The sequence below is a fragment of the Blautia faecis genome (assembly GCF_020554845.1).
Classification (GTDB): domain Bacteria; phylum Bacillota; class Clostridia; order Lachnospirales; family Lachnospiraceae; genus Blautia_A; species Blautia_A faecis.
Genome location: NZ_JAJCIA010000013.1, coordinates 1 through 57,671 on the forward strand (window position 1 = coordinate 1; position 57,671 = coordinate 57,671).

The 57,671-nt window shown below is 40.7% G+C and carries 50 protein-coding genes, 1 tRNA gene and 6 pseudogenes (1 of these 57 running past the window's edge); 19 read left to right on the forward strand and 38 right to left on the reverse strand.

Annotation, left to right across the window (positions count from 1 at the left end):
• The first annotated feature begins 286 nt into the window (after positions 1-286).
• Entirely contained in the window at positions 287-1,045 is a 759-nt protein-coding gene (locus LIZ66_RS08135; RefSeq protein WP_148463801.1) for a hypothetical protein, read from the forward strand.
• Here LIZ66_RS08135 and LIZ66_RS08140 read toward each other — a convergent pair.
• The 6 genes from LIZ66_RS08140 to LIZ66_RS08165 all read right to left on the reverse strand — a co-directional run bounded on the left by LIZ66_RS08140 (position 989) and on the right by LIZ66_RS08165 (position 7,147).
• Positions 989-2,635 (reverse strand): N-6 DNA methylase, encoded by a 1,647-nt coding sequence (locus LIZ66_RS08140; protein ID WP_330663582.1) that lies wholly within the window; start codon positions 2,633-2,635, stop codon positions 989-991. The genes LIZ66_RS08135 and LIZ66_RS08140 overlap by 57 nt on opposite strands.
• Before the next feature lie 833 nt (positions 2,636-3,468).
• The gene (locus LIZ66_RS08145) at positions 3,469-4,869 is read right to left on the reverse strand and encodes a site-specific integrase (protein ID WP_148463130.1); all 1,401 of its coding nucleotides are present in this window, start codon (positions 4,867-4,869) and stop codon (positions 3,469-3,471) included.
• Between the two features lies 1 nt (position 4,870).
• Complete coding sequence (locus LIZ66_RS08150) at positions 4,871-5,710, reverse strand: helix-turn-helix domain-containing protein (RefSeq protein WP_173716689.1); 840 nt, start codon at positions 5,708-5,710, stop codon at positions 4,871-4,873.
• Positions 5,711-5,839: 129 nt separating this feature from the next.
• Positions 5,840-6,028, reverse strand: coding sequence for a helix-turn-helix domain-containing protein (locus LIZ66_RS08155; protein WP_055057014.1), 189 nt, complete (start codon positions 6,026-6,028; stop codon positions 5,840-5,842).
• Between the two features lie 82 nt (positions 6,029-6,110).
• Entirely contained in the window at positions 6,111-6,587 is a 477-nt protein-coding gene (locus LIZ66_RS08160; protein WP_148463131.1) for a sigma-70 family RNA polymerase sigma factor, read from the reverse strand.
• A 395-nt stretch (positions 6,588-6,982) separates the two neighbouring features.
• The gene (locus LIZ66_RS08165) at positions 6,983-7,147 is read right to left on the reverse strand and encodes a type II toxin-antitoxin system antitoxin (RefSeq protein ID WP_118062271.1); all 165 of its coding nucleotides are present in this window, start codon (positions 7,145-7,147) and stop codon (positions 6,983-6,985) included.
• 138 nt (positions 7,148-7,285) lie between these two features.
• Between LIZ66_RS08165 and LIZ66_RS08170 the strand changes: the two genes are divergently transcribed.
• From LIZ66_RS08170 to LIZ66_RS08205, 8 genes and pseudogenes are all read left to right on the forward strand, one after another.
• A complete protein-coding gene (locus tag LIZ66_RS08170; protein ID WP_148463132.1) occupies positions 7,286-8,005 on the forward strand; it encodes a hypothetical protein in 720 nt (239 codons plus the stop codon).
• 26 nt (positions 8,006-8,031) lie between these two features.
• The gene (locus tag LIZ66_RS08175) at positions 8,032-8,235 is read left to right on the forward strand and encodes a hypothetical protein (RefSeq protein ID WP_118512131.1); all 204 of its coding nucleotides are present in this window, start codon (positions 8,032-8,034) and stop codon (positions 8,233-8,235) included.
• A 375-nt stretch (positions 8,236-8,610) separates the two neighbouring features.
• Complete coding sequence (locus tag LIZ66_RS08180) at positions 8,611-9,285, forward strand: alpha/beta hydrolase (RefSeq protein WP_118338790.1); 675 nt, start codon at positions 8,611-8,613, stop codon at positions 9,283-9,285.
• Positions 9,286-9,305: 20 nt separating this feature from the next.
• The gene (locus LIZ66_RS08185) at positions 9,306-10,781 is read left to right on the forward strand and encodes an amino acid adenylation domain-containing protein (protein WP_118512127.1); all 1,476 of its coding nucleotides are present in this window, start codon (positions 9,306-9,308) and stop codon (positions 10,779-10,781) included.
• Positions 10,781-11,251, forward strand: coding sequence for a GNAT family N-acetyltransferase (locus LIZ66_RS08190; RefSeq protein ID WP_005924656.1), 471 nt, complete (start codon positions 10,781-10,783; stop codon positions 11,249-11,251). Before LIZ66_RS08185 ends, LIZ66_RS08190 begins: the two co-directional genes overlap by 1 nt.
• A 79-nt stretch (positions 11,252-11,330) precedes the next feature.
• Positions 11,331-12,200, forward strand: a pseudogene (locus LIZ66_RS19205) (radical SAM protein).
• Positions 12,201-12,233: 33 nt separating this feature from the next.
• Positions 12,234-12,494: pseudogene (locus tag LIZ66_RS08200) on the forward strand (MmcQ/YjbR family DNA-binding protein); the annotation flags it as partial.
• A 132-nt stretch (positions 12,495-12,626) separates the two neighbouring features.
• Entirely contained in the window at positions 12,627-12,836 is a 210-nt protein-coding gene (locus LIZ66_RS08205; RefSeq protein WP_227200722.1) for a DUF6219 family protein, read from the forward strand.
• A 74-nt stretch (positions 12,837-12,910) separates the two neighbouring features.
• Here LIZ66_RS08205 and LIZ66_RS08210 read toward each other — a convergent pair whose 3' ends face one another.
• From LIZ66_RS08210 to ltrA, 4 genes are all read right to left on the reverse strand, one after another.
• Positions 12,911-13,474, reverse strand: coding sequence for a hypothetical protein (locus tag LIZ66_RS08210; RefSeq protein WP_227200721.1), 564 nt, complete (start codon positions 13,472-13,474; stop codon positions 12,911-12,913).
• Between the two features lie 237 nt (positions 13,475-13,711).
• Complete coding sequence (locus tag LIZ66_RS08215) at positions 13,712-13,957, reverse strand: hypothetical protein (protein ID WP_226837814.1); 246 nt, start codon at positions 13,955-13,957, stop codon at positions 13,712-13,714.
• A gap of 5 nt (positions 13,958-13,962) precedes the next feature.
• The gene (locus LIZ66_RS08220; protein ID WP_308768400.1) at positions 13,963-15,165 is read right to left on the reverse strand and encodes a DNA polymerase Y family protein; all 1,203 of its coding nucleotides are present in this window, start codon (positions 15,163-15,165) and stop codon (positions 13,963-13,965) included.
• A 128-nt stretch (positions 15,166-15,293) separates the two neighbouring features.
• Positions 15,294-16,763 (reverse strand): group II intron reverse transcriptase/maturase, encoded by a 1,470-nt coding sequence (gene ltrA / locus LIZ66_RS08225; protein WP_117579884.1) that lies wholly within the window; start codon positions 16,761-16,763, stop codon positions 15,294-15,296.
• 813 nt (positions 16,764-17,576) lie between these two features.
• Between ltrA and LIZ66_RS08230 the strand changes: the two genes are divergently transcribed.
• The gene (locus LIZ66_RS08230; protein WP_158583620.1) at positions 17,577-18,284 is read left to right on the forward strand and encodes a S24 family peptidase; all 708 of its coding nucleotides are present in this window, start codon (positions 17,577-17,579) and stop codon (positions 18,282-18,284) included.
• Positions 18,277-18,450 (forward strand): hypothetical protein, encoded by a 174-nt coding sequence (locus LIZ66_RS08235; protein ID WP_226815871.1) that lies wholly within the window; start codon positions 18,277-18,279, stop codon positions 18,448-18,450. Before LIZ66_RS08230 ends, LIZ66_RS08235 begins: the two co-directional genes overlap by 8 nt.
• A gap of 177 nt (positions 18,451-18,627) precedes the next feature.
• Here LIZ66_RS08235 and LIZ66_RS08240 read toward each other — a convergent pair whose 3' ends face one another.
• The 11 genes and pseudogenes from LIZ66_RS08240 to LIZ66_RS08290 form a co-directional block, all read right to left on the reverse strand.
• A complete protein-coding gene (locus LIZ66_RS08240; protein WP_055057096.1) occupies positions 18,628-19,200 on the reverse strand; it encodes a CDP-alcohol phosphatidyltransferase family protein in 573 nt (190 codons plus the stop codon).
• A complete protein-coding gene (locus LIZ66_RS08245; protein ID WP_227200720.1) occupies positions 19,190-20,254 on the reverse strand; it encodes an FUSC family protein in 1,065 nt (354 codons plus the stop codon). Before LIZ66_RS08245 ends, LIZ66_RS08240 begins: the two co-directional genes overlap by 11 nt.
• A gap of 33 nt (positions 20,255-20,287) precedes the next feature.
• Complete coding sequence (locus LIZ66_RS08250; RefSeq protein WP_227200719.1) at positions 20,288-21,331, reverse strand: HAMP domain-containing sensor histidine kinase; 1,044 nt, start codon at positions 21,329-21,331, stop codon at positions 20,288-20,290.
• Positions 21,331-22,041: a response regulator transcription factor gene (locus tag LIZ66_RS08255; RefSeq protein WP_227200718.1), complete on the reverse strand. Its 711-nt coding sequence runs from the start codon at positions 22,039-22,041 to the stop codon at positions 21,331-21,333. The genes LIZ66_RS08250 and LIZ66_RS08255 overlap by 1 nt, the downstream gene beginning before the upstream one ends.
• Positions 22,020-23,453, reverse strand: coding sequence for a phospholipase D family protein (locus tag LIZ66_RS08260; RefSeq protein WP_227200717.1), 1,434 nt, complete (start codon positions 23,451-23,453; stop codon positions 22,020-22,022). The genes LIZ66_RS08255 and LIZ66_RS08260 overlap by 22 nt, the downstream gene beginning before the upstream one ends.
• A gap of 198 nt (positions 23,454-23,651) precedes the next feature.
• Positions 23,652-25,211 carry a cardiolipin synthase gene (gene cls, locus LIZ66_RS08265; protein WP_227200716.1) on the reverse strand — a complete coding sequence of 520 codons (1,560 nt, stop codon included), beginning with the start codon at positions 25,209-25,211 and terminating at the stop codon, positions 23,652-23,654.
• Between the two features lie 35 nt (positions 25,212-25,246).
• A complete protein-coding gene (locus LIZ66_RS08270; protein WP_118584013.1) occupies positions 25,247-25,927 on the reverse strand; it encodes a GTP pyrophosphokinase in 681 nt (226 codons plus the stop codon).
• Positions 25,928-25,946: 19 nt separating this feature from the next.
• Positions 25,947-26,150 (reverse strand): annotated as a pseudogene (locus tag LIZ66_RS19210) (linear amide C-N hydrolase); the annotation flags it as partial.
• A gap of 78 nt (positions 26,151-26,228) precedes the next feature.
• Positions 26,229-26,432: pseudogene (locus LIZ66_RS08280) on the reverse strand (hypothetical protein); the annotation flags it as partial.
• 140 nt (positions 26,433-26,572) lie between these two features.
• Positions 26,573-26,929: pseudogene (locus LIZ66_RS08285) on the reverse strand (ParB N-terminal domain-containing protein); the annotation flags it as partial.
• 326 nt (positions 26,930-27,255) lie between these two features.
• Positions 27,256-27,329 (reverse strand) — tRNA-Arg (locus LIZ66_RS08290).
• A 540-nt stretch (positions 27,330-27,869) separates the two neighbouring features.
• Here LIZ66_RS08290 and LIZ66_RS08295 point away from each other — a divergent pair.
• The 3 genes from LIZ66_RS08295 (at position 27,870) to LIZ66_RS08305 (ending at position 32,488) form a co-directional block, all read left to right on the forward strand.
• Positions 27,870-28,661, forward strand: a complete 792-nt coding sequence (locus tag LIZ66_RS08295; RefSeq protein WP_227200715.1) for a LytTR family transcriptional regulator DNA-binding domain-containing protein — start codon at positions 27,870-27,872, stop codon at positions 28,659-28,661.
• Between the two features lie 182 nt (positions 28,662-28,843).
• Positions 28,844-30,826 carry an alkyl/aryl-sulfatase gene (locus LIZ66_RS08300; RefSeq protein ID WP_227200714.1) on the forward strand — a complete coding sequence of 661 codons (1,983 nt, stop codon included), beginning with the start codon at positions 28,844-28,846 and terminating at the stop codon, positions 30,824-30,826.
• A gap of 264 nt (positions 30,827-31,090) precedes the next feature.
• Complete coding sequence (locus LIZ66_RS08305) at positions 31,091-32,488, forward strand: DUF1254 domain-containing protein (protein WP_207728014.1); 1,398 nt, start codon at positions 31,091-31,093, stop codon at positions 32,486-32,488.
• An 89-nt stretch (positions 32,489-32,577) separates the two neighbouring features.
• Here the strand turns inward: LIZ66_RS08305 and LIZ66_RS08310 are convergent, their stop codons facing one another.
• From LIZ66_RS08310 to LIZ66_RS08350, 9 genes are all read right to left on the reverse strand, one after another.
• Positions 32,578-34,032 (reverse strand): GGDEF domain-containing protein, encoded by a 1,455-nt coding sequence (locus LIZ66_RS08310; protein ID WP_227200713.1) that lies wholly within the window; start codon positions 34,030-34,032, stop codon positions 32,578-32,580.
• A complete protein-coding gene (locus tag LIZ66_RS08315) occupies positions 34,029-35,063 on the reverse strand; it encodes an ABC transporter substrate-binding protein (protein ID WP_227200712.1) in 1,035 nt (344 codons plus the stop codon). Before LIZ66_RS08315 ends, LIZ66_RS08310 begins: the two co-directional genes overlap by 4 nt.
• A gap of 190 nt (positions 35,064-35,253) precedes the next feature.
• Complete coding sequence (locus LIZ66_RS08320) at positions 35,254-36,870, reverse strand: FMN-binding protein (protein WP_227200711.1); 1,617 nt, start codon at positions 36,868-36,870, stop codon at positions 35,254-35,256.
• Between the two features lie 184 nt (positions 36,871-37,054).
• Complete coding sequence (locus LIZ66_RS08325; RefSeq protein ID WP_227200710.1) at positions 37,055-38,242, reverse strand: YgeY family selenium metabolism-linked hydrolase; 1,188 nt, start codon at positions 38,240-38,242, stop codon at positions 37,055-37,057.
• 281 nt (positions 38,243-38,523) lie between these two features.
• Entirely contained in the window at positions 38,524-39,396 is an 873-nt protein-coding gene (locus tag LIZ66_RS08330; protein ID WP_227200709.1) for a DUF3881 family protein, read from the reverse strand.
• Positions 39,397-39,588: 192 nt separating this feature from the next.
• A complete protein-coding gene (gene serS / locus LIZ66_RS08335) occupies positions 39,589-40,881 on the reverse strand; it encodes a serine--tRNA ligase (protein WP_148463062.1) in 1,293 nt (430 codons plus the stop codon).
• A gap of 196 nt (positions 40,882-41,077) precedes the next feature.
• Positions 41,078-41,602, reverse strand: a complete 525-nt coding sequence (locus tag LIZ66_RS08340; RefSeq protein WP_118580781.1) for a DUF4446 family protein — start codon at positions 41,600-41,602, stop codon at positions 41,078-41,080.
• Between the two features lie 9 nt (positions 41,603-41,611).
• The gene (locus tag LIZ66_RS08345; protein ID WP_226837761.1) at positions 41,612-42,613 is read right to left on the reverse strand and encodes a ParB/RepB/Spo0J family partition protein; all 1,002 of its coding nucleotides are present in this window, start codon (positions 42,611-42,613) and stop codon (positions 41,612-41,614) included.
• Positions 42,613-43,380, reverse strand: coding sequence for a ParA family protein (locus LIZ66_RS08350; protein ID WP_148463060.1), 768 nt, complete (start codon positions 43,378-43,380; stop codon positions 42,613-42,615). Before LIZ66_RS08350 ends, LIZ66_RS08345 begins: the two co-directional genes overlap by 1 nt.
• A gap of 1,459 nt (positions 43,381-44,839) precedes the next feature.
• On the opposite strand from LIZ66_RS08350, the gene LIZ66_RS08355 reads away from it, so the two are divergent.
• From LIZ66_RS08355 to LIZ66_RS19935, 3 genes are all read left to right on the forward strand, one after another.
• Positions 44,840-45,793 carry an alpha/beta fold hydrolase gene (locus LIZ66_RS08355; RefSeq protein ID WP_173718485.1) on the forward strand — a complete coding sequence of 318 codons (954 nt, stop codon included), beginning with the start codon at positions 44,840-44,842 and terminating at the stop codon, positions 45,791-45,793.
• Positions 45,794-46,660: 867 nt separating this feature from the next.
• On the forward strand, positions 46,661-46,837 hold the full coding sequence (locus LIZ66_RS19220; RefSeq protein WP_408611515.1) for a DUF6783 domain-containing protein: 177 nt from the start codon (positions 46,661-46,663) through the stop codon (positions 46,835-46,837).
• Between the two features lie 43 nt (positions 46,838-46,880).
• Positions 46,881-46,994, forward strand: a complete 114-nt coding sequence (locus LIZ66_RS19935) for a DUF6783 domain-containing protein (protein WP_408611517.1) — start codon at positions 46,881-46,883, stop codon at positions 46,992-46,994.
• 154 nt (positions 46,995-47,148) lie between these two features.
• Here the strand turns inward: LIZ66_RS19935 and LIZ66_RS08360 are convergent, their stop codons facing one another.
• Genes LIZ66_RS08360 through LIZ66_RS08375 form a run of 4 tightly spaced genes read right to left on the reverse strand, consistent with a single transcriptional unit; the run spans position 47,149 to position 52,761 of the window.
• Positions 47,149-49,176, reverse strand: coding sequence for a DUF4340 domain-containing protein (locus LIZ66_RS08360; protein ID WP_226837760.1), 2,028 nt, complete (start codon positions 49,174-49,176; stop codon positions 47,149-47,151).
• Positions 49,176-50,714, reverse strand: coding sequence for a GldG family protein (locus LIZ66_RS08365; protein ID WP_227200708.1), 1,539 nt, complete (start codon positions 50,712-50,714; stop codon positions 49,176-49,178). The genes LIZ66_RS08360 and LIZ66_RS08365 overlap by 1 nt, the downstream gene beginning before the upstream one ends.
• Positions 50,715-50,727: 13 nt before the next feature.
• Positions 50,728-51,591: an ABC transporter permease gene (locus LIZ66_RS08370; RefSeq protein WP_173716648.1), complete on the reverse strand. Its 864-nt coding sequence runs from the start codon at positions 51,589-51,591 to the stop codon at positions 50,728-50,730.
• Positions 51,592-51,594: 3 nt separating this feature from the next.
• Positions 51,595-52,761 carry an ABC transporter ATP-binding protein gene (locus tag LIZ66_RS08375; protein WP_173716649.1) on the reverse strand — a complete coding sequence of 389 codons (1,167 nt, stop codon included), beginning with the start codon at positions 52,759-52,761 and terminating at the stop codon, positions 51,595-51,597.
• A 130-nt stretch (positions 52,762-52,891) separates the two neighbouring features.
• Here LIZ66_RS08375 and LIZ66_RS19940 point away from each other — a divergent pair, with 130 nt between their 5' ends.
• The gene (locus LIZ66_RS19940; protein WP_368369460.1) at positions 52,892-53,158 is read left to right on the forward strand and encodes a DUF6783 domain-containing protein; all 267 of its coding nucleotides are present in this window, start codon (positions 52,892-52,894) and stop codon (positions 53,156-53,158) included.
• A 109-nt stretch (positions 53,159-53,267) separates the two neighbouring features.
• Here the strand turns inward: LIZ66_RS19940 and rsmG are convergent, their stop codons facing one another.
• Positions 53,268-54,002, reverse strand: a complete 735-nt coding sequence (rsmG, locus tag LIZ66_RS08380) for a 16S rRNA (guanine(527)-N(7))-methyltransferase RsmG (RefSeq protein ID WP_195700059.1) — start codon at positions 54,000-54,002, stop codon at positions 53,268-53,270.
• 183 nt (positions 54,003-54,185) lie between these two features.
• On the reverse strand, positions 54,186-54,329 hold the full coding sequence (locus LIZ66_RS19225; protein WP_306797078.1) for a DUF6783 domain-containing protein: 144 nt from the start codon (positions 54,327-54,329) through the stop codon (positions 54,186-54,188).
• Between LIZ66_RS19225 and LIZ66_RS19230 the strand changes: the two are divergent.
• Positions 54,267-54,470: pseudogene (locus LIZ66_RS19230) on the forward strand (DUF6783 domain-containing protein); the annotation flags it as partial. The gene LIZ66_RS19225 and the pseudogene LIZ66_RS19230 sit on opposite strands and share 63 nt — an antisense overlap.
• On the opposite strand, the gene mnmG reads toward LIZ66_RS19230, so the two are convergent.
• Both mnmG and mnmE read right to left on the reverse strand, forming a co-directional pair.
• Positions 54,408-56,294, reverse strand: a complete 1,887-nt coding sequence (gene mnmG, locus LIZ66_RS08385; RefSeq protein WP_227200707.1) for a tRNA uridine-5-carboxymethylaminomethyl(34) synthesis enzyme MnmG — start codon at positions 56,292-56,294, stop codon at positions 54,408-54,410. The pseudogene LIZ66_RS19230 and the gene mnmG sit on opposite strands and share 63 nt — an antisense overlap.
• A gap of 52 nt (positions 56,295-56,346) precedes the next feature.
• On the reverse strand, positions 56,347-57,671 hold the 3' portion of the coding sequence (gene mnmE / locus LIZ66_RS08390) for a tRNA uridine-5-carboxymethylaminomethyl(34) synthesis GTPase MnmE (protein WP_227200706.1). It continues 49 nt past the right edge of the window; only the last 1,325 of its 1,374 coding nucleotides appear in the window; its start codon lies beyond the right edge, outside the window — the gene reads right to left on this strand; its stop codon occupies positions 56,347-56,349.

The following is a 57,671-nucleotide window of genomic DNA, read 5'->3' on the forward strand; positions in this document are numbered from 1 at the left end:
CATTGGGACATTTTCCTTTGTGGTATATTAGGACATTATCATAAATGGTTCATAAAGATATTTGGATTTGATTTTAAATACTTGCAAAATCTCGCAATACATGGTAATATAGACTATCATTTCAAAGTCAATCTTTACTTATCTTTTTTATTCATCTATATCATCTTTATATCTTTATAATCCAAACAATACCACACATTCAAATGAATCGTTACACCATTTTTTAAGAAAGGGGTATTTCTATGTATTTATTTTTAGCAGGAAAAGTAGAAAAAGGGGGGATTCTATGCAGATTTATTCTGCAATGATTCCGGTGAAGGAAACATTTTCAAAGAAAGAATTTGTGCGGCTGCTCTTGGAGTGGAATCAGGGAAGTCCGCATGACAGGATGAAGGGAGTGCGCTGGCAGGAGGAACAAAGACTGCTGGCAGTGGAAGACCTTCCGGAAAAGCGGATAATCGCGGCAAGATTTCAGAAAACAGACAGTTATGGAATGATCTGGACGTCTGATCTTGTCCTGAATCTGGAAGAAAAGAGACTTTCTGTCAGGCTGGATCAGGAAGTGACAGAACAGACAAGCTCATTTTTTTACCGTTTTTCTCCCCCATATTTTATCAGACTGGTGATACGGAAGGGGTACGCTGGAATGGATGGGAGGCTGCCTGTTACAGGGAAGCCCGTATCTTTGGGAATCGGAGAAAAAGAACTGGCAGAAAGGGTACTCCTTGGAAAAGAGCACTTTCAGCTGCCGATCGTCTATCTGACAAAAAAATGGGACGGCTGTTACCCTCTGAATGCCGAGCTGCTTTCGGAGCAGCTTCAGGGAACGGCTCATGTATTGAAAGAAACGACGCCGGAGCTTGGGAAGCTTCTGAGAAAAAAATGTAATGGGGAAAATCCGCATCATGGAGCCATTGGAATTTATTATCCCTGTGTCTCTGCAGAAAATAAAAAGATCCATTTTGAACCATATACGGAAGAAATTTTGTTACAAAAAATTGTCAATATGATCTATCGGTATGAGAACCAGCAGACAGTAAGATGAATCGTCCGAAAATGCCCTTTTGTTGGCATTACTTCCAATGACACCATACTTTGCCGTATAAGCATCATAAACTTCATTTAAACGTTTCTGAAGAGCAGCAATATCCTCATCACTGGAATATTCATCCATCTGCAGGGCAATCAATTCTCTTATGGTATCTCTGACACCAATCATTCCTTTTACACGCTCTGCTGTCATTGCCGGCATTTTAACCGGATTCATAAGGGAATTGATCCGATAATAGATCTGATCATCAACCACTGTAAAGCTGTAATTTCTTACGTTCGGATCAGCCGGGATACTTTCTATCATTTCATCCAGTTCCGATTCCCGGTCAAGTGCAGGTGTCATAGTTCCCTGAATATGTTTGATTGCTTCTGACAGCTGAATTTCCAGATCTGCTTCTTCTATCGGTGAACAGGTTGTTTCTATACCATATGGACCTGAAACCTCTTCCATTTTTCCAAGAATCATTTCCGGATGCTCTGCAAAATATTGATTTACCTTTATTCCGTTTGCGTCACTACCAAGCTGAACCCATTCCGGCTCTTCATGGGAAATACTTTCTCTCTTCTGAAAAAACAGGATGTCCGCCGTTACTTCTGTTCCTGCATTGGCTGAAAATGCGGTATTGGGAAGTCTGATTGCCCCAAGCAGTTCTGCCCGCTCAGCAAGGTATCTTCTCACTTCCGGTGATACTTTGTCCATTGTTCCTTTTGTAGTAATCAGTGCAGCTACACCACCCGGTCGAAGTTGATCTATGGATTTTGCGAGGAAGTAATCATGGATAAAGAAATTATATTTTTCATACTGTCTGTCATTTACTTTATAAGCTCCAAACGGTACGTTACCGATTACTACATCAAAAAAATCATTCGGATAATCCGTCTTCTCAAAGCCTTTTATCTGGATATTTGCATCTGGATATAACAGACTGGCGATTCTTCCGCTGATGCTGTCCAGTTCTACACCATACAACTTTGAATCTTCCATTTTCTCCGGAAGCATACCAAAGAAATTTCCAACTCCCATTGCAGGCTCTAAAATATTTCCCTTTTCAAATCCCATATTTTCCAATGCCTGATACATACTCTCAATGACAATGGGCTGTGTATAATGGGCATTCAGGGTAGATGCTCTTGCGGCGGCATATTCTTCCGGGGTTAGTACTGTCTTCAGTTCCAGATATTCGGTTTCCCAGGCAGGCTTGCTTTCGTCAAAAGCATCTGACAATCCGCCCCAACCAACATACCGGGATAAAATCTCCTGTTCTTCTGCTGTTGCATGACGGTTTTCACTTTCGCATTTTTTAAGCAACTGAATAGCCATGATGTTTGCACGGAATTTTTCTTTTGCAGTCCCCCGCCCAAGAGCATCGTCTGTAATGTGAAAATTAACCACCTGTATTGGTTCTGATATTTCTGAATCCTCTTGAGCAGGCAATTCGTTTGTCATTGCCTGCTGATCAGGAAATAATGGTTCTTCCGTTTCTGCATCTTCTGGCAATTCAACATCCGGTAACTGGCTCTGAAGCTCCTGCATATCTGCCAACTGCTGTGCCTCTTCTCTTTCCTGATATCTTTCCTCCATTTCTTATCTGTAACAGAAAAAGCCTGTCCAGATAGATTTCTTTTTGAAATCTGATCCAAACAGGCTTACTGTTGACCTTAGTTTTCACTAAGCAAAGATTTTATTGTATTCACACCTAATAACTTACCGCCGGATATTTCCCTTCCTCTTTTTTCTTATCTGAGCTTGAATTTACATCCACTTTCTCAAATAAACAGCTGGCTTTTCTCTTTTATTAGAATTTCGATTTATTTCCAGCTATTATACCAGCAATGCGTTTTATTAGACAGCGGCTAATAGGATTCTTTCCGTATTAGCTGATATTCCATTCCATTTTCCCTCTGAAAAAACAAAAAAGCGGAAATTATATTAGAAATTTTTCTAATACATTCCGCTTTTGATAGGACGTCCCGTGCGGGAATCGAACCCACATCTAGTGCTTAGGAGCAACTTTTATGCAGGTTCAGACTAGTCCAACAGAGACAACCTATTCATTTATAAGTCCAGTAAAAAAGCGCCTTCCCGGACTATTTCTGTTCATATAAGATCATTGAAAATTATTCCGGATTTTTACATTTTCTGAGAAAATGATTGTACGCTTCTAATATAAAGCGCCAACTCCATCTATAATTTTTCAAATCATAAAATCCAACTATCCTGCCCATTTAAAAGCGGGAAATGAAATGTGTGATACACTATTTTCTTTGTCAGATTTCTTCTAAATTATACATCAGATACCGCCATTTACGCAAGATGCTTTGACCACTATTTTACCTCTTTTTTCTCACATGCTCTGATTTGATCTCATAAATAAAACCGGCAGAGATTTTGCTCTCCACCGGTCTACTTTTATCCTAATTATGTTCCCCTTGCATTGATTTTGCTAATGATGTCAGCAACACAGCCATTTCCGGATTGCTGAGAACTTTTGCAAGTAACTCTGCGTCCACTCCTTCTGGAACTTCCATCATCGTCCTCTTTTCTGTATCATGGATCTGCGGATTCAGATTCTTCCTGTTATAAAAGGAATCTTCCAACAGTGTCGCATTGCGCCGTCTGTCTTCATCTATGATATGCGAATACACTTCTGTAACCATATCTGCCTGTGCATGACCAGAATCTCCCTGTACCGCCTTTATATCACCGCCGTTCAACTTAAGCTTATAGGTAACACTCATATGCCGGAAACTGTGAAACACAATCTGTGGTAAATCATGTTGTTTGATCAGCTTATTCAGGGAATCTCTGATATACGCACCGCCCCTTGGAAGTCCATATTCAGTAGCAAGGATAAGGCCATAGTCCTGGTATTCTTCCTGCAAAATATCCTTTATCTCCTCCTGCTGTGCTTTCCATGCAATCAGTTCTTCAGCTACGCTCCTGGGTAAAAACACTTTCCGCACGCTGCTTTCTGTTTTTGGTGTTTTCATAATGCGTACCGTCTTATTCGTTTTCCGCTCCTCTGGAAATATGACGATCACATCTTTCTGGTCTAATTCCTCTAACGCTTTTTTGCTGACTCTCTGTACTTCCTTATTTACATAAAGATACGCCCGGTTTTCTTTGATCGCTTCTTCTGATATATCTACGCAGTCCCAGGTAAGCCCCAGTAGTTCTCCTATTCGAAGAGAACCGGCAAAGGCAAGGTTCATACACAATTTCAGGCACTCATTTTCACACACATCCAGAGCATATGCAAAGGTCTCTGCATCCCATATTGCCCGTTTCTCTGATTTATGCTTTGGTACCGTCGCTTTAAATGCTGGATTCTTCTCCATGATGTCCCACTTCACAGCCTGATTAAAACAACTCTTCAGCAGCTTATGTACATCACGGATTACACTGGTAGATACGAACTCGCTTCTGACATTTCCGTTCAAGTCTGGAACGGATGGCGTCTTTGTCAGCGTCTTATAGTAAATCTCCAGGAATCTGGTATTGATATCCGTCAGTGGAGTTTTCCCAATGATAGGCAATATATAATTCTTCAGCAATGACATATTCCCGTCATAGGTAGACAATGCCCACCTGTCTTTTCCATACAGTTCTACATACTCATTTATCAGATCCTCCAACGTCTTACAGTTCGATACGATAATACCGCCTTTTTTCTCTTTCAGTTCGATTTCTGCTTTTCTGATTTTAGCTGCGTTCTTTGTATCATACGTTTCCCACTTCTGTTTCCGCTTTCCATCTGTATCTTTACAGTAATATACGACACAATATTTGTTATTTTTCTTCTGTATCGAAGCCATGCTATACCACCCCCTTTTCCTTCCGCTTCAATAACCACTGTTCAAATGCTTCTCTTGGAATACGAATAATCTTTCCTGTTTTTCTGACCGAGATTTTTCCTGTGGTGTACCAATAAGCTATGGTTGCAGGCTCAACTCCTGCCAGTTCTGCCGCTTCCGGCACTGTCAGATACTCCAGACATTTTTTTTCCTGGCTGTGATCTGCTTCTGCAAGGCATCTTCGCTTATAATTCTCATATTCCCGTTTTTCTTTCAACTCCAATTCTTCATATTCAAAATTAAACAGCTCATAGGTATCCTGTGCCTGCAAGAATCGCTCAAAGCTCTCCTTTGTCACCCTTCTCCGTCCGGCAATTACAATAACGTCCAGCAATGGGGCATATTTTTTACTGCTCAGGATTCCATATACGGTACTTCTTGGAACGTCAAGCAGCCGGGCCATTTCCGGCATACTGAGACTGGCTGCCTCTGCAGCTGCATCTTTCTTACGATCTTCCTGTGTACGGTATCTGGACTGGCTGTAATACCAGTCCCAGAAGGCATCCGTCGGCACTCGCATTCTTTCATTCACGGTAACTGTCTCAATATTGTTTTTCTTCAATATCTCATATACCGTTGCGTTGTCCGTCCCCAGCATTTCCTGTATTTCTTTTGGGGAATAAGATCTGAGCCTCAACTCCTTTCCCGGTGCTTCTCCATTGACTTTATGATACCAGTCCTGATTGGCATACCACTTTTCAAAACTGGCAATTTCAACCCTCATCTTTCCAAGCAATGTTTCTGTCCGAAAATAGTTTTTATGAACCAGCCAGTAACGATCCGTCTTCTTTAATCCCAGCATATCCCCCATCTCGTGGACACTCATCCACTTTCGGGGTTTTGCCGACGATCCAACTCTTTGTATCACTGCCTTGTTTCACTCTCCTTCCATTTATTTTTCTTAAATCATATCTCACAATTCGCAAAAAATTTAGGATGTCACAGAAGCATTTCCCTTATCCAACCACTCGTCAAAACTCTTCTTGGAAATGCGGTAGCCACCGCCTTCTAACTGAATCCAGCGGAACTCATTTTGTCTCAACAGCTTATAGACCGTTGATCTGCTGACATCCAGCATTTCCTGTAAATCCTTCACCGTATAACATCTTTTTTCTGCCATATTTTCACTCTCTTTCAATCTGTTTTGATTTTATTTCTAAATACAAAAATCATGAAAAAGTTAAGAGTTCCGTTCTCACTCTTTAACCTATTTCATACATTTTCCGCATTTTCTTTAAGATTGCACTGACCTTCTGAGACATACTAACCTTTGAAATTCCCAGTTTTTTCGCCAGTTCTACCTGCTTCATACCATCAAAGTAGATGGACTTGATAATAAACTGTTCATGTTCTGACAGCTTTGCGATATTCTGATGCAATTCTGCAGATTCAGCCTGCAGAATTACCAGATCTTCTACGCTCCGCTGGCACTCATCCGGTAAATCCTGCACTCCGATTCCATCTGTATTCTCACTGAAAACACAGTCCAGAAGCTCTGTCCACTTTGTTTTTCTTGTCATGGTTTCTGGGTCTTCCGGCTGCCACTTTTTACTTCTGTAAACTTCATTACGGTAAGCGGAAAGCATTGCCTTGGCTACCTCTCTGGTTATTTCATAAAATTTCCCATCAACTTTTGCATAAAATTTGTCATTGAATTTATATGGATGCTCTACATACATCGTCCGTTCCTCCTGAATTTGAAATCTGTTTCGTGTTCCAAATTCAAGAGCGGAGGGGACCGGCTCCTTCTGATGCCTCTGATCATGCGTACTGATTTCCTTTCAGGCCACCAGATCAGGCAGACCTGTGGCTTATTGGCCGGAAATCAAAATTTCAGGGCAACAAAAAAAGCCCCTCCGGGGTGCTAACCCGAAAGAGCTTTTCTAATAATCATATGAAGTTTTCCTGCTGTTCTTTTATTTCCAGCATAATCAGTATAACAGTTCAAAGTATCAGGGGTATCTCAAATACCTGCCGTAAAGTATCACTGATTCCTATAAAAGTATCATCATTTGATACTTTTTAAATTGACATAAAAATACACCGGAACTCACCAGCCCGATGTATGATCTTCCTATTTATTTAATGTGCCATGATCTTTCTCATGTTGAGCAATCGCCTGACGAATCAGATACAGCACTTCTCCATTGATAGAACGCCCCTCAAATTCAGCAAGACTTTTCAGTTTTCCGTGCGTCTCAGAATCAATCCGAAGACCAAGATGTTTATCTTTTTCCATATGGCTTCCTCTCCATTTGATAAGTACAAAATAAGTTCATAATACGAGTACATTTTAAGTACAAAACATGGTAAAATGGTTTAAATGAACTTGTTTTAAGTACACTATATTTTATTATTAGGGGAGAGCATCAAAAATATGAAGAAAGAAAAGCGATATTATCAAATCCGAATAGATTATTTCTGGCTTTCCATACTGGCAGTCATAATTGTTATCTCCATAATCATCGCATATTATGCCTCTGCCCATGAGCAGACATCTTCCCAACCAGTATCTACTAAACACCGTGCTGACATTGATGTAACTTTTGACGATCTGCGCTCATCCCTGGAAAACACATCAGAATGTTATCTATGCGGAAATGCGGAAGAAAGCCTGATGAGCTACTTTAGAAACTTTGACACTATTGGATTGATCTCGCTGAATGACTGGTATGTGATTGATTTTCCACTGAAAAATTACGATGAAAATGGAAATGAGGTAGAAAGTGCTACTTCAACTTCATTCCTCTCTGGGAATACAGGTGAAATATCTTATTCTTCAGACGGAACTCCAAGCCGTGGTATGGCAAGCATAGATGTGACGTTGCCGGAAAATTATGAAATTGATACTAACATGCTAGAAAACCATTTATGCCAGAATTGCCTAAGTAAAGTTGCAGCTTCATTAGAATACAGAAAGACGGACGGAGAAAATAAAGAAGCTATTCCATTGTGCATAGTTGATTTCAAGACATTGGAAATTTACTCACTACAAGATTACTGGAGAGCATATTTTGTCCGAGACTATTATGTAGAAATGGATTTTGATGATAATATAGTAAGAACAGAAGTATTTTACTTGCCAGAACGTATATAACAAATATGGGAAAGAGGTGATACTATATGGGAATAATTAAATATTTTAGAAAAAAATACTGGGAAGCAGCCATTTTCAGGGGTGGGCGGCGCATACCATTTAGCTGCGATGGCTTGACAGCTGTTCCTGATAGAGCCTATGCACTGTTTACAGAAAAAGAATTGGAAAAAATTTACAACGATAGAAATGAATTTTATAAGAAGCTAATGCAGATGATTGATTCATATTAACAAAAGGTCAATCAAAATTTTATTTGTTACATAAATTAAAAGGTAAATATGTTCAAACATAAGGCCTCGGAATCTTAATGATTTCTGGGATTTTCTATTATTGAGATAAGGCTATTTATAGCAATTTAAACCGAATTATGATAACATAAGGCAAAGATAAATCGTTGTTTGGCGATTTAGTAAAGCCCGATAGATTAATTTTATAGGGAACAGAAAATTTAAATGTATCGTATTAGGAGATGAAAAAATCGAGATGAAATATAAAGAATATAAGGATAATTATGAATATATGTACGAACTTTCTGCGTACTTGCTTTCGTTTTCGGATACCGTACAATATTTATACAATGAATCGTCAAGAGAGGAGGCAACAAGGTGACTTCTTTAACCATAGAACAAAAAAGAGTGGACATATACCCAAGCGCAAAGCCGGGCAGCCCAGTTATCTATCTCAACACCTTTTCCAATGCCGTCAACAGTGTGTATAAAAACCTGATGGCGCTCGGCTGCCCAGATTTCTGTCTGGTGGCGGTCAGTAAGCTGAAATGGGATCATGACATGACACCGTGGTATATGGGGCCGATCTCTAAACACGATACGCCCTGCACCGGGGGTGCGGATGATTACCTGAAACTGCTTCTGGATGAAATTATGCCGGAAGCGGAAGCGCTCCTTCCCGGTGCGCCCGCCTGGCGGGGCCTCGCCGGTTACTCGCTGGCCGGGCTGTTCGCCCTCTACGCTCTCTACCAAACGGATGTGTTTGCCCGCGCAGCGAGTATGTCAGGTTCCTTCTGGTTTGAGGGCATCATGGAATATGTGTGCTCCCATGAGATGAAGCGCAAACCTGACTGTCTGTATTTTTCTCTCGGAGACAAGGAGAGCTCCACCGATAATCCGATTTTGAACGTTGTGCAGCAGAATACGCAGGAGATAGAAACACTGTGCCACGGGAAAGGCATCGAAACCACCTTCGTACTGAACAGTGGCAGCCACTATCAGGCGTGCAACAAGCGCACAGCGGCTGGCATTCACTGGATATTAAATAGATAAACCGACAAGGAGATAAAACGATGGATACGATTTATTCGCTTTTTCAGAAAGTAGTTAAAGAACATGAAAATGCCCCGGCTATCATTGAAAACGACCGCGCCATGACTTTTGGAGAGCTGTCCAACATGGTGGATATGATCACGTGCAGCTTTCCGCAGGAAGTACACAGCATCGGGATCGTCATGCGTCACCGAACCGAGATGATTGCCTCGATTCTGGCGGTACTCAAATGCGGCGGCCGATATGTCCCAGCCGAGCCGGATTTTCCCACCGGGCGCATCCATGACATGATGACCGAGGCACAGGTGGATTTTGTGCTGACGGAACACGCCTTTGCGCCCAAACTGAGCAGTTTCCCCATCCGCTATACAGATTGTGAGATCTGCGGCGTGGAGACGCCCTCCTGGAAGCGCAACGCCATCGAAGACCCGGAACGCCCCGCCTATGTGCTGTATACGTCAGGTACCACCGGGCGGCCCAAAGGTGTCTGTGTCACCAACCGCAATGTTTGCCATTATGTCCGTGCCTTTGCCAACGAGTTCCATCCCGGCCCCGGTGATGTCATGCTGCAATATTCCGTCTGTTCTTTTGACATCTTTGTGGAGGAAGTGTTCACCAGTCTGCTGAATGGTGCCGCTCTGGCCATCCCCGCTGACGAGGATAAGGCCGACATCCATGCATTGATGGCTTTTGTGGAACGCCACCATGTGACTATGATCAGCGGCTTTCCGTATCTGCTGGCAGAAATGAACCACCTGTCTGTCATTCCGTCCTCTCTGCGGCTGCTTATCAGCGGCGGCGATGTGTTGCGGGGCGTTTATGTGGATCACCTGCTGAACAAAGCAGAGGTTTACAACACCTACGGCCCCTCCGAGACAACGGTCTGCGCCTCCTATTACCGTTGTAATAGTGGAACTGTGCTGGAGGACGGTACCTATCCCATCGGTCATCCTGTACTAGGTGCGCAAATCAGGATTCTGGATCAGTCTGGCAACGAGGTTGCCAAAGGGCAGACGGGTGAGATTTGCATTTATGGCGGCGGTGTATCTCTGGGCTACATTGGCGACCATGCCGAGGAAAACAGAGCTTTTGAGCGGCAGCCGGACGGTAGCACCATGTACCGCAGCGGCGATTTGGGCTATATCCTGCCGGATGGCAACATTGCATTCCTGCACCGCAAGGACGACCAGATCATGATTTACGGCAAGCGGGTGGAACTTGCCGAGGTGGAGTCCCGGCTCTATCGGTGCAAGGATGTGCAGCAGGCTATTGTCCGGGCTTTTACAGACGAGGATGGACTGTCCTATATGACCGCCTATGTGGTGCCTTCCGACAATAAGCTGAAAGTCTCGGAAGTAAAAAAAGAACTGTCTGAAAATTTGACTTCCTTTATGATCCCAGAGTTCTTTGTGAAGATGAAGCAGATTCCTTTGAATGTCAACGGTAAGCCGGATGTGTCGAAACTGCCGGTGGTAATGAAAGCGGGGGCATTATAATGGAGATTCAGATCCGGCAGGCCACGATCCAGGACCTGAATGTATTGATGCAATGGCGAATGGAAGTCTTGCATGAGGTATTCTCCATCCCCTCGGAGCGGTCTGTAACAGAGCTGGAATCGGAAAATCGCCGCTACTATCAAACAGAACTGCCGCAGGGCGGACATATTGCCTGCTTTGCCTACGTAGGGGAGGAAATCGTCGGCTGCGGCGGGATATGCCTCTATCATGAGATGCCCTCACCGGACAATCTAAACGGGAAATGTGCCTACCTGATGAACATTTATACCCGGCCGCAGTTTCGCGGACACGGCATAGGGAACAGAATCGTCAGGTGGCTTGTAGAGCAGGCTCGTCAGCGGCATATTTCAAAAATTTATCTTGAAACCTCAAACAAAGGCAGGCCGCTGTATCAAACAATCGGTTTTGCCGATATGAAGGATATGATGAAACTGTCCCGTGAAAAATAAGCAAAATCAAAGGAGCATACATACAATGGAGCCAATCATCTGAAACGTTGAAGTAAAAAGCGTCCTCACAAAATCCAATTTGCCTGTGAGTGATTATTCGGTCAATCCTTATGTGGGCTGTGGCCACGGCTGCAAATATTGCTACGCATCTTTTATGAAGCGTTTTACCAATCACCCGGAGCCCTGGGGAGAGTTCATAGACGTTAAATTTTGGCCGGAAATCAAACACCCGGAGCGGTATGCAGGGAAAGAACTGTTTCTCTGTTACGTGACCGACCCATATCAGCCGCTGGAGGAAACCGCCTGCCGCACCCGCGCCATTTTGGAGCAGATGCAGGGCAGTGAATGTAGCCTCAGTATTGCTACCAAGTCTGACCTGGTGCTGCGTGACCTTGACCTCATTAAAACATTCCCCAATGCGCGGGTATCCTGGTCGATCAAACACACTGGACGAAGATTTTCGCGCTGATATGGACAATGCAGTGAGCATTGGGCGGCGGCTGGCCGCTATGAAAGCATTCCATGATGCTGGTGTGCGCACCACCTGCTTTATCTCGCCGATTTTCCCCGGCCTCACCGACCTGCCCTCCATCATCCACCGGGCGAAGAATCAATGTAATTTGGTCTGGCTGGAAAACCTAAACTTGCGGGGCGGTTATAAGAAAACGATTTTTGACTATATAACGGAAAAACATCCAGACCTGCTGCCGCTGTACGATACAGCTACTGGTCAATGCTGGATGCGCAGATGCGGCAGTTTTGCCAAGAGGAAGGGCTACTGTATGTCCAGGATGATGATTCCATCAAACGCCCGTTCAACGATCCGCCTATCGTGGTCAATTATTTTTTCAACGAAGAGATTATCCCTCGGCCAAAATGCAGAAGAACAGGTAATCAAAACTATATAGTAACATGCAGAAAGCTAGAAGTTGTAGAGGTGAGGTTATGAAACGCGCAGAATTAGAATCAGACATATAACGCCGAGACAGATTATCCGTGGCTCAAATATCCGAATTATGAGGTGTTCCGGCATTGTAATAATCGGAAGTGGTTTGCTCTGATTATGGATGTACCAAAGAACAAGCTGGGGCTGCAAGGCGAAGAAATGCTGGAAGTGGTCGATTTCAAATGTGACCCAATTCTGATTGGCACACTACGAGAGGAACCCGGCTTCTTCCCGGCGTATCACATGAGCAAGGATAGCTGGATTACTGTTGCACTGGATGTGCAGCGTATCAGATGACAAAATCAAAATGTTGCTTGATATGAGTTATGAAGCAACGATACCCAAAACATGCAAAAAGAGATACTGATAAATTCCAGTTTGCATATTTCTTAAAAAGATGTATGATATAAAAAAGCTCAGGAGGTTCAAATGAAAGCACATAAATACTGGTCCATCGGTGCGCTGGTTTCCATGATCGGAACTTGCTACACTGGCTATAAGGATATGAAATCAGCTCATAAATATTTTGCATTCAGTTCACTAATCTGTATGGCTATGGCCATTTACTCAGGTCATAAAATGATTTCTGGCAAATCCGGAAAAACGAAAGAAATCGTAGCTGAAGAAGCTGCGGAATAATAAGGGGAATAGGGGAGTATTCCATTATATACGAGCCTGATGGAAAGGGGAGATTCCATCAGGCTCTTTCAGATCTACTCTTCCGTTTCTGGAAAAGACGGCTTATATCGTTTGTTTGCAGATTGTGGCACTACGATTTCAAAAAAATAATATCCCAGATACCGGAGAACTACTTTTTTCTTCCGGTAAAAACTTGCCCGGCTCATCCCCAGTTCAAGCATAATTTCCATGTCCACCATTTTTCTGTGCCTGCAGAAGCAGCTATAAAGCACATCATAATATTCGGTTCCAAAATTCGGTGTAAAATATTTTACCAGTGTCATTGCCCGGTTGACCATATCACAAAGTCCATAGATTAGAATGATATTGTTTACTTCTTTTTTCAGTTTTCCTAAATTCATGCGGTAATCATAGGCATCCATATACTGAAGGGCATAGGCCATATTCTCATTGATCTTTTCCTGACACTCTTGCTCTAATTCATCCAAAACCATCTGATTTTCCAAAATCAAATCCTGATAATTGTTCATCAGTGCTTTAATCTTTTCATAGTACAGATCCATTCTCTCTTCTGTATGTTGTGCTGCATTTAATGTAATTTCCTTAAACGATCTAATCGCATAATCTCTCTCTGTCATTATCAAAATCTCCTTTTTTCGTATTGAATCGTCTTTCTCTGACGTTCTACACTCCCATCCCTGTGATTTTGACGGAAGCTCAATAAGAATTATTCTTGAGCAGAGCCACATCTGCATAGACAATATAGTGGGTATATTGTTTCATGAACATAGATGTAATGCCCTTATATGTCAATCTGAAAAGAGCAAAAGGGAAAGGTCAGCTCTTCCGCAGATCCCATTTTCTTTCTTAAATCTTTACGCACTCTTGCGCTCCATAAACCATTTATCAAATTCATAATATAAATGGCAATCCTTACCATCTACCATTACAGTATACATAATTCCTGTACCACCCGCTTTCCGGCTGGCACAACGTTCTTTCGATTTTACTTTATCAATTACATATTTAGTTCCATCTTCCCAAATAAATTCTATTGGCATCATTGTGCCTTCTGTGCTGAATTTTACAATGACTTCTACATAAACTTTGTTGTCATTCAAAGCACTTACCTCCCATTGAAATATCCGACTGGATGAACGATGTGGGATCCCTGTGCATCCAGGCTGGATAATATTTTATCCTGATACATAAATGCTCTCTGGACACTGTGATATCCAAACCGTCGCCTGATATCATCTACTGCCCTGTCTAACTTCTCCTGTTTTTCCCGGCGCTGCTCATTCATAAATAAATCTAACTGCACCGGAACCTGCCCCATAACCAGATCATCTGCACGGATTCCAAGACTTCTGATTGGACGAGGCCAATGATAGTTCTCTCTAAAAAGCCGGTATGCTGCACTCATTATCTCATCTGTAATGTCTGTCGGCTCCTGCAACTTTCTCTGCCTGGTGAAATGAAATAACCCATTATCACGAATCGAAATTGACACTACATTACATTTAAAACCATGTTTCCGTAGTCTGGCTGCGACACTTTCTGCTAATGCCATCAGAATAATCTGTACATCCTGCTCATTTTCCAGATCTCTGGGTGTCGTTGTACTGTTGCCAATAGACTTTATCGGTGCCTGATATCCTTCTACTGAAACTGGCGAATCATCCCAGCCATTCGCAAATGAATAAATGACAAGTCCCATTTTCCCAAGCTGCCGTTCCAGAAAACTTGGATCTGTTCTTGCCAGTTCTCCGATTGTGCGAATACCATATTTCTGTAAAGTTCTATTCGTTGATCTTCCTACATATAGAAGATCTGATACCGGAAGTTTCCAGATTAGTTCACGATAATTCGTCCGATTAAATTCTGTAATTCCATCAGGCTTTTTATAATCGCTTCCAAGTTTTGCAAAAATTTTATTCCAGGAAATTCCAATGCTTACCGTAATACCCAGTTCTTTCTTTACCCTTCTGTTAATTTCTTCTGCAATTTTTCTTCCGTCACCTTTCAGTGAAAAACTATCAGTTACATCAAGCCAAGCTTCATCACATCCATACGGTTCAACTTGATTCGTATATTCCGAATATATTTCTCGCAACATTGAGGAAAATTTCAAATATAAATCCATCCTCGGAGGCACAAATATCAAATCCGGGCAAACCTGCTTTGCCTGCCACAATGCCATGCCAGTCTTAACGCCGCTTCTCTTCGCAATATAATTCGCCGTCAATACAATTCCATGCCTCGCTTCAGAATCTCCTCCTACAGCTAATGGCTTACCAACATATTCTGGATGATAAAGCATTTCCACACTAGCATAGTCGGGTAAGAGAAGAGCATTACTGTCCTTCCCTCCCCTAAGAACCGTACGTGATAGTTTCCCATCATACGGCTCAAGCCTTATAAAGCCTATTGCTGCCACAATAAGCCGGTTGTATATCATTCGTATACAAATTTGAAATTGCTGTAGGATTTATTTTTGCGTTCAGCGAAGTATTCCATCCAAATTTCATCGTAGGGATTCGCTTCCGCTTTAATACGTGTAAAACGGGTAATGTTTGTGTCGGTTGCATATACTAATGCGAGATAATTATCCTCCGTCAGCTTTTCAGAGAAAGTCCAGCTACGGTTTCCGATTCTGTGGAAATATTTATCTCTTATCCATGCGGCTGGTTTGTTTTTATGTCTACGTCGGCACCATCTCCATAGCGCCTTGAATGTCTGCCAGTCCACATATCTAAATGCAACCGAAGATACGTTATACTTCTGAAAGTTCACCCATCCTCTGATAATAGGATTCAGGCATTTGATCAGATCGGATTGCTTGCCCGTTCGGAACTTCTTAATTGTTCCACGAATTTTACGCATAATTGATTTAACATTCTGTTTTGATGGTTTGGTAAGTAATTTATCCCCATATTTACGAATATTACAACCCAAAAAGTCAAATCCATCGTGTATGTTCGTAATAACTGTCTTTTCATCCGATAATTCTAATCCTCTTTCATGCATGAACTCTTTTACTAAAGGTAGTACCTCGTTTCTTAATAGTTCCTCTGATGCTCCTGTAATAATGAAATCATCTGCATAGCGCACCAGATTTACTTTTGGATTTATCTGTCTACCTTTCGACCAATACCGTTTGAACTTATTCTTCAATAATCTTTCTAATCCGTCCAATACATAATTACACAGCGTCGGTGAAATAGTACCTCCCTGTGGTGTTCCTTGGTCAGTAGCATTGAGTTTTCCCTTTTCCACAAATCCAGCTTTAAGAAATTTGTGCAAAATTTCTTTGTCCATAGGGATATTCTTTTGCATCCATTCATGATTTATGTTATCGAAACATCCTTTTATGTCACCTTCCAACACCCATTCTGGTGCTGTTTTTCGAGCCAAGTCGACAAAACATTGCTCTATAGCGTCTTGAACACATCTGTTGGGTCTGAATCCGTATGAAGTGCCGTCTGCCAGAGTTTCTGTGACTGGTTCCAGTGCCATTTTGTGTAATGTTTGCATTGCCCTATCTTTCATTGTAGGAATACTCAGTGGTCTCTTTTTTCCATTTTTCTTTGGAATGTAGATTCGTCTGAGCGGTTGAGGTTGGTATCCTCTTCTCTGAAGTGTGAATATGGCGTTAAATTTGTCCTCATTACTTATCCAACACACGCCATCTACTCCAGGTGTTCTTTTACCCTTGTTTTCTGTTACTCTTTTTACAGCAATTGCTTTTGCATAAAACGAATGAGTCAGAGTCCATTGTAAGGATTTGATTTTTCCTACTCTGTTCTCCTTTACAGCCTTTGCAATACGCATCTGCAGTTTCTTAACCTCATATTCAGCTGTTCCAAAATCAATATCCTTCCAGCTCTTAATGTGATTTGAAGATGCACACGATTTCTCGTACATTTGCATTTCTCCTTTCAGAAATTCTGCTAATTCTCTTGCAACATAAGACCAGACGGAAGTCTGCCCCCTTTCGGGTGAGTATATTCTCTATCCTTCTCATTACAAGAAGGCATTCGCTTTCTCCGTCCTCCTTACCCGCACATCTATCGGTTTCCCTTACGGGTTACTTTCCGTATCTTTATGGAGATATACGGGCTTACCTTGTTCCACTACATTTATGCTGGTAGATTAGGCTCCACCTTTCTGCCGACGGTTCTATAGTCCGTGTGGTGGCTGTTTCAACCCCCAACCAAACCGCATTCCCATTTTGGGCCAGGCCCAGCAACCTTTGGCCTGTTCGCGCATAACGGCATTTACCAGTGATTCAGATATCTTAGCCATTCTATCCCAGTCATCATCTCAAGTCAGTGTTGCTCTTACTTGTTCTTATCCTCACGGAATCAGTTCTACATCTCTGTAAAGATGATTTTTCATATCTCGTTTCCTCATAGCAGTTACCCGCTACTTTGTAGATATTAGACTCAACTGACGGAACAGCAGGTCTTACACCTTACGGTAAGACAATAAATGTAGTGACTTTCAAGTCACACAAAACAATTGGCATCACTGTGCAATATTACTCTTTCCACATTTTCACCTTTCCTTTTTAGAACGTGTGTTCTTTTCTATATAGGCATTATATATCGCTTTTAAATCTTTATAAAGTGGCAAATATGTCATTTTTATGGATTTTAACGCTATTATTGTTGATTTTTTATCTGTTATGGGTTATAGTATATATAGGGAATAAATACCTGCATATGGAGGTGTATGATGATAAAGAAAGATTTTGGATCCATTATTGCTAATAAAAGAAAAGACCGAAAACTGTCTCAACCACAACTGGCAGCTCTTCTGTGTGAAAGAGGCTTAGATGTAAAAGCTCATTCTATCAGTAAATGGGAAAAAAATGTAAACCTGCCAAATGTTTTACAATTTTTTGCCCTCTGTGAGATTCTTGAGATTTCCGATATAAATAGAACATTCCAGATTGGAACGGATGAGAAACTTTTCTCCAAATTAAATGACGAAGGACAAGCCAAAGTTCTTGACTACATGAACCTATTAATGAAAAGTGGGGAATACATTCGAGAAGAACCAATCATTTATCAATTTCCACGAAGAACTCTCAGTCTCTATGATCTCCCGGTTTCAGCTGGAACAGGACAATTCCTTGATTCCGACCGTTTTTCCGAAATTGAAGTTGGTGATGAAGTATCTTCCAGTGCTGACTTCGGTGTCCGGGTATGTGGTGACAGCATGGAGCCTCTCTATCTGGATGGACAGATCATCTGGATTCATAAACAAGAAACACTTGAAGAAGGAGAAATCGGTGTCTTCTTCCTTGATGGTGATGCTTATGTAAAGAAATATCATCAATCCGATTCCGGTATTCAGCTTATTTCTCTAAATAAAAAATATGCCCCTATCCAAGTCACTTCCGGATCCATCTTAAAAACTTTTGGAAAAGTAGTTGGCTAATTTTAAAAGGCTGATGGTTCAGAACGAGGACCTGGATTATTTCGGACTCTGCAGTTCATTGAATGCGACTCCGGAACTAATGAGCTTTAAATTATACAGCCTGACAAAACGAGGCCAGGCTTATCATATGCCGATGGAGATTCAGAGCAATTTCCTGGCGAAATAAAGTAAATAAAGATCCTGTTCTATATATCATAGTATGAACAGGATCTTTTTATAATGATTTATTTTCTATCTAAAATTTTATTAAACCGACTAAAGACTCCATAGTTTGTGTGTTTGACTTACTGTTTATATCTATCTTCTCCTAAATATTTTTCTAGTCATTGCAATATAAAATTGCTTATACAGTCTCTTCCTTAAGAGTCCTGGTATTCTGGATAATATACAGAGCGACCGATATGACCATCATTATAGCGCACAAACCAATCAACAGATCTGATACCATCGGTGTAATGTGGAACCATATAATATGCACCGCTGCAGTTCCATATAATAAAAAGGTTACTATCTTTCCATGCCAGTCTGCACCATGTACTTTTCCTGTCTTTCGTATCACAAGACATCCACTGACTACCATATACAGCTCCTTACCTGCCATTATTACGATTAAAAGAAGCACATGCGGAAAACGAGTAAACAGACAGATTAACATCGCTGCCTGTGTCAGCTTATCAGCCACCGGATCAAGTATTTTTCCTAAATTACTAATCCTATGGAATCTTCTTGCGATATATCCATCAGCAAGATCCGTAAGACCAGACAGCAATAAGATTTCACCAGCTAACAGAGGATTTTTCTTTACACAATAACTCCATATAATTACCGGAATCAGACAAAGCCGAAAAAAAGAAAGAAGATTAGGAACCGTAATAATTCTATTCAAATTTTCTTCCTGATTCACTTCACTCTGCATGTACGGTCACCTCACTTTCCTTTTTTTTAGACATAAACCAATAAAATATAACACAAAATGCTAAAGCAAACACAACACCAAAAACATTTTGAATCACTCTAAGACTAACCGCTCCTTGTAGTCCATAAGTCTCTGCAGCAATGGCTAAAGCACCAAATGTGTTAAATACTGCCTGCCAGCCATATTGTGCTGAAAATCCTACACCGATTCCACCAAGAATTCCTATATATGTATAGATTGACGAAGGAAGCAGAAAATATAATACTGTAAAACATATAACACCTGCAATATTTCCGACAATCCTTTTACGGACTCTGTAGTGCATATCTTCCATAAACGGCAAAATCGCGGACATGGCCGCAATACCAGCCCACATTGCACGTGGCATATTACAAAGTTCTGCAATGCAAAGGACAATCGGTACGCATAAAATCTGACATATCTGCCATTTTGTTCTGGAAGAAGTGATATCAAATTCTTGTATCAGATCTTTCAGATTTCTTTTATAAGTTCTGTTTTTATGATTTCGATAAAATACGAAGCAGGTAAGTGCTGCACCTAAAGCCATCCCGACTAATCGCATCTGATAGCTTTTTCCCGTAACATCATAACCATATAGCAGCAGATACCCAAGAACCAATGTAGATTGATTAAACATGAATGGATTATGGCATCCGAACAGAATCAACACAGCCAGTGCCGCAATATTTAACAGCATTCCCAATACCGGTGAAAACTGATTTGCTAAATGCGGACATACAGTCATAATTACAAAGAACAAAGCCAAAAGCATCGTAGATTGTCCGGTGTGGATCCCCAGATCCGCATTTCTAAACACCATGAGACATAATAAGACTACTACACCTACAATGCTGTTCTCATTTCCAAATAGGATGCTGAAAATACTAACAAAGAAAAAACAAAATGCCAATGTAAGAGCTATCTTCACCAGATATACCCACATATGATATAATTTTTCTTTTAGTGTTTCACTCTTTTTCAACAGGTTTTTAGAACCTGCCTGATTTAACTGCAACTCCTGATAAAATGTCATATAAATCCTCCCATCTTCTAATTTATCTTAAAACTATATAATCTCATCTTTCTGCTTTGGCAGCTCTATAACAAATCTGCATCCACCATATTCACGGTTTTCTGCTTTGATTGTTCCTCCGGCACTATCTACAATCCGTTTTACAAGTGCAAGACCTAGGCCATTTCCTTCTGCTTTATGAGATCCATCTACCTGATAGAACTTGTCAAATATTCTGGTTTTTACATCATCCTCTATTCCTGGTCCTTCATCTTCCAGAATGAACTTAACAGAATCCTGTTCTTGTTTCAGAAACATCGTAATTGTCCCCTTTGAAGGGCTGAACTTAATCGCATTATCTAAAAGATTTATCCAGATATGCATAAAAAGTCCTTCATTCCCAGTATATTTAACTTCCTCCAATTCTACCTGAAAACCAATTTCTTTTTCTGTCCATTTTGTTTCCAATGAAAGAAATGCCTGGCGGATCTGTTCATCCAGACGATATTCTGTTTTTTTCATTGGTATATTCTGATTCTCTAACTTGGATAACAGCAAAATATTACCAACCAATCCGGAAAGCCTTTGGGTGTTAAATAAGATTTTTTCTACATATTCCTCTTGATCCGAAGACAGTTCTTCTCCCTGAAGCAGCATTGTATATCCTTCAATGGCATTAATCGGGGTCTTAAACTCATGAGAAACATTAGATACAAAATCCATCTGCAGCACCTCTGTTGCACGAAGTTCTTTTGTCATAACGTTAAAACTTTGATAAGATTCTCCAACTTCTGCTATACGGCTGTTCGTTTCCAAATGCTGTTCAAAATCTCCCTGAGAAACTTCCTTCATTGCTTTACTAAGCCTAGTAATTGGTTCCAGTAACTTTGCATTGATAAAGGAAGTGATCAGCCCTGCAATCAATGTATTGAAAATCAAAAGCCAGCCAAGCACAGGTATGCTGCCCGGCAGATTAAAAAAATGATTCAAAAAAGCAAATAATAAAGCAGATATGACTGTTGAAAATACAAGTGCCAGCCAGATTGCACCAGTCAGACAGGATCGGATCCGCAATCCTTTTTCTTTCTTTTGTTCCATTATTTTTTCACCACCTTGTATCCAATTCCACGCATTGTTACGATTTCAAAATCAGGGTTATCTTTAAAACGCTCTCTGATTCTTCCTATATGTACCTCTATCGTATGTGGGTCTGCCTCCGTCTCGTATCCCCATACTTCATCCATCAACTGTTGTTTTGTAAATGTTCTGCCTGGCGAAGCTGCAAGCTTATATAAAAGCAGGAATTCTTTTTTAGGCAAAACAAGACTTTCCTTATCAGTTGTAACCGTCATTGCATCATAATCAAACTCTGTTGAACCGATCACAATTTTGTGTTCATTCAGTATCTGTGCACGGCGAAGCAATGCTCCGACTCTTAAAACCATTTCATTCACATTTACCGGTTTTACCATATAATCGTCACTTCCCGAAAGAAATCCCTGGCGCATATCATCAAAGGAACCTTTCGCAGTGATCATAAGCACTGGTATCTGATATCCTGCTGAACGGAGTTCTGACACCAGTTCATAGCCATCCATAACCGGCATCATAATATCAGAAATGATCAGATCAATATATGCCTTATCCAATACTTCTAATGCCTGTGCTCCATCCGATGCACTTTTGACTTGATATCCATTCTTCTCAAGCACTTTTTGGAATAGCTGGCTTAATTCTTTATCATCTTCTACAATCAATATTTGAAACACGTTTTCCTTCCTCCTTATTAAAACAGATACCTTGCCCATCCAAGCAGATGCTGTACCAAAAATATTTTTCTCTGACGTTTCTTTGTTAATTCGATTGGCTCTACATGATATGGATCATTATAAGTTCCGCCTTCTAATATCTGGCGGGACACTTTTTCATATTCCATCATGCCCTCTTCCAACTGTTTATTAATATCTTTACTGCGAATTACAAGCATCAGTTCCGTATCCAGATATGCACTTCTCATGTCCATATTAAAGGAACCGATTACAGACAGATCATCGTCAATCAGAATACTTTTTCCGTGGTATGAATAACCGCCTTCATATTCCCAGATATTAATTCCTGTACTTAATATTCTATTTCTGTTTTTCGCATAATCGGCAGCCCCAAATGGATTCCCATTATTCGCAACTGAATTTGTCATGATAGAAAAATCTGAAACGTTCTCTGCAATCTCCTCCCATGTATTATACATCATATCATTGCAGATAATATATGGCGTGTGGATCTTCACACGATTTTTTGCATTTTTCATCAATTCTCCCAACTGATACCACACTACTGGTTCTTTGGAACCTGTGTGAATAGGATTTGACACTAATGTAATCTTTTCTGTCTCAAAAGTTTCGTCCGTATAATCGGTCTCGCAGATTCTTTCCTTATTCTCTTCAAAATATTTCTGATAGCTGTTCTGCAGCTCTAAAACTGCGTTCTTTACAGATTTTCTATTTGCCAGTTTTTTATTGTTATGAAAATAACCACTGTCTTCCTGATTCCATATGGTTTCAAAATACTCTGACAACTGGTTAACTGAATTTTCTTTCTCAGGTTCATCGCAAACCACTAACACGTCTCTGTCATAGTTCTTATGTCCCGGAAAATCACCCAGGAAATAATTGTATGTATTTCTTCCCCCAAGAATATATCTCTTTCCATCTGCAATCAAATATTTATCATGCATTCTACCCATCATTTTCCACGGTTTCAACGGATTGGCCTTATTATACAGTTTAATTTCAACATTCTCATGGGAAGATAATCCATAGAAATACGGATTTCCTTCCATATCAATCCAGCTCTCCATTCCATCTACTAACAGACGAATATGTACCCCTCTGTCTGCCGCATCATGCAGTGCTCCTAAAATCAATTTTCCACTTTCATCGGATTGAAATGCAAAAGTAGAAAGAATAATTTCCTTTTTTGCATTCTTGATCAAACGCACTCTTTGTAAAAGCGCTTCTGGATTCTTTTCTATGATTACTGCCCGTTCTGTATTTTCACTGCATTCGTTCCATGACTCATTTTTTGTTTCTTTTTTGGTTGTATTGGACACTTCCGGCTGCTTTTTATATGCAACGCAGATTCCGAGCAATTCATAAAAAGCCACACATAAAAAAATTGCCAGTATAACAAGAAGGATTTTACATATTTTATGCTTTTTCATTGTACATCACCTGATTCCTTTTTATTTCATACTTATACAATACAAAGTCAATCTCAATTTAACCTCAACAAGGTTTGTTTTTTTCATCCATGCAAAATCTTCTTTGTACAACAGACTGTTAGATATAGCAAAAACGGCCTTTCAAAAACAGTTAACTTCTAAATCAACTGTTTTTTGAAAGGTCGTTTCATCAGATTCTTATAGCAATCCAGCAAATAATCTCATAAATAATTGTCCCAGTCGCAAATATGCACTTCGTCCGGTTTGATATTGGTCTGTCACATCACGACATTCTCCCATCGTTCTTATCAGATCATTTTTTATTTCCACAACTGCCTGGCAATCTGCCATAAAACAGCCGTTTTCAAAATGGTGATATAAACTTCGATAATCCAGATTAATTGTTCCACAAGTTGCCATACAGTCATCTGCCACACTCATTTTTGCATGACAGAAACCAGGAGTCCACTCATAAACACGAACACCATGTTTAACTAATCCATGGTAAAAAGAACGAGTTATATTATAAATGAATTTTTTATCAGGGATACCAGGTGTGATAATTCTTACGTCTACCCCTCGCTTAGCAGCCAGACATAACGCATGCGTCATTTCATCTGTTATGATTAGATATGGAGTCATAAACCAACAATATTTTTCAGCTTTATTTATCATACTGATATAAACTTCTTCTCCTACTTGTTCATTATCCATAGGGCTGTCTGCATAAGGTTGAACAAACCCAGTTTGCTGTGCCGCATAATCATAGTGGAAAAGGTATTTACTAAAATCAGAATCATTAGCAGCCTTATCACTTACTGCATTCCACATTTCCAAAAATGTCACCGTAAGCGACTGAACAGCATCTCCTTCTAAACGAATACCTGTATCTTTCCACTGTCCATACGGGTGTGTGTAATTAAAATATTCGTTTGCTAGATTATATCCACCTGTAAATCCGACTTTTCCATCAATAACTGTTATTTTTCTATGATCACGATTGTTCAAAAACAGATTTAAACCTGGCACAAACGGATTGAATACACGGCAATGAATTCCTATTGCCTCCATCTTTTTCACAAAATCTGTGTTAATAAAGCCTATAGAACCCATATCATCGTAGAATACTCTAACTTCCACACCTGCTTTTACTCGCTCTTCCAGAACATCTTGAATCTTATGCCATGCTTCAGCGTCTTCTATCGCATGATATTCCATAAAGATAAACTTCTGTGCTTTCTCCAAATCCTTAAGCTGTGCCTCTAATCCTTTCACTGCTTCATCAAAATACACAATATCCGTATTCTGATAGATTGGATACTGCGAATTTCTTTGTATGTAACTTGCTATATTTCCTGCTTTCGGAATTGTTTCTTTTATTCTGCTCAAACACTCCTGACTGTCCGGAAGCATTGGTAACAATTTGCTATCAATTTCTGCATATCGCTCACGCATTTTATGTGTGCCACCATTCAAACCAATCAACAAATACAGGCCTACACCCATAATTGGGAAGATTAGAATTAAGATGACCCAAGGCATTTTCATAGAAGAGGTCTTATCTGATGCGTACAATCCCAAAACCAAGATTCCACTCAAAATCCTTGTAAATAAATTTATAATTTCTGCATATTCATTCAAGCGTGTTACGATAGTAATAATAAAAATCACTTCCAGAAGAATGCAGACTATGGAAAAACACAGCCGTTTTACCCCATTTTTTGTTTTTGCTTTGCCCTCTAAAGTATCTTGTTTCATATATATTCCGCCTTCCTACTTGCTCAGTTTTCTCCCTAAATTTCGTGGAACATACCAATTTTGTCTTTTATTCTCTGCATTTCATTATCTGCTTCAATGATAGCTCTTGCAGAATGAAGTAATTCTTCACTTATCTCATCATAGCCAGGCATTTCTTCAATTCCTTTTTTATAGCGAAGTTGATGTTCCAATGTTGCCCAGAAATCCATACCATTGGTTCGAATCTGTAATTCTACACGCATAGGTGTTTTACCCTTAGCAAAAAATACTGGTATTTCAACAATCATATGATAGCTTCGATAACCATTCGATTTTGGATTTTTTATATAATCTTTTATTTCAATAACTTTAATATCATCCTGTTGGGTAATCAAATCTGATATCATATAAATATCGTCAATAAACGCACAAACTATTCGAACGCCTGCTACATCATTGAGATATGTCTGTATATTTTCTGTTGTAAATTCATATCCCATCTTCTGCAGTTTATTGTAAATACTATTGGGCTTCTTAATTCTTGTTTTTATAAAAGAAATAGGATTTCGATTGTTCTCAGCTGAAAATTCATCATCCAAAACCTCAAGTTTAGTTTGTATCTCCCGAATAGCACAACGATACATCATCATTAAATTATAAAATTTCGTAGCATTATTTAAAAACTGTAGTGATTCCGGACTGTTCATCCTGAGTTTTTTTACTTCATCTTTTGTCATGGAACTTTCCTTTCTACCTCATAGCATCATAATACAAAGGATAATCTTCTGCAACATGAGCCATTCCAATAATTGCATAATGATTTTTCATATCGCCAACATGGCGAAAATTAAACGCATAATTACGTGGTGTAATTACTATCTAATCACCATAAGAGAATTCATAATCGAGGGTTCGTCCAAAGTAAAAATCTTTTGTTTTATAAGTTGCTGCTGTACACATGATCGTTTATCCTCCTAAATAGATTGAAATATGTCAATGAGTTTTTTTCTTGAACAATATTATAGCACAATTCTTTTATTTTGTTCCAACTTCATACAGTGTTGGTGCCTGATGACTTATTTTTACTCCATTTTCATTTGCATCTTTAAGCAGATTCTTAACTTTTTCTCTTGAATCCTCCGGTACTTTCATGTATTCCCACATAAATGCTACCACATCGGCTGGTGTGTCTTTTTTAAGTGGTGGTAGCTGAATATAATCATTGTTTTCGCTCATTTTCATATCCTCCTCACGATATAATAAAATCAATAATACGTTCTCTTGTCATGTCCAGTACAGTATCTACGAACACTCCTGCAAATAGGATCAGATACAGAATAACACTCAGCGAAAACAGGAATGCAACCTGTACCCAATCATGGTACCGGTACTTTACGGTATCCTAGTTTCTCCGCAGCATGTTTTCTTCTGTGACCGGATATGATCTCATAGTATCCATCTAGTACCGGTCTGACGATCAGCGGATTTAAAATGCCATCCTTCTCAATGCTTTCCTGCAGAAGAAACATTTCCTTATCATCTTTCACCTGAAACGGATGCTCCTTAAAAGGGCGGAGACGTTCAATCTCAATTTCTATGATTCTTTCTTCTTTTTCTCCTGATTGTCTGTTTGCATCAGTCATCTTGACTCCTTTCCTCCAGGATTCAGGAAATAAAAAATGCCTGCCTGGAACTTTTGTTGTAAGAAAAGTTCCAAACAGACATTGCCGTTTGACTATTAGCTGTAGCTAATAGAATTGAATACTGTTTCAGCTAATTTATGTTTGCAGGTTTCGGAGAGATTGTTTCTTTTCCTGCCTTTTCTCTGATTTACATCCCCAAATAAGGGGTGACAACAGAACGGAACCCAAATGTTAGCTGGACTCTTGAAAAACCATGTTTGCAAACCGGTGATTTTGATTAGCTGTCAGCTAACAAAAATCGGATTGTGTTAGCTGGAAATGGATCATTTTGAATGGAATTTCATGCCACGAACGTGATTAGAAAATAAGAAAAGCGTTCGTTGTCAGCTAATCCAGCTAACATTTTCGAACGCTTTGAAGCCCGTCGCCAAGAGGATTTGAACCTCCGACCCCTCGCTTAGGAGGCGAGTGCTCTATCCAGCTGAGCTATGACGACACATGCCGCAAACCCTTGATTTTACTGGGTTTCTGGGATTTTTCCCTTCGGCCATATATAAGATTATCAACTCTTTTTCGAATTGTCAATCTACAGATTTTTTCGATTCGGTAACATTAGAACGTTCCCCAAATTGGGGAATGCTTTGTTGTCACCATTAGCATTTTTCAGAATAGATTCGAACTGAAAGTTGTTTTTCATTTTTTCCCTTTGGGGAATGCCTCGGCTTTCTCTTAGGAGGCACTTGTTCTATCCATTAAACTGACAGGACAAATCTGTAGCTTCAATTGTACTATAATTACACACAAATTACAAGACTTTTCTTCTGTGCCTTCCTTACAATGGTTACTGTTCGCCAGGGCATGTTGCAAAAAGCTTTTTACAAGATGTGCATCACGAAGCAGTTACCACTTTTGAAACATAAATTGATGCACTATACGGTTGGCATCTGTATACTTGTAAGAGCTTTGGCACAGTGCTAGAATAGTAAAAGTTATATTTTTCAAATAGATTTTTAATTACCAGAAGGAGACTTCAGCCATGCAGCAGGAATTCATTACAGTAACCTTCAATCGCACGAAGATCACGATCCGATGTGCAAACATTCTCTATGTAATCATGTCAGATGATCATTGCAGGATTCATATGTTTGATGGAAACATTTATCGTTGCCGAATGACACTGAAAGAATTAAAGAAACAATTGAATGAAGAATTTATGGAGGTAAAACGCGGCTGTATGGTAGCTGTGTCTGCAATCAGTGATATTCAAGACATGATTTTACTGTCTAATGGTGAGAAGATTTGCTATACAAAACGCAAAAAAAGGATGCTCAGAGAAGAACGGCAGAAAAAGCAGGAGCTTCTGATCGCAAAAATCAGTAAAAAAAAGCTGCCGCTGACAGCAGAGGAATATTGCAAATATTATAAAATATGTGATGCTCTTCCTTTTGCATTTACAGATATAGAAATGGTATTCAATGAAGAAAAAAAGGCAGTGGACTGGATCTTCCGCTATGGGAACGAAGCGCTGGCTGCCCTAGAAAAGCAGCCCTTAGACAAGATGATCGGAAGTTCTTTTTCCAGTCTTTTTTCCAATATGGACGCAAAATGGCTTCATGTTTATGAACGTGCCACCTTGTATGGTGAAACGCTGGAAATCATGGATTATAGTCCTGAAATAGATACGAATCTGAAAATTATATGTTTTCCTACATTTCCGGGACACTGTGGATGCATTTTGTTTAATGCAGACAAAATGAAATCTATAAGTGAAGAAAATCATCTGGTCAGATTGGTTGAAGTTTCCATGAAAAATAATTCCTCCAAATAACAAATGTCGTTTTACCGCTTATCATGTTGATTTACCGCAATAGAAATGTTATTTCGCTATAATTCGATTGTTCCCCTGATATATTCATGCTATATTTTTATTAGATATTATTTTTTGCAATCAATTAAGATTCACAGCAGAAAATATCTGAATTTTTTGCAGAACAAGGGGGGAAACATATCATGAAAAGAAAAAAAGCAGTTACTTTGACTACCGCTGCATTAGCACTTACTATGACTGTCTGCGGTAGTTCCAGCGCGATTGCCGCATCAGAATTAACAGCGGAAAGCAAACCAGCCACCCAGTATACCATTGATGCAAATCAGGAAGTTTATGCATTGTTGGATTTCGAGGATACTGAGGAGTTTGAAAATGCTACAAAAGGTCTGATTGCGTCTCCGGATACTCTGGATATTTATGATGAGAACGGGAAGCTTGTATGGAGTCAGACAGCGTATGCTTTTCTGGATCAGGATGCTCCGGATACAGCGAATCCAAGTCTTTGGAGAGATACACAGCTGAATCATATTTATGGTCTTTTTGAAGTAACCGATGGAATCTATCAGGTGCGTGGCTATGATATGTCAAATATCACCTTCATAAAAGGTGATACGGGATGGATTGTAGTAGATCCACTGATGAGCATGGAATGTGCGGCAGCGGCTTTTTCCCTGGTAGAAGAGAATCTGGGCACTTTTCCTGTAAAGGCAGTGATTTACAGCCATTCCCATGTTGATCATTTCGGTGGAGTCAGGGGAATTATTTCAGAAGAAGATGTACAATCCGGTGATGTGCAGGTAATTGCACCGGAGGGCTTTGAGAAGCATGCTGTCAGCGAGAATATTTATGCAGGTACTGCCATGGGACGCAGAGCAAGCTATCAGTATGGAACCATGCTTGAGGCCAGTGAAACAGGAGCTCTTGCTATTGGTATTGGTATGGGGCAGTCCAGGGGCAGCACAAGTTATATTTCTCCTACACTTGAAATCACACAAACCGGTGAGAAGCATACTATTGATGGAGTGGAACTTGAATTTCAGCTTACTCCGGGTACCGAAGCACCGGCGGAGATGAACTTCTGGATTGGATCGAAAAATGCTTTGTGGATGGCTGAAAACTGTACAGGAACACTCCACAACCTGTATACACTCCGCGGAGCCCAGGTACGTGACGGAAACGCATGGGCAGAGTACATTATGGAATCTCTGGCACTTTATGGTGATCAGGCAGATGTAGTATTCCAGTCTCATAACTGGCCACATTGGGGAAAGGATATTATTCAGGAATATATGACCAATACTGCAGCTGTGTATAAGTTTATTAACGACCAGACATTGCTTTACATTAATGAAGGTTATACGGAGACAGAGATTGCTAATATGATCCAGCTTCCCAAGGAGTTGGAGAAAGTCTGGTATACCCGTCAGTATTATGGCACAGTTTCTCATAATTCGAAGGCAGTATATGAGAAATACATGGGATGGTATGACGGTAATCCTGTCCATCTTGCTGAACTTACACCATCGGATTATGCACAAAAGCTGGTAGAATATTTCGGTGACACAGATGCGGTTCTTGAAAAAGCAAAAGAAGATTTTGCAAAGGGAGAATATCAGTGGGTTGCCCAGATCACCAATACGCTGGTTTTTGCTGATCCGGAAAATATGGATGCACGTTATCTTTGTGCAGATGCATTAGAGCAATTGGGGTATCAGGCAGAATCCGGTCCATGGCGCAGTGCTTACCTTTGTGCGGCACAGGAGCTGCGAAATGGTACAAATACCGATGATGCAACGCGAGGCAATGGTAACGGTGATGTTATTTTACATATGACACCTGAAATGATTTTGGATTATCTGGGAATTCTTGTAGATACAACGAAGGTTCCGGATCTGACGTTTACAGCAAATCTTATATTGCCGGAAGGTAATTATGTACTCCGCGTGAAAAATGGTGTACTTCTTTATCAGAAAGATACACAGGATGCGGATGCGGATGTGACATGGACTACCAAACGTGCCGGACTGCTGTCTATTATTCAGAAAAACACGGAAAATATTGCAGCTTTGATCCAGCAGGAGGGTGATGAGACCTGCCTGACACGATTGATGGATGCAGTTACGGTTACCTCCGAGTATAAATATTTTAATATTATCGAGCCATAAAATTTGGTGCTGGAAGCGTGACATACCTGTTGTTGCAGGCGTATCGGTTTCCTATATGTTTAGAGAGTGTTTAACCGAATCAAGTAAGTCCCCTGGGGCGATTGCAAAAAGCAATAAGCAGTGGGTGGGAACTTGCTTGTATCAGGAGAAATGCAAGCTCCTTCAGATAAACTGCGAAGCAATTATTCGGTTATGAGCAAGTAGCAAAGCGGATCTGGAATATCCGCTTGACAAAATCATAAATACTTACAGGAGGATATGGATATGAAAAGATTTGCAGCTCTTATAGCCAGTGCAGCATTGGTGCTGTCAGGCTATTCCAGCAATGTGCAGGTATTTGCAGCAGCTGCTGACAGTGAGACAGATGAAAATATATGGGAGACTGTGGAAGATGCTTATGTTTATGCATTTCCACTGGTGCTTATGGATGCGACTGAGATTTCAGCAACGAACACAGAGGAAGCTGTTACCGGGAAAGCACCTGTAAATCAGTTTATACACAGTGTTGCACAGGCAAATGCACAATTCAGGAATGTGGTAACTCCTAATGTGGATACGATCTATTCACAGGTATGGTATGATCTGAGCGAGGAACCAATGGTCTATGAGCTTCCGGAAACAGATCGTTTTTGTAAGGTTCAGGTGCTGGATGCCTGGACAAACACTGCCGCAGTTCTTGATCAGGCAGGTGCATATGCAATTACTCTTTCTACATGGGAGGGAGAACTGCCTAAGGGCGTTACCCGTATAGATGTTCCCACATCCATGGCATGGTCTATCACCAGAACCATTTTATCAGGAGAAGAGGATTTGCCAAATGTGCGTGCCATTCAGGAAAAAATGAAACTAATGCCACTTTCCAATTATATATCTGGAGATACTTATGAGCCTCCAAAGGGCAGCTATAGCGAAGAGAATAATTATGTTCCTGTTGATAAGGTTCTTTCCATGGATCCGGTTACATTTTTTAATAAGGCTAATGAATTAATGGTAAAGAATTCTCCGGCAGCTGCAGATAAGGAAATGCTTGAAAAAATAGCTGCTGTGAATGTAGGACCTGGTATGGAATTTGATGCTTCTGTTCTTACCGGTGATGTTGCCAAAAGCTGGAAAACAATGCTGACAGAAATTCGGCCAAAGCTTGTTAAAGAGGGAATGAAATTCTCAAAGAAGCTTGGCCAGTGGAGTTATTTTGGTGCACCAATCGGAGATTGTAACACAGAATATGCTTATCGTGCGCTGGTAGCACTTGCAGGGCTTGGTGCCAATACCGTTGAGGTTGCATTGTATGCCAAGACAGAACAGGATGCGGATGGAAATCTTCTGACAGGAGAGAAGTCATATACCCTTCATTTCGAAAGCTATCCGCAGGTTCTTGAAGGAGGCTTCTGGTCTGTGACTGCATATGGGGATGATGATTTCCTGATCGATAATCCTATTGATCGTTACTGCATAAATGACCGTTCCGGTTTGAAAGCGAATGAAGATGGCTCTGTTGATGTTATTCTGTCTAAAGATGCACCGGAGGATACCACAAACTGGCTTCCTGTGGGTGACGGTGGCTTCCACCTGTATATGCGTATCTATACACCTGATATGGATGCACTGGACACCTGGACGGCACCAACCATTACAGAGCTTGATCCGGCAAACGTAAATTAGATATTTCCGCAGGACACATTTATCAGGTAAAAAGGATCCCTCGCAAGGTAGAAGGCTAACAAGCCTCGTCCTTGCAGGGATCCTTTCATTTACATTCCTTTCATTTTAAAATCAGCTTTCCCATTCTGTTTCACCTTATACAAAGCCATATCTGCGCTTTTACAAAGAGACATAACGTCTTCTCCCTGTTCCGGGAATGCAGCTCCGCCTGCGCTGGCTGAAAGCTCTACAGCCTCTCCTGTAGACAGTGTAAGCTGGGAAATCATCCTCTGAAACTTTTCCATATAAGTCTGCGCCATTTCCCCTGTAAGATTCTTCAGGTAAACCACAAATTCATCACCGCCATACCTGCCGATTATGCTATCCTCCGGGAAACAGCTTTTCATAGTTTTCGCAAAATGCTTCAGGCAGAAGTCTCCATTATTATGACCGTAAGTATCATTATAAATTTTAAAATTATCTACATCAATAAAGATGAAGATGCCTGGCGTTTTTTTACGCAATTCTTCTTCCACGGCAATCTGAAAAGCTCTGCGGTTCAGAATTCCGGTAAGAGGATCTGTAGTAGACAATCCCATGTACATTTTCTTATCTTTTTTCTCCAGCAGCACAAGGGTCAGCATGTACAGCATCGTGAAGCCTACCAGAACACTTCCATATACTCCGCCCCAGGCGGAAAACTGCTGAGTAATATCAGAAATATTCTTATTTGTCAATTCAACGATCACATACCAGCCTGGCATAACAGAAATACTCCTATAGGAAATTGTAGATTCCTCTCCTCTGATAATAGCGGAAAATCTCCCATCCTTCTTTCCGGAACGCATGTCCTTTATCCACTGGTTGTAGGAATAACCTGCATCATACTGGAAATACTTCTGCTGAAGTAAAAGATTGTTCCAACTGCCAGACGGGCCGGAATTGTCACTGACACAGGTAATAAAATTTTCTGAATCGGCCTTTAACAGGTGAATACTGATCTTGCCCTGAAGCAGCTCATACTCACCCAACTGTCTGAGATTTTCAATCATAATCGACACATAAAGTGTATGAACCAGTGAAGTATCCCCTACTGGCACAAAAACAGTCATGGTCATATTTCCAGTTCTGCTGGACTGGTAAGGATCCGAGTTAAAAGAAGTATCTGAAGCCAACGCCGCCTCATCCAGCTTCTTCTTTTTGATATCGGAAACAGCGCAGCTGCTGCTGCCATAAATTTCGCCATCATTCATAATAAAACCAATATCACCGAAAACAGTCTTGTCAAGATTTTTCTCCAGCTGTTCCAGGATTTCCTCCGGTTGGGCATTTTCCATAGACCGGATCATCTTTATATCTTCCTGTACATAGTTCTGAAGATATTCCATAGAATCATTCATCTTTTCCGCGTACAGGCCTGTGATCAGCTCCAGATGCTCTGTATTGAAATTCCGCGCAATTCTGCTCAGGTGAAAGTATGCCGCCACGATAATGACAAGGCAGACTACCAGATACAAAGCCAGCAGGACTTTTCTTTTTCTTTTATTTTTTCTTCGATCTTTCATGAGACAGCATTCTCCATAAGGTAATCAGAATCAACCATAATAACTCCGGTATCAAAATACTTCTGCTCTGATTTTTCTCCCTTTATAAGAGAATTCAGGGAAAGCATTCCCAGATATCCCATCTGATCCTGTTTCTGCAGCACAGTCACTGCATGATACTCCGGATTCTGAAGCATCTGTTTCGTTTCGTCCGCCAGGTCAAAACCAACCAGCACCACATCTGTTCTTTCTTCCTTCAAAAGAGTATTTACAATGCCAACAGTAGATGTGTTGTTACAACCGAAAAAGCCCTTTATATCTGCATTTTCTCTCAATAATGCAGAAGCATCCGATTGTGCCTTTTTCGTATCACCGCCATTAACTCTTATATCCTGAATGATTTCCCACTGCTCCGGTGCATTGCCCGCCCAGAAATTCAGGAATCCGGAAACACGATTTACCATTGCCTGTGAACTATCCGATGACAACTGGATTCCCACTTCCAGTGGGTCTGTCGGTGAATTCCCTGCATCATACAGCAGCTCCAGCATTTCTTTCGCTGCCATTTCTCCGGCATCTATATTATCTGTCATGTAACAGGCGTCAAATTCGCTGCTGTTAATAGAAGAATCAATAAGTACTACCGGAATATCCTTTTCCCGTACCTTCTGACAGCCGTCTGCCAGTGAATTGGAATCTGCCGGAGCCAGCAGGATTCCGTCAGCGCCTTGCTCCATAGCCTGGTTCATCAGGTCAATCTGGCCGGAAATGTCAGTTTCGTTATCAATTCCGCCAAGATAAACCGCTTCATCCAGTTTTTTTGCAGCTTCTGTTATACCATCTATTACCTTCTCCCAGTAAGCACCATGATAATTTTTCAGAATAACATATATTTTCTTATCGCTTTCCGGATTGGAAATACAGGTATAGTCCACCACAGCGTGCTGCTCTGCTGCCTCCTCCATGTTTGCCTTCGAACTCCCCGAGCAGCCTCCCAGCAAAATAGATGCTACTCCCACAAAAACCAACCGATATGCTTTCGTTCGTCTCATTTTTTCCCCAGTACTTATACCCCAAATTATAACGCTTGGAACGTAGATATTGAATAGTTACCAGATATTTTGTATTTTTTCATATATTTTTTGTGTATATCTGATATATTATATGCCTGCTGTATAAGGGATGTCAATGTCTATTCTTCACGATTCCCAGTCTGCATCCTCCGTTTCTGATTTCTGTTATCTATTTTTCATACTCCTTAACCTTCTTTTCATACTCTTCCTGGTTTTCTATTACATGTTTTACAATATGTCCATGGCTTTTTTTCTTGGCAGCCAGATTCCGGCCAGGACGTTCGGCATATTGATCTTCGGGAATCTCCAATGCATTTGCCACGGCATGAATAATTCCGTTGCTGCTGTATGTGGCTCCGCTGACAGCATCAATGTTCAGACTTTGTTCCTCTTTCATCTCTTCAATTACAACTGGCGCAGCTTTAAAAAAATATTCTTCTGTGTCACAGTATGAGAAGATGGAAATATCCGTTACCTGCTGATTTTCCACAGTAACCTGAACTTCTACATCACCACGAAAGGCATCGGCAGATCCTGTATATACGCCATCGACAAGGTTCCGGAAGCGGCCTGCAGAAATAAATTCAGCCTTGTCCGCAGCTTTATCATCAGAACCATTCTCCGCAGTCTCTGAAGTTCCTGCCTCCTTCAAAGCATTCTGTACAGCCTGAATCAGCCCCTTACTGCTATATGTAGCACCGGATACGGTATCTGCATTCGTATTCTGCTGTCCGATTATTGCAGAAAAGATTTCAGCTTTCGCTTTTTCCATATAAGACTTGTCATCCTCATAACTATCCAGTGTAAGACTGGTTATTTTTCCGTCCGCCACACTTACAGTGACACGTATCGCTCCACGATAGCCCTCACCTGTTCCAGTATAAGTACCGTCTTTATATCTGAAACCTTCAACAACACCGCCTGCTATATTTCTATCCTTCGTATAGCTTCTCGCCGTAAGGAGCTGGGAAGCCCCAATCATCACACACGTGAGCAATACTCCGATCACCATTCCATATTTAATTCCAAAATGCACATTTCCTTTCGGGCACCAGCTAATGCACTGCTGGCACGCAATGCACTCTCCACCTGTAACTTGTTCCTTTTTCGTAAAATCAATTCCCATGCTGCATTTCGCAGTACACAAAGAACAGGCACTGCATTCTCGTCCGAGCTTTTCGATTTTCAAAAATGCACCTCTGGAAATCAGTGCATACACCGCTCCCATTGGACAGAAATATCTGCAAAAGAATCTCTTTACCAACACTGATCCTGTCAAAATCACCAAGAGTAAAATTCCCCCCACCGAGCACAAAGGCTTCACTCCCGGCCAATGTCCAGGCACAATATACTGGCCAAATATTTCCCACGGACCTTGCTTTTTCCAGGTCAAAACACCACTCCATATAAATATTACAAAATAAACAAGTACTCCATATTTTGCCAGTTTCAGAACTCTGTCAGCTTTCTTGTATATTTCTGGATTTCTGTTCCGCCTCCAGCTGCCTTTTCCCAGCTTCCGCGCTGCAAACCACAAGAAATCCTGCACAGCTCCAAAGCTGCAGAAAAATCCGCAAAAAAATCTCCCCACCAGTACACTTCCTGGCACTGTCGCGATTAGTACATACACCGAATACCTGACACTCTCCCAGGAAATACTTCCAGCATAGATCTGGGAAAAGATATCTCCAATAGCTGTAAATCCTGTTACGAACAGTTCTGGGGTTAAGATAAACGACAGTAGTTGGATAACTATTTTTATCCAGTTGTTCTTTCTATTTTTCATTTTTTAGCTGCTTCTTTTTGTAGGCTATCTTTTTTCAACTGCTTCCAAAATTTCCATTTCACAAACACCGAAAGCCTATCAATAATCATAAAAAAGCACTCCCTTCCAAGTAATAGTATACTCAAAAAAGAATGCCTTTTCTATCATTTTCACATTATTTCTTCACTTTACCGAAAGCTATACATCATCCCAACAACGCCTTCATAATCCCCACATAACATCTGAATACATTTGTCAGATCTTCCACCTCCGCATATTCATCAATGGTATGCGCCAGATTTTCCCTTGCAGGTCCCATTCCAATAGTACGGATGCCTGCTTCTCCTGCATAATGACTTCCATTTGTACAGAAATTGTAGGTAGTTACCTCTGGAGAAAAACCCTCTTTTTCCAGTTCGGATTTTATTTTTGCCACCCACTCCTCTTCTGCGCCAAACAGCCAGCCTGGGAAAAAACGTTCTCCCTGGATTTTTTCTCCGGTGTAGCATTCCTCTTTTCCCACTGCATAAGAAACCTTATAGGAAAACTGCGGATCCTTTTTCTTCAGCTCTTCCATTTTTTCAATGATTGGCTGAAGCACGCTTTCCTTGGTTTCACCTACCAGAAGTCTGCGGTCATAGGTTGCACGGCAGTATTCCGGAACAACGGAGGCTCCTGGATATGGGGAAGATTTTACGTCTGTCAGCTCCAGGATTCCTTTTCCCAGTTTATCCTGGACAGGCGGTTCGATCTTGCGGATAGCCTGAATGGCCTCACACATTTTATATACTGCATTTACGCCCTTTTCCGGGTTTGCTGAATGTGCCGGTACACCAAAGGTCTCAACCACAATTTCCGCACGGCCACGCTGGCCTACCTTCAAATTCATTTCAGAAGCTTCACCAATTACCACATAATCCGTTTTCACTTTCTCACTTATTTTTCGCGCGGCAACACCTTCGAAGCATTCTTCATGCACAACACCTGCCACATATACATCTCCGGCAAAATTTTTTTCATTTTCCACCGCATATCTATGCGCAGCAACTGTAAATGCAGCTACCGCACCTTTCATATCAGCAGCTCCTCTGCCATAAAGCTTTCCATCTTCAACAACTGCATGAAATGGATCATGTTTCCAATCCTTTAAATTTCCAACTGGAACCGTGTCTATATGTCCATCAAACAGGACTTTCGAACCAGGATTTTTTCCTTTAATATGACCGATCACATTTCCGTAGCAGTCAGTTTCTATCTCATCGAAAACACCGGTCTCTTTCATATACGCCTTTAAAGCTTCCGCCGCTTTATCCTCGTGTCCTGAATAGCTCTGACAGTTTATCAGACTTTTTGCCAGCTCAATTACTTTTTCGTCCCATTTTTCACTTATCATCTACCAATACCTGTGTTGCACCAAGATTAGTTCTCAGTCCCATTAAAATTGTTTTCAATTTTTTCATAGTTAATTTCCGCCTCGTAAAAAAATTGTTTTTTAGTCTGAAAAAGGCGCAGACACATTGAAGTGTTCTACGCCTTTGTAGTTTCGTTTGCTTTTTGATGGTTCTGCATTATAGGAGCTTTTTTCGAAGTTGTCAAGAGCTTTTTTATTAACTTTGAGATTGTGTTTTATAACTTAACTTAAATTAGTCTATAAATATGAATCTAAAGATTCGTCTAAAAATGCAGCTGCCCCTGCAGCCAAATCAGCCCCTTAAATCTGCGTCCCACAGCCGGTTCGCCCAGCAGATCCGCACAGTTTATACACACATCGAACTGGATATCATTGCACTCGATAGTCATCTGGCACAGTTTCTCACCAGTGAGAATGTTCTTAAAATTCACAAAATCCACGATTTCGCCCATCACACTATACTGATCACATTCAATTCCATGAGGCATAAAACAGGTATCCACAATTGTCAACACATCATCTGTAACAATACGCTCAGAAATCATGGAATACATATCCATATCTTCCATCGTAAGGTCTTCCATGGCTTCTTCATCACCATTTCTGGCAGCCGCGATCAGATTATTGCGGTTTTTTGTCAGCTCTCGCTCTACTTTTACAGCTTCTTTATCTTTCTGAACCGAAAAAAGGATCTTCCCTTCTCTTGCCAGTCCTGTAATCGTCAGTGGCTGTCCTTCACGCACATTCCCCTTATACTTCTCCAGCATATATTCTGCAGGATTCTGAAGATAAAAGATCAAAGTCACGCCAAGGCGCATGTCATCACACGCCCCTGCATAAGACTCTTTTTCTGCGTGTCTCTCCACGACTACACTCTCCTGAGAGGTGATTCCTGTGCCGCGAAAGAACGGAAATGAATATTCTACGTGAAACTCATTGTCTTCATCATACTGTCCACAGACTGTTATTCCACAGTCACAGCCATAATTCTTGGAATATTGTACAAAAACTCCATCCGGATGATTCTCCACTGCAATTTTCTCATCGTAAGTATTTATCACATCCTGAATGATTTCCTGCATTTCTTTACGTGACTTTACCTTTGAAAAGCCAACAGTTCTTAAATAACTATGCACATTATCACCTCCCTGTTAAGCAGTCTTATTGCAAATCAAACAACTTTTCAGATATTCTGATATTCTCCGGACCATCTGATATTTTACTTTTGATCTATTACTATTTTCAGATCATTTACTTTTAATCTATTACTATTTTCAGCTCAAAGTCCAATTTTTGGTATTTTTATGCTATTTCATTTTTAAGTCCAATTATTTGGACTTTTTCTCGATTTTTGTCATTCCACCCATGTATGGCTGAAGGGCAACTGGAATATTTACGCTTCCATCTGCATTCAGGTTGTTCTCAAGGAACGCGATCAGCATTCTTGGCGGAGCAACAACTGTGTTATTAAGAGTATGAGCAAGATATTTCTTGCCATCTTTTCCGTTTACACGGATTTTCAGACGACGTGCCTGTGCATCACCAAGGTTGGAGCAGCTTCCTACCTCAAAGTATTTCTTCTGTCTTGGAGACCATGCTTCAACATCCAGGGATTTCACTTTCAGGTCTGCCAGGTCACCAGAGCAGCATTCCAGTGTACGAACCGGAATATCTAGGGAACGAAACAGATCAACAGTGTTCTGCCACAGTTTGTCAAACCACATCTTGCTGTCCTCTGGATTGCAAACTACGATCATCTCCTGCTTCTCAAACTGGTGGATACGGTAAACGCCTCTCTCTTCAAGTCCATGAGCACCTTTCTCTTTACGGAAGCATGGAGAATAACTTGTAAGAGTTTTTGGAAGCTCTTCTTCCGGAATGATCTGGTCAATAAATTTACCAATCATAGAATGCTCACTGGTTCCGATCAGGTACAGATCCTCACCTTCGATCTTGTACATCATGGCATCCATCTCAGCGAAGCTCATAACACCTGTAACAACGTTACTTCTGATCATGAACGGCGGTACACAGTATGTGAATCCTCTGTTAATCATGAAATCACGTGCATATGCAATAACAGCAGAATGAAGTCTTGCGATATCACCCATCAGATAATAGAAACCATTACCAGCAACACGTCTTGCGCTATCAAGGTCGATTCCGTCAAAAGCTTCCATGATTTCTGTATGATACGGAACTTCGAAATCCGGAACAACAGGCTCACCAAATTTCTCAATCTCAACGTTCTCGCTGTCATCTTTACCAATCGGTACAGATGGGTCAATGATATTCGGGATTACCATCATATCCTTCAGAAGCTCTTCCTCAACTTCTTTCTCTCTCTTGGAAAGTTCCTCAATACGCTCACCGGAAGCTGCAACCTGTTTCTTAACTTCCTCTGCTTCATCCTTCTTTCCCTGGCCCATAAGAGCACCAATCTGTTTGGAAATTTTATTTCTCTCTGCACGAAGAGCTTCTACTTCCTGTTTGATCTCGCGGTTTTCCTTATCCAACTCCAGAACCTTGTCAACCAGCTCCAGTTTGCTGTCCTGGAATTTATTGCGGATGTTCTGCTTTACGATTTCCGGGTTCTCTCTCACAAATTTAATGTCTAACATGTCTTCCTCCTGTACTGATACTTTATTTTTTATGGCAAATATCTGTTTTATTTTTCCATATCTCTTTTTGCAGCAAGTATCTGTTTTGTTTTATAACAATATTGTCATCACTATTTATTTTTATAACAATTTTGTCATTTTTCGCTGTTTTTTATGGATTATATTCGCTTTTTACCAACTATTCGCAGCAACCAGTTTACTCATCTTTTTCGATATTTTCCAAGCCAAAATTTACAGCTTTTCTAAGGGCTTCAAGTTCTTCCTGGCTCAACATTACATAGGACTCTCCCTTTACAATTTCTTTCAGATAAAGGAAGCAATTGTCTCTGCTGTGTACTGCATTCAAAATTACTCCGGAATTATCCTGATCCAACAAAGCCAGTGCAAAACTGAGTTTTCCGCCTACATCATCGAACGCATCATACTTTTCAACTCCATATTTGCTGAACATAGATTCCAAATGATGTTTGATAAAGCTGATGTCGTGCTCATGATCCTCTTTTGCTTCATAAAGGCGGTCAATCTGGGCGAATTTTCGTACAAAAACTTTCTCAAGAGATTGTGCGTCACTGCCTTTCATGAACATTTTGTATTTACGTTCCAAACGGCTAAGCCTCATTTTGCTGCTGAATACATTCACCGCCAGAACGATGGTCAGAATCAGCAGTAAAATAATAATGATACCCGGGTCAATTCCCAGGCTGTCAAAAATACTGCTCATGCACTCTCCTTATCTTATTGATTCAAACAACTCAATGATTCTTTCCAGTTCATCTCTGGAATAATATTCAATTTCAATTTTACCTTTATTATTTTTCTTTCTGTGGATAAAAACCCGGGTTCCCATAATGCCCTTCATTTTCTCCTCGAGACTCTCGTAAATCGCATCTTCAGCTGTATTTACCGGCTTCTGAGTTTTCTTCGGTGGCTCCACAATATGTTTTACCAGTTTTTCAGTCTCTCGAACGCTTAATTTCTCATCAAAAACCTTCATTGCCACACTTGTCTGCTTATCCTTGTCTGTAATTGCAAGAATTGCACGAGCATGCCCAGCTGAAATCATCTCATCAATCAGCATCTGCTGAACTCTTTCATCCAATTTCAAAAGGCGAAGGGAATTAGTCACTGCAGTTCTGCTCTTAGAAACGCGTTCTGCAATATTATCCTGTTTCAGCTTAAATTCATCGATCAGGCGCTTATAGGCCATCGCTTCCTCTATTGGATTTAAGTCTTCCCGCTGAATATTTTCAATCAGGGAAATCTCAACTACCTGCTGATCATTAAATTCCTTAATGATTACCGGAACTTCTTTCAATCCGGCAAGTTTGGCTGCTCTCCATCTTCTCTCGCCTGCAATAATCTCATAGTAATCGCCTTTATCCGAAACCAGAAGTGGCTGTAAGATGCCAAACTGCTTAATTGATTCAGATAATTCCAGTAAAGCATCCTCATCAAACTGCTTGCGTGGCTGAGTTCTGTTTGGCTCTACCTTTGAAATCTTTACAAGCATTTCAGATTTCTTCGGTTCTTCAACTACTGCAGCTTGTGCTGTATCTTTTGTTTCTGCAGCACTCTTCACTGCTGAAGCATTCAAAGAACCTTCTTCCTGCTGATGTAAGCTTTCATTTGTGGCAACTGGCTTTTGCTCTGTTTTTTTTTCAGCTGGCTTCACTGACTTCTCCGGGAAAAGAGCATCCAGACCTCTTCCAAGACCTTTCTTCTTAACTGCCATTACTCAACCTCCCTGTTTATCACTTCTTCCGCAAGAAGGCGATAAGCTTCTGCTCCTGTGGATCTCGGATCATAAAGAGTAATCGGCTGTCCGTAACTTGGAGCTTCTGCCAGTCTGACATTTCTCGGAATAATGGTCTTGTAAATATTCTGCTGAAGATTTTCCTTAACATTCTCTACTACCTGCAGCGATAAATTTGTACGGGCATCATACATAGTAAACACAACGCCCTCAATCTCAAGATCATTATTCAGCCTGTCCTTTACCAGATCAATAGTATGTATCAGCTGTGATAATCCTTCCAATGCATAGTACTCACACTGAATCGGAACCAAAACAGATGTCGCAGCAGTAAGTGCATTAATAGTAAGCATATTCAGAGATGGGGGACAATCAATAATAATATAATCATAATTATTCTTTATTTTGTCAGTAATCTCTTTCAATATGTATTCTTTATTATCAATACCAACAAGCTCAATCTCTGCGCCAGACAGATTTACATTTGATGGTATCAAATCTACATTTTCTACTACATCTTTGACAATCGTCTTCTCAACATCGGACTGTCCTACCAGAAGTTCATACAAGGTATCTTCTACTTCATTTTTATCAACACCTAATCCACTGGTAGTGTTTCCCTGAGGATCCATGTCAATTGTCAGAACCTTTTTTCCCTGTTCTGCCAGGCATGCAGAAAGATTAATGGCTGTGGTAGATTTGCCAACGCCGCCTTTCTGATTAGCAACCGCAATCGTTCTGCCCAATATCAACCCTCCCTTTCATATTATTTAGGTTACTGTTCACACAACATTTTTATAAAAAGCAACATGTTTAATTGTAAAAAAGAAGCCTGCTTGCAGGATTCTCCACCTACGGCGGGGCACCTCGAGCGCCATCTAACTTTCTGCCACAGTGTAATCCTACCTGGTAGGGCTTTTTATGCAATAGAAAATTTTAGCAGAATTTCTTATTACATAAAAATGTTTCACGTGAAACATTTTGCAAATTTTAATTGCACACAATAACCAAAGTTTATAGATTACACCACCATCCTACAGGTTCTGCAATCTTATCATATAACTATTGCTATTATAACACTTTTAAATTTATCTCGCCACATAATGTTTCACGTGAAACATAGAAAATGGCATTTCTTTTCATAAAAATATTGTCTATTTTTATCTTCTTATTAATTATAACCCTAACTGTGGGATTTTAAACATTTTTTGGAATGTATTTGTTGGAAGTCAACATATAAAAAATTATTATTATTTTCTATTGCTATTTAGTTGATTAAAAGTTCTTCAATACGGACGCATTTGGACAATGTGTATTACTCACTCGCCGGCGCAACGCTCCAGCAAACTAATCGCTTACGCTAAGAGCGCGCCTGAAATGGCTCGCTGGAGTAATACACATTGCCCAAATGCTGTGTACTGGCTGAGACTTGCTGGTTGATAAGAACTTTTAATGAAGAGGGGAGTGGGAGTGATTGTTTTCCCTACACTTTCTTGGCAACGATAGATTCGCAAAAAACAATAAAGTTGCGGGATACCAATTACTTCCCCCACTCCCGTTGTTATCGTTACTGTTTCTTTCTTCCCTTTCCAGCATCAAGCAATTTTGCAATGTATATTCGCAAGCCGCGCATTTCAGGAGCGGTTTTAGTGGAGGTGAGATCCATGACTTACGGAGATTTAGGCGCGAAGGCTCTCCTGAGCGTCTTAGTCGCAGTTAGTCATTAGCTTGCCGGAACGTTGCGACGCGCGGCGGTGAATATACATTGTGAAATCGCGTCCGGGATAACGACCAACACATTAAATAAGTTATAGGTTTGGTAAAGCCAATAAAACCGCGAAATATCAACCATATCTAAACAGGTTATCAAAAGCAAATAATATGTCTTTTTTCGTGAAGCATGTTACTGGTCACGAAATGAGTAGCAATCAGTATTGTTGCTGTTCACCAGTGATGCTCCGCGAGGTGTTTTTTGTGAAAAAAATTCACAGAACCCCCGAGAATTAAGTTTGCGCAGCAAACGCTACCTCTTGTGCTTGTCACAAGAAGGTTCGTCTTTCTGTGCATCGCAAAGCGTGTTACTGTGAACGAAGTGAACAGTAGCCCAGTATTCTGTCAATTCCCATTTATACGTCAAAAAACATTGTAAAATCAGCCTCTTTGGCGTATAATATACATACAAACCCAAAGGAGGTCCTCTATAAAATGAAAGACACTAAACATAAAATTCTGACTCTGGCCGCGTTGACTACGATTGCCGCTGGTGTCATCCATCTCACCAATAGAGTGATTGTTGCCTCTTCCCAGTTAAAAGAAATGCTTGATTTTTCCAATCACAACTATTATAATTGGCGTTTTGGAAAAATTTATTATACCAAGAAGGGAAAAGGCTCTCCTCTTCTTCTTATTCATGATACAATGCCTGGAGCCAGTGGATACGAATGGTCTCGTGTTGAGGATCAGCTTGCTCAAGAGCACACCGTATATACCCTTGATCTATTAGGTTGCGGACGTTCGGAAAAAGCAGGAATTACATATACAAATTTTCTCTTCGTACAAATCATTTGCGATTTTATAAAAAATGTAATTAAAGAGAAAACCGACATCATTGCAAGTGGTTTCTCATGTTCATTTGTTACTACTGCCGCTGCTTACGATAAAGAAAGCATTAATAAAATCATGTTTATTAATCCGGTAAGCATGATTTCTCTTGCCCAAACTACCACAAAAAAGGATAAATTATTCAAATTTTTTATCGAACTGCCTATATTTGGAACCTTTATCTACCATATAATTGTTTCACGTGAAACAATTAATGATTTCTTCCTTGATAAGCTTTATTATAATCCATTCCATGTAGACAAAGATGTCCTGGATGCATATTATGAAGCTGCACACAAAGGTGGTTATTATGCAAAATGCCTATACTCCAGCCAAAGTGCTAAATATATGAATATCAACATTCGCCATGCTGTAGAATCAATTGATAACAGCATTTATATCGTAGAAGGTGAAGATGAGCCAAATGGTGCTGCAATTGTAGAAGCTTATCAGAAAGTAAATCCAGCAATTGAGTCAGCAACCATTCCATGTTCCAAGCATTTTCCACATATTGAGAATGTAGAAGCTTTTCTTGAGCAGGTTGGTGCATTCTTTTAATTAAAATAAAGATATAGATATGCCTTCAAAGCAGAATAAAAAGCTTCGAGATTGTATAATATAATCCCGAAGTTTTTTTGTTTTTGTAATAATAATTTATTATGCTTTATGCTTTTCCTGTTCTTTCTATATTTCCAGAGCATATTAAAAAAGCTTTCTACAAGATGTACGTCACAATTTGTGGGACTTTGACCAGGATGAGGATGAGGTTGCCGTAGCGAACTATGGCAGCCAAATTCAGGAATATATACCACAAAGTAAGGTGTGCGGATTGCGAAAATGTTTTTTTGATACATCCCAGAGAGTGTTTGAAAAAGGCTTTCTGCAAAGTGGGGGGTGTGGATTGAGAAATGATTTTCAAATACATCTCAGAGCTCTTTTCGTATTGTTTTGTTATTATTTTGTTATTTTTTCAATTATGCGCTGTTCTATTTTATCTTTATACAATCTTTTTGTTTTAATCAGAATTGTTTAAAAGTATATTTTTACATAACAATATATTTTTCAGAGGATTTTTACTGTTCATTTGCCTGTTTTGTTGTTCAAAGTACATTAAGTAGGTCTTTGTTGCATTATCGTGTAGTTAAGTGTCATTTATTGGACTTTATTGTTTGTTTTAGTAGGTTTTTATTTTATAAAAGTTATTATTACATTTTATATTTACCGTAATATTTCAGAAAGCAAAAGCAAAGTTTCTATTTTCGGACTTTTTATATAGTCGGCTAATGCAAAACCATATGAGTAAAAATCAAAGATTTTAAAATTCATTTTCAAACAAACAATGCATATAAAAATTCAAACAGATAAAATAGCCAACGTTAATTACATATTTCATACCATTTGAAATGTCAGCAGATCAGAGAGTGTTTGGAAAAGGCTTTCTGCAAGATGTGCATCATAATTTATGGGAGATTTCGCCCGAATTCGGTTGTCGTAGCGAGCTGCGACAACCGAATTCAGACAAAATATACTGCAAAATTTGGCACGCAGATTGCAAGAATGATTTTTAAATATATGTCACAATTCACAGGAACTTTAACTTAAATTCAGTTGCTGTAGTGAACCACGGCGACTGAATCCGAGATATATAGCAAAGCAAGGCGTGCAGATTGCAGGAATGATTTTTCATACACGCTCTGGCGTAGCCCGCCACACATTTTTTCCATCTGCACCTTCAACTTCACGCATCCAGCTTGATTGATATCGTTATTTGCAAAACGATGTACGCGCATATTCATATCCAGTAGAATTCTTATGTAACAGGCAATTCAACAGTTTTTTCAAATAGTAAAAAAGATCCTTGTCCTGTTTTTTTCACAGGCAAAGATCTTTTTTTATCATTTTTTCAGCTACTACTACTCTTCAGCATCCTCTGAAGCCTCTGTCGTTTCTGTTTCAGCATTATCTGTAGAAGCATTTGTTTCAGGATCTGTTGTCTCAGCTTTTTCGTTTTCCTCTTTCTCACCAGTTACAGATTCAAATGCCTGAAACAGTTCTTTTACTGTCATTTTATTTACCAGATATACTTTTTTGTTTATAACAGCGGCATAGTAATTTGTATCATAGGAATAATACTCCACTTCCATTTCATTTCCATCTATATCTGTAAATTTCACAGTCATTTCCGGATCTGTATTGGACTTAAATTCATCAGTCAGACGTTTCTGCGCTGTCATGTTGATCAGCTTATTGTAGAACGTTGTAAATGTTGTGCTGTCCAGATTTTTTCCATTTAGTGTATAAGATAAGGTTACACTGGTTGAACTTGTGGTGCTTGCAGTAGAAGAACTGTCATCTGTATTTTCAGTATCTTCGCCGGTCAAATCACCTGATGAAGTGTTATCATCAGCAGCATTTCCCTCTACATCGTTGCCGTCGGCAACATCACTGCTGGTACTATCTGTTGTATCTTCATCTTCCGTCTCATTATTCGATGTTTCTACGTTTTCATCCTCAGATGTTTCACGTGAAACATTTACGATATAATCTTCTCCTCCGTAGTTCACATCCAGAGTATCCAGATTATTTGCAGATAAATAGCTTACTGTCAAATCCCAGAAATCAGCATTTGTTTTTCCAAGGAAAGTATCAAGAGAATCCTCGGATATTGTATAAATTTCGTTGCTATCATTTACCCGAACATATCTTCCACCATCTGAAGATTGATCTCCAACCTGAATTACAAGTTCTCTGTCAACCATTTCAGTTTCCGGTTCTGAATCTTCAGAACTTTCTGCGGACTCAGTATCTGTAGTTTCCACCCCAGCCTCGTCATCTGATTCAGTTACATCTGTATCTTCTGCTTCGACGTTGTCATCTGCTGTTTCATCTGTATTCTCATTTTCTACAGCTTCTGAATCTTCTGTGTCTGCCACATCCACATCTTCATCTGAGCTTTCGCTTCCATTTGTCTCAGAATCCGCATCTTCATCCAAGCTTTCGCTTCCATCTGTTTCAGAATCCGCATTTTCATCCGCCTGGTTCTCATCCCCAGATGCCTCTGAGACCTCCTCATCGCCATTTTCAGCCTCGTTTTCATCATCAGAGGACTCTTTCTCAACTTTCTCCTGATAATCCACTGTAATCTCTGCATACGGCTTATCTAATCCGTACTGAGAGAGCTCATCTTCTGCGCAGTTATAATTTACATAACTTGCATAAGCCACACTGGATAATGTACTGGCTAAGGAAGTTGCCTTCGCAGAATCTGCTTTCTCAGTCTCTCCATCACCAGTAATATTCCAGAAATTATTTTCATCTTTCTCTACAACATAGGAAGAATCTTTTCCATCTACAGAAATTTTGCTGACCGTAGAGGAATCCACAGTTGGGAAAACGCCGCTTTTTGCAAAGTCGTACAAAGTTCCCTCAAAAGAAGAAAACGTGGAATTGCTTACTACATAAACTGTAGAAGAATCCTTGTTCAAGTCAATGTATTCCTGACTTGTGGAATCATTCTCCATTCCAAGCTGGATTACTGTCGTTTCCCCATCTTCTGTGGTAACCGTGATCGTGTTATCCGGCTGATCCAGTTCATATTCTGATGCATCCTCCACATTTTCCAGTGTTCTTTCCGCTTTTATAGAATTCAGGGAGCTGACCAGTGTATCGATTTTATCCTGATCTACCGGGAAACCAGTTTCATCACTTTTCACCCAGGAATCTCCATCTTTTTCAAAGGTAACTTCTTTTTTATCAATTACAAATTTTATTGATTTCACATCAGCAGACGCTATGGAAATAATTTCCGGATTTTCTTCCTCCGCACTTTCAGTATCCGCGGCCTCCTGCTTGGCTACGTAGGCTTTTACGCCTACGTATGCGCCGCTGAGGACAACCAAAACGCCCACTGCTGTAATAAGATTTACTGATTTTTTCTTCATCAGGCTTTTCTCCTCTTTAACCAAATCATAAATCCAATCAACAGGAATGCTCCAGGAATCAGACCAATGGTACAGATTTTCCAGAAGCTTGCATCATATGCTGTCAAAGTCAGATAAGATACTTCCAGACTCTTTGATGGGATAGAAACTGTTGTACTGTCTTCTGTGTCTACCAGAGAACTTAAAGAAGCCATCACAAGTTTCTCATTTCCACCAGAAACCATCTGATTGATCTGGCTCTGCAGCAGGTTTGATGTGGAATAATAAATAATATGAGTCTCTTTATCATCATCTACAGTCTCTGTAATGCTGACACCCAGGTCAAATGGACCATCCACATCACCGTCTTCCTTTTCAAGAGAACCGCTGTTCAAATCTGTCTTTGAATATGCGCTGTCGGAAGTTGTAAGAAGACTTTCAATATTTACAGTGTCTCTCACGTCATCAGATTTCCGGATTCCCTGCGCATAAGGCATCAAGATGTAATATCCAGAAGAAGCAACATCAGATGTAATATCTGTGCTGTTTACAGTTGGAACCAGGTAGTAAGGCATCTGCGCGGCATAATGCTGTGCATCGCCCTCAAATACCAGGCCATCTACTCTGCTTACTCCGTAGTTTTCCAGCACTGCATCAAAGTTTTCCATTTTTTCTCCTGTGTAATCGGAGAAAATCATTGCTTTTCCACCATTTTCCAGATAATCGATCAATGCAGTCTTCTCATCCTCTGAGATATCTGTTGTAGGAGAATCAATCAGCAGACAGCTGGCATCCTCTGGAACGCTTCCCTCTGTAAGCAGATTCAGGGATTTGATTTCCATGTTTGCTTTCTCAATATCTTCCTTGATCGTAGAATCAAGCTCCTGCTCTCCATGTCCCTCTAATGTATACAATACCGGCAGGTTTTCACTGGTTACATATGCAATGGCACTTGTGATCTGACCTTCGCCGTCGAAGCCTGTTGTCTGATAACTGTATGTGTTGTAATCCATTGTAGATTCGTAAATATTGTTATAATTTACAACCTTATTTCTGTCTCCGCATACAACAATTAAGCTATTAGAGGAAAGGTTGTCACTGGTGTATTCACTGACAAATTTAGGATTGACCACTGGATCTTTCTGTTCCACCTTAATATGATCAGATTCATCTGCATATCTTTGAAGCAGATTACTGATAGTCTCATCCTCACTTCCGCTCTGGGCGATCTGATATATGGTTACATCCTTGTCCAGATCTTTCAGCATCGCTTTTGTCTCATCACCGATGGTGTAAATTTTCTCGGAGCTGATATCCAGCTGCGTATACTTTGAAGGAAGATTTCCTACAATCATATTTATAACAATAATGATAGCAACGAAAACAACAATCATAACAGAACTGTAGCTTCCATTTTTCAAGTACTTTTTATTAATACTGTCTTTAAATTTTCGTTTTTCTTTTTTGTTATTATTGTTATTATTTTCGACGCTTTCGATATTAATTACGTTTTTATCGTTATCGTCAATATTGTTATCATTTTTCTTCTTAAAAAACATTTTCCCCACCTCCTTAATTCCAACGTCTCTTCAAAATTGTCTGCATGGTAAGGAATATACAAATGGCAATGACAGACAGGAAATAAAGAACTCCAGTCACATCAAAAATACTGTTTGTAAAGTTTTCAAAGTGTGAACTTAAGTTAAACACTTCAAGAACCTTCTGGATTCCTCCTTCAAACACGCTGGATTTTACAACGTAAACGATTACCAGTGCCACTTCTCCAATCACGCAGACAACACCTGAGATCACTGCATTTTTAATCATACTGTAGATCATAAGGCTAAGCGCTATGATCAGAATGCCAAATGTCACACATGTAGACATTGCCGTCTCTGAGAAAAAGGAAGAAATTCCATTCATCATATAAAAAGCAAATAAAAATACAAAGGTAAGAACTGCTGCAATTACCTGGCTCTCAGTGATTGCTGAGAAAAATACGCCGATCGCAATGTTTGCACTTCCCAGAAGGAAAAATCCAAGGAGTGCTGTGTACGCAGAGCCAAATGCAACGGTTCCGAACTTTGACATGATCAGCGGATAGGTTGCCAGAACTGCAATAGGGATTGCATAAATAGTCACAAGTGCAAGATATTTTCCCATTACGATGCCGGATACAGATACTGGAGAAGTAAGCAGAAGCTGGTCTGTTTTCTGCTTTCTTTCCTCAGCAAGTACACGCATGGTCAGGATCGGCACTGCAATCAGAAACACAAAGGTCATGGCATTTAAAGTATATTCAAATTTCGGATAAGCAGCTGAAAGCTGGTACGCTGAAAAGTAAATACCTGCGATCAGCAACACAAAAAACATAAACAGGTAGCCGACCATGGAGGTCAGGTAGCTTTTCAGCTCTCTTTTATAAATAGCAAGCATGGTTTACTCTTCCCCCTTTTCTTCCTCAGATGCGGCAAAACTATCCTGTTTATCACCAGACAGTCCATTATCTGACACATCATTGGATACTTCGCCCGATTCATCAAACTCTTTTTCTTCAAGTCCATTATCAGGGACAGTATCTTCGTTTTTCTCATTCAAATACTTCTTAGCATCTGCTGCCGTCTTAAAGAAAGATTTTCCGGATTTTTTTCCTGACGCATCTTTATCTTTTTTCTCGCTCTCTGTAAGTTCAAGGAAGATCTCCTCCAGAGAAACTTTCTTAGACTGCATTTCAAGGATCGGACAGCTGGCATTTACCATACTGTAGAACACTTTTTCACGCACATCCATATTCTCTTCTGTTCCCACTGTAATGGCGTATACGCCTTCCTCCGGGCTTTTCTTTACCGTAACCTCTTTTACCCCTTCTACGGCCTCCAGAGCGGCTCTGATAGTGTCTTTCTGACCTTTTACAAGCAGATTCAGGTTGTTTGAGCCTGCTGCCAGTTTTCCCAGATTCTCAGGGGTATCGCTGGCTACCAGTTTTCCATGGGAAATGATCAGCACGTAGTCGCAAACGGCGCTGACTTCGGACAAAATATGGGAGCTAAGGATAACGGTGTGTTTCTGTTTCAGGCCTTTGATCAGATCGCGGATTTCGTTGATCTGTTTTGGGTCAAGACCGACAGTCGGCTCATCCAGAATAATAACCTCCGGGTAACCAAGCACAGCCTGCGCAATACCAACCCTCTGTCTGTAACCTTTAGAAAGGTTCTTGATCAGACGATTTTTCATGTCAGTAATCTTTACCATGTCCATGATTTCTTCAATCATAGTGGCTTTTTTATCTTTAGGAATTTTCTTCAGATCTGCTACGAATTTCAGATATTCCAGAACGGTCATATCAAAATAAAGGGGCGGCATTTCGGGTAGATATCCGATGCATTTTTTTGCCTCCTCAGGTTCTTCCAGAATATCATGACCGTCTATGACTACTGTTCCCTCGGTAGATGCAATATAGCCGGTTATCATATTCATGGTTGTGGATTTTCCGGCGCCGTTGGGGCCCAGGAAACCATAAATCTTGCCTTTCTCTATTTCAAAAGAAAGGTGGTCTACAGCGGTGTGATCGCCGTAGCGTTTTACCAGATTTTTTACTTCAATCAAGTTTCTTACCTCCTTCAAGTTGCAGATGCATGGCTTATCCCATGCATCTATCTATGATTATTTTATGTGCAACCTGTGAGGAAATTTAGATAATTATGTGAGAAATATGTGATTATTTTGTGTTGGAAATGTGTCCCAAAATAAAATACATTCCGCAAAGTGGGGCGTGCAGATTGCGGGAATGATTTTTCAGACACGCTCTAAGGCACGGGGATGTGGAATAGGAAAAATCAAAGACAGTTGCGAGGAAGCTGGAAATCCTATGCCAGAATATACGATTAAGTGTGAGGATATTATGGTTATGTTTAAGAGTTTGGTTAGTAGCTTGGTTAATCACACTAACCAAGCTACTAACCAAACTATTCCCAATGAAGACAATTCCTTTGAAAGTGATTGAGACAGAACCTATGTTATCTCAGAAAAAATCGCCGATATTATCGGAGAGAAATATAGTACGGATTTCTTCCTCTTTCAGGACTAAAGTTATCTTAATATTAACACATATTCTACGCCAGCGGCTCCTTCGCCGGCAAGCCAGCCTTCCTGGGGTACTTCTTGGCGGTCGGTTTCATCTTCTTGATCACCACAAAAGAACGATCCATATCCGTGTCCATAAGTGGAAATTTCACTACATCCTGAACTTTTCCACCAAGGATTTTCACAGCATTTTCTGCCTGCGCAAGCTCTTCATCAATCTTGCCGGATTTATAAGAAATAAAGCTGCCACCTTCTTTTACAAAGGGGATACAATACTCGGAAAGGGTGCTTAAATTGGCTACTGCGCGGGAGACACAGAAGTCGTATTTTTCTCTGTGTTCCTTCTGTTTCGCGTAGTCTTCGGCTCTTCCGTGAAGCGCTGTTACGTCTTTTAAACCAAGCATTTCGATTACTTCATTAAGGAAATTCACCCTTTTATTCAAAGAATCCAGAAGGGTGATTTTAAGCTCCGGAAAAGCAATTTTCAGCGGGATTCCAGGGAAACCAGCGCCGGTTCCGATATCGATCACGGACTTTCCCGCCAGCTTTTTCTGGTCAAAACTGCCTACTTTTACGATAGATAAACTGTCAAGAAAATGCTTTAAAATCACCTCGTTGTACTCGGTAATTGCAGTTAAATTCATTACCTTATTTTTCTCTACAAGGTACTCATAATAAGTGATAAACTGCTTCTTCTGCTCCTGGGACAGAGCAATTCCAAGCTCTTCAAGTCCTTTCTCAAAGAGGGTTAAATCATATTCCATAAACTTCTCCTTATACCTCAAACTACTTATTTTTTTTACTTTCCAGTTGCTAATACACAGCGTTTTTGCAAGTAATATTCTTTAGCAGGTCATTTCAGGTGCGTTTTTAACGAAGGTGAAATCCACTGGTCAGGTCGACTTAGACGAGAGGTCTCTCCCAAGCGTCTTAGTCGTAGTTACCAGTTATTTCACCGTAGAGCGTGTTTGAAAAATCATTTCCGCAATCTGCACGCCCCACTTTGCGGGAGATTTTGCCCGAATTCGGTTGCCGTAGCCCGCTACGGCGCCCTTATCCGAACAAAATCTCCCACAAATTGTGACACACATCTTGCAGAAAGCCTTTTTCAAACACGCTCTAGTGCCCAACCGACCTGCGTGGAATATTACTTGCAGAAACGCGTCCGTTTAGTGACGCTCCTTCCCATACTGCTCCATATAAACCAGCAGCACCGAAATATCCGCCGGTGAAACACCGGAAATTCGGGATGCCTGTCCAATGGAAACAGGTCTGTAAAGTTCCAGTTTCTGCCGTGCCTCAATGCGCAGGCTCTTTACTTTCTCATAGTCCAGATCCTCTGGAATCTTCTTGGCTTCCAGCTTCTTAAACTGCTCTACCTGCTTCATCTGGCGGCGGATATAACCGTCGTATTTAATATTAATGTTTACCTGCTCCTGCACATCCCAGGCAAGTTCAGGGCGGTTCTTATCAATAGGAGTCACATCTGCATAGGAAAGCTCCGGTCTGCGGATCAGCTCTGCAAGACTGATTCCTGACTTAAGTGGTGTGCTTTCTTTGCTTTCCAGAAGGCTCTGAACTGCCTCTGTCATACCCACATTTGTATTCTCCACACGCTGGATTTCTTCCGCTATCAAGCGTTCTTTTTCCACTACTTTTGCATAGGTTTCGTCATCTACAAGACCTACCTCCCAGCCCTTTTTACGAAGTCTCAGATCCGCATTATCCTGACGGAGAAGTAGACGGTACTCGGCACGGCTGGTCATCATACGGTATGGCTCATGGTTCTCTTTTGTAACCAGATCATCAATGAGAACACCGATATAAGCCTCAGAACGATCCAGGATCAGCTGCTCTTTTCCCAGCACTTCCATGGCTGCATTGATACCAGCGATCAGTCCCTGGGCTGCTGCCTCCTCGTAACCTGAACTTCCATTAAACTGTCCGCCACTGAAAAGACCTTTAATTTTCTTAAACTCCAGCGTTGGATAAAGCTGTCTTGGATTAATACAATCGTACTCAATAGCATAAGCATTCTTCACAATTTTTGCATGCTCAAGGCCTGGTACGCTGTGGTACATTTCCTCCTGCACATCTTCCGGCAAAGAGCTGGACATACCGCCAATGTACATCTCATTTGTGTACATTCCCTCTGGCTCAATAAACACCTGATGTCTTTTTTTATCTGCAAAACGAACTACTTTATCCTCAATAGACGGGCAATAACGTGGACCAGTTCCCTCGATCATACCAGAATACAACGGGGAACGATCCAGATTGGCACGGATAATATCATGGGTAGTCTCATTGGTATAAGTCAGCCAGCAGGATTTCTGCTCGATCTGCACATCCTCCGGATCTGTGGAAAAAGAAAATGGCACTACTCTCTCATCACCAAACTGCTCTTCCATCTTACTATAATCTATAGTATTTCCTGCGATTCTAGCAGGTGTTCCAGTCTTGAAACGGAACATTTCAATTCCCAGTTCTTTCAGAGAATCAGTCAGATAATTGGCTGCCTGCAGTCCATTTGGACCTGCATAATTGCTTACATCCCCATAAATACAACGTGCCTTCAGATAGGTTCCTGTACACAAAATAACCGCCTTACAGTGATAAATAGCACCGGAATAAGTCCTTACACCAGTGATCTTACCATCCTCTACCAGAAGCTTTGTTACCTCTCCCTGGCGGATAGTCAGGTTCTCCTGGTTCTCCAGTGTTTTTCTCATTTCGTTGCTATATGCTTGCTTATCTGCCTGAGCACGAAGGGAATGTACCGCCGGACCCTTGGAACAATTCAGCATTTTTGACTGAATAAAAGTCTTGTCAATATTTTTTCCCATCTCACCGCCAAGAGCATCCAACTCACGGACCAGATGTCCCTTTGAACTACCGCCTACATTTGGGTTACAAGGCATCAGCGCAATACTCTCTGCACTTACCGTAAACATGATCGTACTCAATCCCAATCTCGCCCCAGCCAACGCTGCCTCACAGCCAGCATGTCCAGCACCGACCACTACTATGTCATAATTCTCCTCTAAATGTTTCATTTTTATCTCCTCTATAACACACTCATTCATATATTATCGCGTCCCTCTGCCACTACTTACCCATACAAAACTTACTAAATATCTCATTCACCAGATCTTCCCCAACTTCCTCTCCTGTGATCTTTCCAAGGCTTCCATAAGCAGCCATCAGATCAATGGAAAAGAAGTCTTCCGGCATGCCATCCTCAATACTCTGTTTTACCATTGCAAGACTCTCTTCTGCCTCTTCCAGTGCCTCTTTGTGACGGGCATTTGTAATATAAACCTCATCGTTAAAAGAGATTTTCCCACTAAAAAACATACTCTTAATGGTATCCGCCAGCTGGGCAATTCCAGTCTCCTCTTTCGCAGAAATCGGAATGAGAGGATGGTTGATTTTCTCCTTTAATGCCTCCATACTCACAGCCGAAACAAGATCTGTTTTATTGTACAGTACAATTGCTTTTCTGTCTTTCAGCATTTCAATGATTTCTTCATCATTTTCATCAAGCGGTGTAGAGCTGTCTACTACGTATAACACCAGATCTGCACCTTTTGCAACCTCCCGGGCTCTGGAAACACCGATTTTCTCCACCACATCCTCTGTCTCGCGGATGCCTGCCGTATCCACAATTTTCAGCGTAATTCCATGAAGAGTAATATACTCCTCCAGAATATCTCTTGTAGTACCCTCAATATCCGTTACAATGGCCTTATTTTCCCCTACAAGAAGGTTTAACAGGGAGGACTTACCTGCATTTGGCTTACCCACGATAACCGTCTCAATTCCTTCCCGGATGATCTTGCCATCTGTGGAGGTTTTCAACAACTCTTCAATGGATTTCTGCTCTTTTTCCACAATTCCATGTAATTTCTGTGGATATCCCTCCAGACTGATGTGCTCCGGATCATCCAGAGCAGACTCGATAAAAGCAATCTCGTAGATCAGGTCGCTTCGAATCTCCTTGATGGTCTTCTGTACAGAACCTTTCAGCTGACTCATGGAGCTTTTCAACGCATATTCATTTTTCGCCTGGATCACATCCATAACTGCCTCTGCCTGGGAAAGATCCAGCCTGCCATTTAAGAAGGCTCTCTTGGTAAACTCTCCGGGGCCAGCAATCTTGGCGCCGTTTTTCAAAACCGTTTCCAGAACCCGGTTCATAGCATAGACACCACCGTGACAATCAATCTCCACGGTATCTTCTCCTGTGAATGTTTTGGGTGCGCGCATGACCATGACCAGAACTTCATCCACAATTTCTTCCCCGTCATAGATATAACCATAATGAATGGTGTGGGTGGGCACTTCTTTAATTTTCTTTTTCCCGCCCTTGGAACGGTAAATGCGGGATATAACGTCCATGGCTTCCGGGCCGCTGATTCGAATGATTCCGA

Coding starts and splice junctions, on each gene's coding strand:
- LIZ66_RS08355 (WP_173718485.1), top strand. CDS start 44,840: ATGAAAGACACTAAACATAAAATTCTGACTCTGGCCGCGTTGACTACG.
- cls (WP_227200716.1), bottom strand. CDS start 25,211: ATGAAACAAGATACTTTAGAGGGCAAAGCAAAAACAAAAAATGGGGTA.
- LIZ66_RS08155 (WP_055057014.1), bottom strand. CDS start 6,028: ATGGCAGAAAAAAGATGTTATACGGTGAAGGATTTACAGGAAATGCTG.
- LIZ66_RS08240 (WP_055057096.1), bottom strand. CDS start 19,200: ATGCAGAGTGAAGTGAATCAGGAAGAAAATTTGAATAGAATTATTACG.
- LIZ66_RS08310 (WP_227200713.1), bottom strand. CDS start 34,032: ATGAAAGATCGAAGAAAAAATAAAAGAAAAAGAAAAGTCCTGCTGGCT.
- LIZ66_RS08360 (WP_226837760.1), bottom strand. CDS start 49,176: ATGAAGAAAAAATCAGTAAATCTTATTACAGCAGTGGGCGTTTTGGTT.
- LIZ66_RS08295 (WP_227200715.1), top strand. CDS start 27,870: ATGCAGCAGGAATTCATTACAGTAACCTTCAATCGCACGAAGATCACG.
- LIZ66_RS08175 (WP_118512131.1), top strand. CDS start 8,032: ATGGGAATAATTAAATATTTTAGAAAAAAATACTGGGAAGCAGCCATT.
- serS (WP_148463062.1), bottom strand. CDS start 40,881: ATGTTAGACATTAAATTTGTGAGAGAGAACCCGGAAATCGTAAAGCAG.
- LIZ66_RS08210 (WP_227200721.1), bottom strand. CDS start 13,474: ATGACAGAGAGAGATTATGCGATTAGATCGTTTAAGGAAATTACATTA.
- LIZ66_RS08370 (WP_173716648.1), bottom strand. CDS start 51,591: ATGCTTGCTATTTATAAAAGAGAGCTGAAAAGCTACCTGACCTCCATG.
- LIZ66_RS08170 (WP_148463132.1), top strand. CDS start 7,286: ATGAAGAAAGAAAAGCGATATTATCAAATCCGAATAGATTATTTCTGG.
- LIZ66_RS08135 (WP_148463801.1), top strand. CDS start 287: ATGCAGATTTATTCTGCAATGATTCCGGTGAAGGAAACATTTTCAAAG.
- LIZ66_RS08365 (WP_227200708.1), bottom strand. CDS start 50,714: ATGTTTTTTAAGAAGAAAAATGATAACAATATTGACGATAACGATAAA.
- LIZ66_RS08345 (WP_226837761.1), bottom strand. CDS start 42,613: ATGGCAGTTAAGAAGAAAGGTCTTGGAAGAGGTCTGGATGCTCTTTTC.
- LIZ66_RS08270 (WP_118584013.1), bottom strand. CDS start 25,927: ATGACAAAAGATGAAGTAAAAAAACTCAGGATGAACAGTCCGGAATCA.
- LIZ66_RS08250 (WP_227200719.1), bottom strand. CDS start 21,331: ATGGAACAAAAGAAAGAAAAAGGATTGCGGATCCGATCCTGTCTGACT.
- LIZ66_RS08325 (WP_227200710.1), bottom strand. CDS start 38,242: ATGATAAGTGAAAAATGGGACGAAAAAGTAATTGAGCTGGCAAAAAGT.
- LIZ66_RS08140 (WP_330663582.1), bottom strand. CDS start 2,635: ATGGAGGAAAGATATCAGGAAAGAGAAGAGGCACAGCAGTTGGCAGAT.
- LIZ66_RS08255 (WP_227200718.1), bottom strand. CDS start 22,041: ATGGGCAAGGTATCTGTTTTAATAAGGAGGAAGGAAAACGTGTTTCAA.
- LIZ66_RS08165 (WP_118062271.1), bottom strand. CDS start 7,147: ATGGAAAAAGATAAACATCTTGGTCTTCGGATTGATTCTGAGACGCAC.
- LIZ66_RS08190 (WP_005924656.1), top strand. CDS start 10,781: ATGGAGATTCAGATCCGGCAGGCCACGATCCAGGACCTGAATGTATTG.
- LIZ66_RS08205 (WP_227200722.1), top strand. CDS start 12,627: ATGAAAGCACATAAATACTGGTCCATCGGTGCGCTGGTTTCCATGATC.
- LIZ66_RS08305 (WP_207728014.1), top strand. CDS start 31,091: ATGAAAAGATTTGCAGCTCTTATAGCCAGTGCAGCATTGGTGCTGTCA.
- LIZ66_RS08145 (WP_148463130.1), bottom strand. CDS start 4,869: ATGGCTTCGATACAGAAGAAAAATAACAAATATTGTGTCGTATATTAC.
- LIZ66_RS08300 (WP_227200714.1), top strand. CDS start 28,844: ATGAAAAGAAAAAAAGCAGTTACTTTGACTACCGCTGCATTAGCACTT.
- LIZ66_RS08260 (WP_227200717.1), bottom strand. CDS start 23,453: ATGAAAAAGCATAAAATATGTAAAATCCTTCTTGTTATACTGGCAATT.
- LIZ66_RS08320 (WP_227200711.1), bottom strand. CDS start 36,870: ATGAAAAATAGAAAGAACAACTGGATAAAAATAGTTATCCAACTACTG.
- LIZ66_RS08230 (WP_158583620.1), top strand. CDS start 17,577: ATGATAAAGAAAGATTTTGGATCCATTATTGCTAATAAAAGAAAAGAC.
- LIZ66_RS08150 (WP_173716689.1), bottom strand. CDS start 5,710: ATGCTGGGATTAAAGAAGACGGATCGTTACTGGCTGGTTCATAAAAAC.
- LIZ66_RS19225 (WP_306797078.1), bottom strand. CDS start 54,329: ATGTGTGTCACAATTTGTGGGAGATTTTGTTCGGATAAGGGCGCCGTA.
- LIZ66_RS08245 (WP_227200720.1), bottom strand. CDS start 20,254: ATGACATTTTATCAGGAGTTGCAGTTAAATCAGGCAGGTTCTAAAAAC.
- rsmG (WP_195700059.1), bottom strand. CDS start 54,002: ATGGAATATGATTTAACCCTCTTTGAGAAAGGACTTGAAGAGCTTGGA.
- mnmG (WP_227200707.1), bottom strand. CDS start 56,294: ATGAAACATTTAGAGGAGAATTATGACATAGTAGTGGTCGGTGCTGGA.
- LIZ66_RS08340 (WP_118580781.1), bottom strand. CDS start 41,602: ATGAGCAGTATTTTTGACAGCCTGGGAATTGACCCGGGTATCATTATT.
- LIZ66_RS08160 (WP_148463131.1), bottom strand. CDS start 6,587: ATGTATGTAGAGCATCCATATAAATTCAATGACAAATTTTATGCAAAA.
- ltrA (WP_117579884.1), bottom strand. CDS start 16,763: ATGTACGAGAAATCGTGTGCATCTTCAAATCACATTAAGAGCTGGAAG.
- LIZ66_RS08185 (WP_118512127.1), top strand. CDS start 9,306: ATGGATACGATTTATTCGCTTTTTCAGAAAGTAGTTAAAGAACATGAA.
- LIZ66_RS08315 (WP_227200712.1), bottom strand. CDS start 35,063: ATGAGACGAACGAAAGCATATCGGTTGGTTTTTGTGGGAGTAGCATCT.